The organism is Pseudomonas sp. UFMG81, from assembly GCF_015354575.1.
Taxonomy (GTDB): Bacteria; Pseudomonadota; Gammaproteobacteria; order Pseudomonadales; family Pseudomonadaceae; genus Aquipseudomonas.
In genome coordinates this window covers 1-54,837 of the sequence record NZ_JACAFQ010000044.1, presented here as the reverse complement: position 1 = coordinate 54,837, position 54,837 = coordinate 1, and the positions used below count along the sequence as shown (strand labels likewise).

Here is a 54,837-nt window from a genome sequence, read left to right as displayed (position 1 = left end):
CCCCCAGCCCGCCCAGCGCGGTCAACTGGCTGGGCACCGACGACCAAGGCCGGGATGTGCTGGCGCGGGTGCTGTACGGCACCCGGGTATCGCTGTTGTTCGCCTTCGCCCTGACCATGATCAGCGTGCTGATCGGCGTCACCGCCGGGGCCTTGCAGGGTTACCACGGCGGCTGGGTCGACTTGCTCGGCCAGCGCCTGCTGGAGGTCTGGTCGGGCTTGCCAGTGCTGTACCTGCTGATCATCCTGTCCGGCTTTGTCGAGCCTGACTTCTGGTGGCTGCTGGGGATCATGGCGTTGTTCTCGTGGCTGGCGCTGGTGGATGTGGTGCGCGCCGAGTTCCTGCGCGGGCGTAACCTCGAGTACGTGAAGGCGGCCCGCGCGCTGGGGCTACCGGATACCCAGGTGATGCTGCGGCATATCCTGCCCAACGCCTTGAATGCCACGCTCACCTATGTGCCGTTCATGCTCACCGGGGCGATCACCACCTTGACCGCGTTGGATTTTCTCGGCTTCGGCATGCCAGCCGGCAGCGCCTCACTGGGCGAGTTGGTAACCCAAGGCAAGCAGCACCTGGAGGCGCCTTGGCTGGGCTTTACCGCGTTCTTCGCCCTGGCGCTGATCCTGTCGTTGCTGGTGTTCATCGGTGATGCGCTGCGCGAGGCGTTCGATCCAAGGCGGTAGGCTCGGCTCGATCCCTTTCGCGGCACAAGGCCGCTCCTACAGAAACGGACAGTTTCCATGCACGACAACCTCAAGGACTACCCCCAGGTCCGCCAACTGGCGATCCGCTCGCTGTTCGAGATCATCGAGCAGTCCAGCGAAGGCACGGTGATCGTCGACCGCCAGGCGCGCATCGTCTGGATGAACGAACGCTATGCCCGGCGCTTCGGCCTGACCGACGCCGCCAGCGCTATCGGCCAACCCTGCGAGGCGGTGATCCCAGGCAGCCTGATGCGCGAGGTGGTCAGCAACGGCAAGCCGATCCTGCTGGACATGCTCGACACCCCCAACGAACCGCTGGTGGTGATGCGCCTGCCGATCCACGACGATCAGGGCGCGCTGATCGGCGCCATCGGCTTTGCCCTGTTCGATGAGCTGCGCAGCCTGTCGCCGCTGCTCAAGCGCTATTCGAGCATGCAGCAGGAGCTGGCCAGCACCCGCTCGCAACTGCGCGCGCGCCAGGCCCGCTACAGCTTCGCCCAGTTCGTCGGCAGCAGTGCCGCCTGCCTGGAAGCCAAGCGTCGTGGGCGCCGGGGCGCGGCCAGCGATTCGCCGGTGTTGCTGCTCGGCGAGACCGGCACTGGCAAGGAGTTGCTGGCCCACGCCATCCACGCGGCCTCGCCACGGGCGCACAAGGCTTTCGTCAGCATCAACAGCGCGGCCATCCCGGAAACCCTGCTTGAGGCCGAGTTCTTCGGCACCGCGCCCGGTGCCTTCACCGGTGCCGAACGCAAGGGCCGCAGCGGCAAGCTGCAACTGGCCGAGGGCGGCACGCTGTTCCTCGACGAAATCGGCGACATGCCACTGGCACTGCAAAGCAAGCTGCTGCGGGTGCTGCAAGAGAAGGAATACGAACCGGTGGGCTCGAACCAGATGCTGCGCAGCGATGTGCGCATCATCGCCGCGACCTCCATCGACCTGCAGGCCGCCATCGCCCGCGGGGCGTTCCGTGCCGACCTGTACTACCGGCTCAACGTGCTACCGATCGACGTGCCGCCGCTGCGCGAGCGGTTGGAGGACCTGCCGGCGCTGTGCGAGGCGATCCTGGCCGAGCTGGGCAGCCAGTACGAGCTGGAGCCTGATGCCCAGGCGTTGCTGGGGCGCCATGCGTGGCCGGGTAACATTCGCGAGCTGCGCAATGTGCTGGAGCGCTCGACGCTGCTGGCGGACCAGCCGCGGTTGACGCTGGCGGACCTGGTGAGCGCTCTCGGCCCGCTGAGCCCGGTGGCGTCGGCTGCGGTGAGCCTCGACTATCGTAAGGCTTGCGCGCAGTTTGAACGTGGGTTGATCGTCGATGCCCTGGCACGCAGTGCCGGGAATGTGCCCCAGGCTGCGCAGGCACTGGGGTTGGGGCGGTCGACCTTGTACAAGAAGATGGTGGCGCTTGGGATCGAGTCTCATTAAAGAGACTTGCATCTCTTATTCGAGAGCATTGCGAGGGCTGCGCCCTCGATCGCCGGCAAGCCGGCTCCTACAGGAAGGGTGTGCCATGCACCTGTAGGAGCCGGCTTGCCGGCGATGGGCCGCAACGCGGCCCCGCGTTCTACAATTAGAGACACAACCACCTCTAAAAACAAAAATAACTATATATTTCAATAACTTATTAAATTGGCACGATTCCCGCTAACTGTATTTCCAACCATAAAAACAACAGTTGGAGATTCCCCCGATGACCGTGCTCATCGCCCTCGCCGCCCTGGCCCTGCTGATGCTGGCCGCCTACCGCGGCTACAGCGTGATCCTGTTCGCCCCCATCGCCGCCCTCGGCGCCGTGCTGCTCACCGACCCCGCCGCCGTGGCCCCGGCCTTTACCGGGGTGTTCATGGAAAAGATGGTCGGTTTCATCAAGCTGTACTTCCCGGTGTTCCTGCTGGGCGCGGTGTTCGGCAAGCTGATCGAGCTGTCGGGCTTCTCGCGCTCGATCGTCGCCGCCGCCATCCGCCTGCTGGGCACCCGCCAGGCGATGCTGGTGATCGTGCTGGTGTGCGCCCTGCTCACCTATGGTGGGGTGTCGCTGTTCGTTGTGGTGTTCGCGGTGTACCCGTTCGCCGCCGAGATGTTCCGCCAGAGCGACATCCCCAAGCGGCTGATCCCGGCGACCATCGCCCTGGGCGCGTTCTCGTTCACCATGGACGCCCTGCCCGGCACCCCGCAGATCCAGAACATCATCCCCAGCACCTTCTTTAACACCACCGCCTGGGCCGCGCCGTGGCTGGGGCTGATCGGCACGCTGTTCGTGTTCAGCGCCGGCATGCTGTACCTGCAACGCCAGCGCAACAAGGCCCAGCGCAAGGGCGAAGGCTATGGCAGCAACCTGCGCAACGAGCCGGAAACCGCCGATGACATCGCCCTGCCCAACCCATGGCTGGCGTTGTCGCCGTTGCTGCTGGTGGGGGTGATGAACCTGCTGTTCACCCACTGGATCCCGCAGTGGTACGGCGCCAGCCATACCCTGCAGCTGCCGGGCATGGCCGCGCCGGTACAAAGCGACGTGGCCAAGCTCACGGCGATCTGGGCAGTACAAGCGGCCTTGCTGGTGGGCATCCTGATGGTGCTGGTGTGCGCCTTCGGCGCCATCCGCCAGCGCCTGGCCGAAGGCACCAAGAGTGCCGTCGGCGGCGCCTTGCTGGCGGCCATGAACACCGCCTCGGAATACGGCTTCGGGGCGGTGATCGCCTCGCTGCCAGGCTTTCTGGTGCTGGCCGACGCCCTGCGCGGCATCCCCAACCCACTGGTCAACGAGGCCATCACCGTCACCCTGCTGGCCGGTATCACCGGCTCCGCCTCCGGTGGCATGAGCATCGCCCTGGCGGCCATGAGCGACAGCTTCATCGCCGCCGCCAATGCCGCGCACATCCCGCTGGAGGTGCTGCACCGGGTGGCGGCCATGGCCAGCGGCGGCATGGACACCCTGCCGCACAATGGCGCGGTGATCACCTTGCTGGCGGTGACCGGGCTGACCCACCGCGAGGCATACAAGGATATTTTCGGCATTACCCTGATCAAGACCCTGGCCGTGTTCGTGGTGATCGCCACGTTCTACGCCACCGGCATCGTATGAAGGAGAACGGCATGACGCTCAAAGGCAAGACCGCACTGGTCACCGGTTCCACCAGCGGCATCGGGCTGGGCATCGCCCAGGTACTGGCCGAAGCCGGCGCGAACATCCTGCTCAACGGCTTTGGCGACCCGTCCCCGGCCCTCGCCGAGATCAAGCAGCACGGGGTGAAGGTGGCGCACCACCCCGCCGACCTGTCTGACGTGGCGCAGATCGAGCAGATGTTCGCCTTTGCCGAGCGTGAGTTCGGCGCGGTCGACATCCTGGTCAACAATGCGGGCATCCAGCATGTGGCGCCGGTGGAGCAGTTCCCGGTGGAGGCCTGGGACAAGATCATCGCGCTGAACCTGTCGGCGGTATTCCATGGCAGCCGCCTGGCCCTGCCGGGCATGAAAGCCCGTGGCTGGGGGCGGATCGTCAACATCGCCTCGGTGCACGGGCTGGTGGGCTCCACCGGCAAGGCCGCCTACGTCGCGGCCAAGCATGGGGTGGTTGGCCTGACCAAGGTGATCGGGCTGGAAACCGCCACCAGCAACGTCACCTGCAATGCGGTCTGCCCCGGCTGGGTGCTGACCCCGCTGGTGCAGAAGCAGATCGATGACCGTGCCGCCAACGGCGGCGATCCGCTGCAGGCGCAGCATGATCTGTTGGCCGAAAAGCAGCCTTCACTGGCGTTTGTCACGCCCCGCCACCTCGGTGAGCTGGTATTGTTCTTGTGCAGCGAGGCCGGCAGCCAGGTCCGCGGCGCCGCCTGGAACGTCGATGGCGGTTGGCTCGCCCAGTAAGGGCCGGCCTGGGCCTGGCGCTACCTCGCATTCGTTTATCTGCAAGGAGGCCTTATGCGCCAAGCCCAACTCACCGCGATCCTGTCCCTCACCCTGGCCGCCGCCGCACCGGCGATGGCCGCCAGCCTGAAGGATGTCGCGCCCTACCCCGAGGCGGAAAAAGGCTTCACCCGGCAGGTGATCCACCTGCCGGCCCAGGCCGACGAGTCGGCCTACCAGCTGGAGATTCTCGCTGGCAAGACGCTGAAGGTGGACTGCAACCGCCAGCACCTGGGCGGCAAGCTCGAAGCGCATACCCTGCAAGGCTGGGGCTACAGCTACTACCGGCTGGAAAAGGTCAGCGGCCCGGCCAGCACCCTGATGGCCTGCCCGGACAACAAGCAAACCGACGCCTTTGTACCGGTGGTGGGCGATGGTTTCATGCTGCGCTACAACAGCAAGCTGCCGGTGGTGCTGTATGTGCCCAAAGGCGTCGAGGTGCGCTACCGGGTGTGGTCGGCTTCGGCAGACGTGCAAACGGCTAAAGTGGAGTAAACCGCCGTCGGCCAGTCAGTGCCTTGCTTCGCTGACTGTGCCGCCCTCATCGCTGGCAAGCCAGCTCCCACAGGGTTTGCGCAGTATCTGTGGGAGCCGGCTTGCCGGCGATGGGATCACCGCTGACAAGAGGGTCCCTGGCATGAACGACATACTCTGGCGTCCCTCCACCACGCAGATCGAAGCCAGCCGGATGGACGCCTTCCGCCGCCGGGTCAACCTGCGCTACAACCTCCAGCTCGATGACTACCCGGCGCTGCACCGCTGGAGCATCGAACACCCTGCGCAGTTCTGGCAGGCCCTGGCCGAGTACTTCCACGTCCGTTGGCACGCAGAGCCCAGCAACATCCTCGAACAAGGCCCGCACCTGTCGCAGGCCCGCTGGTTCGTCGGCGCCACGCTGAATTTTGCCGAACACCTGCTGCAACGCCGCGACGACCGCCCGGCGGTGGTCGCCGTGCGCGAGGACGGCTTGCGTCGCGTACTCACCCACAACCAGCTGGCGGCCCAGGTAGCCGGGCTGCAACATGCGCTGCGCCAGATGGGCATCCAGCCCGGTGACCGTGTCGCCGCGGTGATGCCCAACACCTGGGAAACCCTGGTGGCGATGCTCGCCGCCGCCAGCCTGGGTGCGGTCTGGTCCAGCTGCTCGCCGGAGTTCGGCACGCACGGCATCATCGACCGCTTCGGACAGATCGGGCCAAAACTGCTGATTGCCTGCGCCGGTTATCAATACGCCGGCAAGGCCATCGACCAGGTAGAGAAGATCAACCAGGTCGTCGCCCAATTGCCGCAGCTCGAATACCTGCTGGTGGTGCCCTATACCCGGCCAGATACCCGCGCCGATGAGTTCGGCGCCCGGCAAGTGGCATTGTGGGACGACGTGTTCCAACCCGGCGGCAGCCCGAGCTTCACCGCGCTGCCGTTCGACCACCCGCTCTACATCCTCTATTCCAGCGGTACCACCGGCGTGCCCAAGTGCATCGTCCACCGCGCTGGCGGCGTGCTGCTGCAGCATATGAAAGAGCACGGCCTGCACAACGACCTGAAGGCCGACGACGTGCTGTTCTACTACACCACCTGCGGCTGGATGATGTGGAACTGGCTGGTCTCGGGGTTGGCGGTCGGCGCCACGCTGGTGCTGTATGACGGCTCGCCGTTCCACCCCGGGCCGCAGCGCTTGCTCGACCTGATCGACGCCGAAGGCATCCACGCCTTCGGCACCAGCCCCAAGTACCTGGCCGCCCTCGAACAGGCGGGCGTCGAGCCGGCGGTTTCCCATCGCCTGGATTCACTGCGCCTGCTGCTGTCCACGGGGTCGCCACTGTCGCCCCACAGCTACGACTACGTGTACGCCAAGGTCAAGGCGGATGTGTGCCTGGCGTCGATGTCCGGCGGCACCGATATCGTCTCGTGTTTCGTGCTCGGTAACCCCTTGCTGCCGGTGCACCGTGGGCAGATCGCCGGCCCAGGCCTGGGCATGGCGGTAGCGGTGTGGAACGAGCATGGCCAGCCGCTGATCGGTGAAAAAGGCGAGCTGGTCTGCACCCAGACGTTCCCCTGCATGCCGCTCGGCTTCTGGGGCGACAGCGACGGCAGCCGTTACCACGAGGCCTATTTCAGCCAGTTCCCCGGAGTGTGGTGCCAGGGCGACTATGCCGAGCAGTTTCCAGGCGGCGGCCTGGTGATCCACGGCCGCTCGGACGCCGTGCTCAACCCCGGTGGCGTGCGTATTGGCACGGCGGAGATCTACCGCCAGGTGGAAAAGGTCGGTGAAGTGCTGGAAAGCGTGGCCATCGGCCAGGCCTGGCAAGGCGATGTGCGGGTGGTACTGTTCGTGCGCCTGCAAAGTGGCCTGGTGCTGGATGACGAGCTGCAACAGCGCATCCGCCATGTCATCCGCCAGTACACCAGCCCTCGCCATGTACCGGCGGTGATCGTCCAGGTGGACGACATCCCGCGTACCCAGAGCGGCAAGCTGGTGGAACTGGCGATCCGCAACGTGGTGCATGGCCTGCCGGTGAAGAACACCGACGCGCTGGCCAACCCCGAGGCGCTGGAGCAGTTCCGCGACCGGCCGGAGTTACAGCCTGGCTGAGGCTGGCAACGGCTGGGCCGCCCAACGCCCCCTTGCACCTTGCCCTGCGAACCCTGAAGCTTTAGCGCCCTGCGCTTCGGACACGCCCGATGGAACTGCACATCCGCTTCGAAGGCCGCAAAGGCCTTGCCGACCAGCTCTACCAGCAATTGCGCGCCGGCATCGACAGCGGCCACCTGGCCGCCGGCACTCAGCTACCACCGACCCGCCTGCTCGCCGAGCAGCTGGGGGTGTCGCGCAAGACCGTGGCCGAAGCCTACTCGCGCCTGACCTACGACAACCTGCTCAGCGGCGTGGTTGGCCGTGGCACCTTCATTACCCCACGCCAGCCGATCCGCGGCAACGACGCCGCGGCCATCCCGCTGGCCGCCGCCGACACCCTGGAACGCTGGCGTCAGCGCGCCACGGTGCTGGCCCGTCGCGCACTGGACGCGCCATCGCGCTATGACTTCATCGGCGGCGCCTCGAGCAAGGCGCAGTTCCCTTACGACCAGTGGCGCAGTTGCATGAACCACGCCCTGCGCCGCAGCCAGCGCCACACCGAGCGGCAGTTCGCCGCCCAGGGCTTGCCTGAACTGCGTGAAGCCATTGCCCACCACGTCGCCTTCACCCGCGGCGTGCAGTGCAGCCCGGCCGACGTGCTGGTGTGCAACGGCGCCCAGCAAGCGCTGGACCTGATCGCCCGGGTGTTGGTCGAACCCGGCTGCAAGGTGGCCATGGAAGACCCCGGCTACCCACCCGCGCGCCAGCTGTTCCTGGCCCTTGGGGCCAATGTGCAATCGGTACCCGTAGACGACCAGGGCCTGTGCGTCGAACAGATCGAGGACGGCACCCGGCTGATCTATGTCACCCCGTCGCACCAGTTTCCCCTGGGTATGCCCATGAGCGAGCAACGGCGCCAGGCCCTGCTGGCCCGGGCTGCAGCGCTTGGGGCGTTGATCATCGAAGACGACTACGATTGCGAATTCCGCTACCAGGGCCCGGCCGCCGAAGCGCTGCAACGCCTCGACCGGCAGGGGCTGGTGGCCTATGTCGGGACGTTTTCCAAGACCCTGCTGCCAGAACTGCGCCTGGGCTACGCAGTGCTGCCGCCAGCAGTGCTGCAAGCCGCCTGCGTGGCCAAGCACCTGAGCGACTGGCACAGCCCGAGCCTGCAGCAGTGGGCGCTGGCGCGGTTCATCAGCGAAGGTCACCTGAACAAACACATCCGCCGCTGCCACGACATTTACAGCGCCCGTCGCGAGCGGATCCTCGCGCGCCTTGCCGGCGACCTCTCGCCCTGGTTCGACGCCGTGCCGGCCAGCGCCGGTTTTCACCTCAGCGCCCTGGCCAAGCCTGGGGTCGACGTCGAGCTGCTGATCAACCTGGCGCGCAAGGTCGAGGTGGGGCTCTACTCGCTGGCACCGTTCTTCAGCGACGCCCCGGTGCGCCCGGGGCTCTTGCTGGGCTTTGGCGCCATCGAACTGCTGGATATCGACCCGGCGCTGGACCGCGTGCGCGATACCCTGCAAAGCCTCAGCTGAGCGTGGCGACACTCGCCCCGCGAGCCCGGGCGATGGCCTGGGCATAACCTGCTGGCGCGAAGCGCGCGGTCACCAGCAACATAGCCAGCACGGTGCAGGTCAGCAGCGTCCAGGAAGCCTGGAAGTCGCCGCTGACGTCGCGCAACCAGCCGGTGATATACGGCACGATCCCGGTGATGATGAAACCCACCCCCTGCACGAATGCCGCCAGGCTGCCGGCCTCGCCCGGGGTGCGCAGGTGTTCCAGGGTCAAGGTCAGGCTCAGGCTGAAGCACGCCCCCAGGCCCAGGCCGATCATCGCCACCCACAGGCCCATGGCCGTGGCCGGGGCCAGCAACAGGCCGAGGAAGCCACCCAGCTGGATCGCCAGTGCCAGCCACAGGCCCGGCCGCCGATCGACCAGGCCACGCAGCAGCAGCGGCAGCCCCAGGGCGCCGGTGACCTGGAAGATCGTCATCAACCCCACCAGTTCGCCACCGCCCTGGGCCGTGCCGCCATGCTCCAGGTGATAGGCCGGCAACCAGGCCACCATGCTGGTGTAGCCGCCGTTGATCAAGCCGAAGTACAGCGCCAGCAGCCAGGCGCGGCGATTACCGAACCAGTGCCCGCCACCACCGCCAGCCAGGGCTACCGTGGCCTGGCGCGGCCGCAGGGCAACCCAGGCCAGCAACGCCAGCAGCGCCGGAGCGGCCCATACGCCCAACCCCACCTGCCAATGGCCGCTGTAGGCAGTGATCGAAGGCCCCAGCACCGCCGCCAGGCCGCCACCGGTCATCAGCGCCGCCGAGTACAGGCCCATGGTCGCCGCCAGGCGCGTGGGGAACCAGCGGTTGACCAACCCCGGCATCATGCCCTGCACCACCGCCACGCCCAGGCCAGCGAGCACGGCACTGGCGATCAGCGCCCAGGCGCTGTCCAGTTGCAGGCGCCACAGGCAGGCCATGGCGATAGCAGCGAGGCCTGCGAGCATGCCGCCGTGCTCGCTCAGCCAGCGCCGCAGCCACGGCTGCAACAACGGCACCAGCCCCATGCACAGCACCGGCAAGGCGGTCAGCAGTGCCGCCTGCTGGTAGCCCAGCCCAGTGCTTTGGCGCATGGGTTCGAGCAGCGGGCCGATGCTGGTGAGCATCGGCCGCAGGTTCAGCGCCAGCAGCAGCACCAGCAACAGGTTCAGCGCGCCCCTCATGCCTGGCCGGCCTGTTGCCACTCGGCGTATAGCTCGCTTTCACCCGCCGGTTTCAGCGGCCGCAATGGCAGGTCCTGCTGTTGCGGCGGGCGGGTCATCTGCGCGTACACGGCGGCGGTGGACAGGCCATAGGGCTCGCCCTCGTCGTTGCCGTAGGCAAACCAGGCGCGCGCGATACCGCACAGGTGCATGGCGGCCAGGCACATCGGGCACGGGTGGCCGCTGGCGTAGATCTCGGCGCCGTCCAGGCGCGCCCGGCCCAATACCTGGGCAGCCTGGCGGATGGCCTGCATCTCGGCGTGACTGGTCGGGTCCTGGGTGCTGTGGATCTCGTTGACAGCGCGGGCGATGACCTGGCCCTGGTACACCAGCACGGCACCGAACGGGCGCCCTCCGGCCTGGATATTGGTACGGGCCAGGTCGAGGGCCTCGCGCATGAACTGTTCTGTGGACATCAGTCGTATCTCGGGTAATGACCGGGCCATTATCCCGGCTGGATGGCGCAGGCAGAAATGAAGAGATTGGATGCCTGCCAGTGGCCACCTGAATGGCGCAATTGGCCTCCTGGCAAAGTGCTGGATTGGCTATTCGGCGCCAACGGTGTCGGCGCTAAGGTAGCTCCACTTCAACGCACTCACCGGAGCACCACCATGCATGACCGTATTGAATGGGCCAAACACTCGCCAGAAGCCTACAAGGCCATGGTCGGCCTCGAGCAGGCGCTGATCAGTTCGGGCCTGGAGCACTCGCTGCTGGAGCTGGTGCGCCTGCGCGCCTCGCAACTCAACGGCTGCGCCTATTGCGTCAACATGCACGCCAACGATGCACGCAAGGCCGGCGAAACTGAGGCGCGCCTGCAAACCTTGAGCGTCTGGCGCGAAACCCGCTACTTCACCCCACGCGAACGTGCCGCCCTGGCTTGGGTGGAAAGCCTGACCCGCCTGCCCGAGCGCGGCGCCCCGGAAGATGAATACCAGGCCCTGGGCGAGCACTTCGAGCCCAAGGAGATCGCCAACCTGACCCTGGCCATCGCCACCATCAATGCCTGGAACCGTTTCGGTGTGGGCTTTGCGATGGTCCCCGCCTGATCTGCCTGGGGCGGGCTGCGCTACAATGGCCCGTCCCTTCCCCCATGACAGCGCCATGATCCAGTCCGACCTCGACCTGTTCGGTCCCCAGCCGCAACGCCTGGCCAGCCATACCGTGCTGTTGCCAGGCTTTGCCCTGGGCGAGGTCGAGGCCCTGCTCGATGCCCTGCGTCCGGTGCTGCGCGCGGCGCCACTGCGGCACATGCATACCCCTGGCGGGTTGCGCATGGCGGTGGGGCTGAGCAATTGCGGGGCATTGGGCTGGATCAGCGATGAACAGGGCTATCGCTACAGCCCGGTCGACCCCCTGAGCGGCCAGCCTTGGCCTGACCTGCCGCCGGTGTTGCAGGCCCTGGCCGCACGGGCGGCGGCGTTGGCCGGTTTCGACGGTTTCCTCGCCGACGCCTGCCTGATCAACCACTACCTGCCCGGTACCCGGCTGAGCCTGCACCAGGACCGTGACGAGCGTGATTACGACCAACCGATCGTGTCGATCTCACTGGGCTTGCCCGCCGTGTTCCTGTTTGGCGGCTTGCAACGCTCAGCGCAGAGCCGGCGAATTCCCCTGACCCATGGCGATGTGCTGGTGTGGGGCGGTGAGGACCGCCTGCGTTTCCATGGTGTGCTGCCGATCAAGCCCGGCGTGCACCCGCGGCTGGGCGAACGGCGGATCAACCTCACCCTGCGCAAGGCTGGTTGAGCTGCAACCGCGCGGTCCTTGGCCCGACGCTGAATCCGTAGGAGCCAGCCTTGCTGGCGAACCAGGCGCCGCGGTGGAGGGCATGGGCAAGCCGGTGTTCGCCGGCAAGCCGGCTCCTACAGAATCTTGCGCAAGACAGTTGCTCCTACGCACTCAAACCGCACCCTGCACGCCACCGCGCAGGTCCAACGCCGTACAACCGAACCTGCGCCGCACGCACTTGCCCAGGTAACTGGCATCGCACAGCCCGACCTCCTCGGCGATCTGCGCCAGCCCATGCGCGCCATTGACCAGCCGCCAGCGCGCCTGCTGCAAACGCAGCTCCAGCCACCAGGCCTTGGCGCTCATGCCCATACTGGCCTGGAACTGACGGTCGAGCTGGCGGCGGCTGATACCCAACTGCGCGGCCAGGTCGTCGATCGTCAGCCGCGCCGCCAGGTGATGGCGCATCAGCGCCGTGGCCCGTTGCACCTGGCGCCCCTGCCCCGGCCCGGTCTCCAGCGAGCGCAGGGCGTGGCGGCTGTCGCGGCTTTCATCCACCAGCATGTCGGCCAAGCCCTTGAGCGCCCGGGCCCGGCCACTGGCCCGGGCAATCAGCTCCACCGCCAGGTCGATGGCGGCGGTGCCGCCGGCGCAGGTAATGCGCGCGCCATCGATGCAGTACAACTGCTCGCTCAGTACCTGCACCTTGGGGTGCGCCGCACGAAACTCGGCTTCGTGGCGCCAGTGCACCACCACCTTGTGGCCGTCGAGCAAGCCACAGGCCGCCAGCAGGAACACACCGTTGTCGATGCCCGCCAGTTTCACCCCAGCCTTCGCGGCCTGCTTCAGCAGCGCCGCATACCGTGGGGCCAGCGCCGCCGTGGCCGTCGCACTGCGTCCGCCGAATACCACCAGCACATCGTGGTCGCGCCAGACGACCTCTTCGGCACAGGTTTCAACCTGTACGACCGCCCCGCTGCTCGACATCACGGGGGCCTCGTCCAGCCCGAGCACCCGCCAACGGCAATAGCGCTGGCGGCTAAAGTCTTCGTCGTCGGCGGAAAACCGCAGTTTGTCGAGGAAGGCGCCAAACGGCAGTAAGGCGAACTCCGGCAACGGCAGAATCAGCAAGCGCAGGTCGGGGGTCATGCGAATGTCCAGAAATTACCTTTCAATGTCCGAATCATACGCTCGAACGCTTGCTTTTCGCCTCTACACTGGCGCCCAGCACACCTCACAAGGCATTCCCCATGGCACTCGACACCTGGTTCATCTACCTGCTCGCCAGCATCGGCCTGTCGCTGACCCCAGGCCCCAACAGCCTGCTGGCCCTGACCCACGGCGCGCTGTACGGCGCCCGGCGTACGCTATTCACCATCGTTGGCGGGGTGTTCGGCTTCAGTGCCCTGATCGCCCTGGCCATGTTCGGCCTGAGCGCCCTGTTGCAAGCCTCGGCCTCGGTGCTGACGCTGCTCAAATGGGTCGGTGGCGCCTACCTGGTGTGGTTGGGCATTCAGCTGTGGCGAACGCCGGCACTGCACCTGGAGCTGACGGCGAACAGCGCCCGGCTGGGCAACGCGGGTTTGTTCCGCCAGGGCTTCCTGTCGGCGATGGCCAACCCCAAGGTGCTGCTGTTCTACGGTGCCTTCCTGCCCCAATTCATCGACCCGCAGCGTGGCCTGGCCCTTCAGTTCCTGGTGATGGCGGCGACTTTTGCCAGCGTCGAGTTCGTCGTCGAATACCTGTTGGCGCGCCTGGCGTTTCGGATTCGTCCGTGGCTGAGCAAGGGCGGTAAGGGCTTCAACCGCTGCTGTGGCAGCCTGTTCGCGCTGATAGGCATCGCCTTGCCGCTTGGCCGCTAAGCCATCTGCGCACCTGTTAGTTTTGCCAGTTGCCCAGGGGCCGGACCTTGCGCAAGCTCCACAGACCGGCACCGCGCAGGCGGCTGCGAGGCTCATGGAGCACTAGGATGACCGCGTTCGAACCGGCCCTGCACAGCGGCACCCCTTCGATCACCGTCCATGACAACCGTGGGCTGGCGATCCGGCAGATTGCCTACCATCGCCACCCGGATACACCGGCGCAACTCGATGCGCGCATCACTCGCCAGCGCTTCGATCCACGTGGCCTGCTCGCCATGAGCATCGACCCGCGCCTGCACGAACGTCAGCAGAGCGTGCCGGACAGCAAGCCGAACTTCCTCCTGCATGCAGCACTCAGCGGCGAAGTGCTGCGCAGCGAAAGCGTCGATGCCGGCACCACGTTTCAGCTCGGTGACACCGCTGGCCGCGCGTTGTGGCGCTGCGGCGCCACAGGCGTCAGCCATCGCTGGCACTACGAACAGGCACCACTGACCGGGCGGCTGCTGGCTATGGAGGAGCAAGCCCTTGCCGGTGCAGGCACAATGCTCCAGCGGCTGGTCTGGAGCGACCACGACCAGATCGCCAAGGACCACAACCTCGCAGGCCAAGTGGCCCGTCATTACGACACGGCCGGGCGCAACGAGACCGCCAGCGTGGGCTTGAGCGGCGGGCTTTTGGTGCAGACGCGCAGGTTGCTGGCCCAGGGTGCCGAGGCCGACTGGCAAGGCGCGGACGAAACCGCCTGGGAAGCGTTGCTGGCTGCACCGGCCTACACCACCCAGGCAGAGGTCGATGCCACGGGTGAAACCGTGTTCCAGCTCGACGCCAAAGGCCACGGCCAGCGCCATGCCTACGACATCGCCGGCCTGCTGGCGAGCAGTTGGCTGACGCTTCGCCAAGGCACCCCGCAGCCGATTCTCAAGGCTGTGCTGTACGCCGCCTCCGGCCAGGTGTTGGGGGAAACGCACGGCAACGACGTGCTAACGACTTGCCGCTACGAGCCGCGCACCCAGCGCTTGACCGGCATCACCACCCAGCGGCCTGCCGGGCATGCCAATGGCGCCAAGGTGCTGCAAGACCTGCGCTATAGCCACGACCCGGTGGGCAACGTGCTGGGCGTACGCAATGACGCCGAGGCACCGCGGTTCTGGCGCAACCTGCGGGTGGAGCCTGAAAACCGCTACGTCTACGACAGCCTCTACCAGCTGGTCAGCGCCAGTGGCCGTGAAACCCTGGGCAACCCTTGGCCGGGCGTGAGTCACCCGCCCGTCACCCTGCCCCTGCCACCAAACGATGCGACCCTGACCCCATATACCCGCCGCTACGACTACGACCGTGGCGGCAACCTTACCGGTATCGCCCACACCGCTCCGGCCCCCGGTGCCAGCTACAACCTGCGGATGACCGTGTCCGCCAGCAGTAACCGCGCCGTGCCAGAGGCACTGGCCCAGGACCCTGCGGCCGTCGATGGGCTGTTCGATGCCGCCGGCCACCAACTACTGCTACAGCCTGGCCAGCCGCTGGGCTGGAACCTGCGCGGCGAGCTAGAGCAGGCGGTCCGGGTGGTGCGTGAGGCGCACGCCAGCGACTTTGAAACCTACCGCTACGACGGCGCCAGCCAGCGGGTGGAGAAATTCGCCTCGCAACAGGCCGGCGGTGCCACGCACGTGCAGCGGGCCTTGTACCTGCCGGGCCTGGAATTGCGCACCCGGCACATCGACGCCACGCTGAGCGAAGACCTCCAGGTCATCACCCTTGCCCAGACCGGCCGCGCGCAGGTACGCGTGCTGCACTGGGAAAGCGGCAAACCAGGGGGCGTCGCCAACGACTCGGTGCGCTACAGCCACGACGACCTGATCGGCAGCGTCGGGCTTGAAGTGGATGACAGCGGCCAGGTCATCAGCCTGGAAGAGTACTACCCCTACGGCGGCACCTCGGTATGGACGGCACGCAGCCAGGTGGAGGCGAACTACAAGACTTTGCGCTACTCAGGCAAGGAGCGCGATGCGACCGGGCTGTACTACTACGGTTATCGCTACTACCAACCCTGGGCCGGGCGTTGGTTGAGCGCGGACCCGGCGGGTACGGTGGATGGGTTGAACCTGTATGGGATGGTGCTGAATAACCCGGTGACCTTGAGGGATGTAGCAGGCCTGGACTCAACGGACCATGGCGTCAGGGACGCGCTTTTTCATATTCATCGAGCCATGAAGCTGGCCTCTCGAATGTTCGAGAATACCGCTGCGGATGTGGACGACTTCATTGAGTCCAAGCGCACCTATGTCACATTCGCGGGGTTCCTGAATGTAGGCCTGCAAATAGTCGGCTCCGGCTTTGGCGCACTCGGAAAATTGGCGGGGGCACCAGCGGGCCCCGTCGGCGCCCTGCTGGGGGGTGAAGCCGCAAAGCTGGGCGCCAAGGCATTTTCGCATCCCATGAATGTCATACCTAAGACCGACCTTGTGGAAACCTTCGAACATGAGCTGCTCCCAGACAGCAAGAAAATCCTGGAAGCCATCAACAAATTCGCCGGCCCAGAAGCATTGCGTGACAAACTCATCGACAAAGGTCTGAACGAGGGGGGCACAAGAGCAGCCCAAACGATCAGCGGCGCGGCGAAGCCACTCTCAGTCGCGTTCGCAGGAGACTACCTGTCGCTCTCGATTCCGTTCATGGGGTTGTACAAAATCGCCAAGGAACTGTACAGCGCCAAGGATGTTTCCAAAGAAGAGGTGCTGGGTTCGTTGCAGTCCAGTATAGAAACGATGAAACAGGTTCTGACCGACGCCCACCAGGCGATGATAAGTGCCTTCGAGACGTTGGGCACAGATTTCGCCTATCAACCAACGTTTGAGCGCTACCTGGGTATAGCCGGCCCTGGCAAGACCCAACGCGTCATTTTCGTGGGATCCCATGCCGGCAAGGTTTCGGGCGTGATCAGGCTTGAACAGTTCAACAAATACCATGCATCGGCCATGCGGCAATTAGCGAAACTGGAAGATCTCGTCAATAAACACAATCTTCAACGGGCTTCGTCCTCTCGGGGCTCAGCAAGCCACAAAAGCAAGTAGTATCAGATCAACTTGATACTCATCTTGATAGTTGCCAGAACACCCACCGTGCTCGCAGGCGCTGCTGTACGTCCCGTTCAATCCGCTCGGCGTTGCTGGCGCTCTACGACTTCCTGCCACGTGTCGTTCTCGTCCTCGACCACGGAAAACCATGGGTACACCTGTGCCCGTCGCTCGTAGCCGACCCACAGGCCATCGACCTCCTCGCCCGCCGCTCGCACCACCTTGCTCTCCCGGCCCAGCGCATCGTACACATGGGTATCGGCGTAAATGCCCTCGCGGGCGCTGTCATCGCTCACCCAGCGCCAGTCGTCCAGGTAGAACGGCAGCCATACCCGCACCACCTGCCCTTTGTCGTCGAACTCGGTCTTGCCGGTCACCGCCCAGCGGATGTCCGCCTCACGCACGATCGCGTGCCCCTGGGCATCAACCTCAAGCCCGCCGTCCTCGCTACGCACGAATGCCTCGCCCGGCGGACTGAGAATGGCTGCCTGCAACGGTTGCTCACCCGTGCCAAGCAACACCCTCACCCGCACCTGCTGTTGAGGGTCGCTGTCGTACCGGTCGGTCTGGATCTGGATCACATGAGGCGGCGTACGCCCCGCCATCAGCGGCGGCGCGATACCGTCCAGGTGCAAGCGATGGGCATCGCGCCGCCAGGCCAGCTCACCACAACGCCGAACACGGTCCAGGCTGCCGTCGGCGTTCAGCGCGAAGGGCATCCAGCTGTCGGCGATGAAGGTAAAAGCCTCGGCCACTGGCACTGCCTTGCTGTCATTGAGCGCCACCGCGTCTTCCACCGTGGAGGGCGGTGCGAACGGTGCGTGCGGGTCGTAACCGACCATGACCGGGGTGGTGCTGCCGGCCGGGGTCTCGGTACCGTGAAAGCGCGTGTGCCGCAGCCGCCCCAGGCCGTCCAGGCCTGCCTCACTGATGTTGTCGTTGCCATCCTTTATCCGCACCGGTTGCAGGAAACGCCAGTCATAGGCCTCGACCGTCTGTTTCAGCCCAGTGGCATCGGTGACTTCGCGCACGGCGATGTCGTAGGCGCTGTAGGCCAGTTGGCTGGGGCCGGTCTGCGTGCTTTCCTGCACGCTGGCCGGCAGCCAGAAGTGGGCAGCCCCTTGGTAGGTGGTGATGCCATGATGCCCGGCGTAAGCCTCTTCGACCTGTGGCTCGCCAACCACCCCCGGCACACCGAGGCCGGCGGGGTCTTGGGGGTCGGCCAGTTCGGCGGCATCCACCGGCTGGTTCATGGCCATATAGCCACCACGCTTGAGCAACTGAGCAAGTGACTCGGCCTGCACTGGCCTGTCCAACAGCTGGCGCGCCTGTTCCAGCCATGTCTGCGCTTGGGCGGGCATGCCCTTGGCCTGCAACCCCACCAGCACGGCCCGCCAGAACACTCCTTGCGCCGAAGGGTTGCTCAAGGCAGCCTCCAAGGCCGCGAACAGCGTGGTCATCGTCAACGTATCCTGCTGGCCCACGAACCAGTCAACCACCGCCCACAGCGCCGCGTCCGGCACCCGGCCTTGCTTGCGCAACCCCGCTTGCAGGCCTTCAGGCAACTGCGCCGGGTCCGCCTCGAGCAGGCGCAGGCGCAGGTCATCCACCGAGATCACCGCTTTCAACCCGCCCCGCAGCAGGTTGCAAGCTTGCGGGTCCCCTGCCCCGTGCTGCAGATACCCCATCAACAAGGCATACGCCAGCGCAGGGCTTGGCAGCGTCGGTAACTGCTGACGCATACGCTCCAGCACGGCCTTGTCTGCGCCGGGCTTGTCCAGGGCATCCCCCACCAGGTCGGCGAAGGTCTGCCTGAAGGCGGGGCGCAAGGCATCCAGCGCCGCCTTGTCGAGCATCGCGGTCCGGGTATAGGCCAGCAGCGCCTGGCGCGAGGGCACGCTGGACGCGCCACTGCCGTCGGCGCGGCGCCACACGGTTTTCTGATAGCCGGCCAGGGTGGTCCGCGCCGGGTCATTCAGTGGCAGCCCGTGCTCCAGCAGGTACTCGACGCTGAACCCGCCGTCGGGCACCTCGTCGACGGTCAGGCGAACCACATCGGTGCGGGTAGTGCCCGGCAGGCCAATGACGAACTCATTGCCACTGGCCAGGTTGTGCACGCTGTTACGCACCAGGCTGACCCAGCAGTGGTACTGCTGGGGGTCGCAACTTGCCTTGATCAGGCCCTCTGGCAGCGTGGCCGGATAGATGAGCCGGTCTTGGTCCTCAGCGATCAGTTGCGCTTCGCTCAACTGCCGCGGGTAGTTGATCTCGACGCTCTGCAGCACACTGCCGTACGCGTCCATCTCCAGGACCAGGCGCTGCGTCACCTGCGGATCTTCGGTGATGCGCTCGCAGGCGAAGGCCAACGCCTGCGCCAGCGTCACCATCGCCGCGGGGCACTGGCCATCGAGGGTATCGTAGGCGCGTATGTGGAAGCGCTGGCGGGCGACGCTGTAGGGCTTATCTGCCAATGCATGACCATCCTCACCGTACACCTCCGTGCGCATCAACTGGCCACGCAAGGCGCGGTACAACCACGCGCGCAGGCCGGGTTCCGGGTCAATCACCTCCTCACCGCCCGCGCTCCAGCGGGTGAAACGCACCTCGTCAGGCGTGAACGCCTGGTCGATCCCGGTAAAGGCACCCTGTGCCCCGGCATCCCGTGGCTCCACCCCGCTCAGGAACCAGGTACAGACCCGTGCCGGCGGCGACAGCTGCGCGGCGGTCAACCCCGCCCGCTCATGGGTGTCGGTCTGGATCAGCCGCGTGAAACCGGCGAATTCGCGCTCCTCACCGTCCCACACACCGCCCAGGTAGGTGGTCTGGCTGCCCAGGCACAGGCCAGTAACTTGGTTGATGCGGGTCACCCGGCTCAAGGTGTGCACCGGGAATGGCAGGTAGCTGACCGGTGTCGATCCAGTGCGCCGTCGCACCTCGGCCTTCTCGTCCAGCCAGGTTTGAGCCGAGCTGCGGTACTCAAGCTCAGTGCTGCTGCCGGCGTTGTCCACCACCTGCTCCAGCAGCCAGGGGCGACGGTCGTTGAAACGGTACAACCAGCTGCGCGGAGTGTGGTCCGGCAAGCCGTGGGGCATGGTCAGCAGCAGGTCGGCCGTGCCTTGCCCACGGATATCCGCCACCTGCAGCTGGCAGGTGGGGTCGAGTGTCACGCCAGCGGGCGCGGGAATGAAGGCACCCTCCTGGTAGCGATTGCCCGCCTGGCTGACGAATACACGGATGCCGTCGGGTTGCAGGTAGAGGATATCGGTGGTGCCGGCGCCATCGGTGTCGGCCAGGAACACGCGCGCGGCAGCAAAGTCCGCCACGCTGAAACCGGGGATATCGATCGCCTCGGCGAACCGGCCATGGCCCAGCGAAGGCCACACCGTCACGCGCTCGCCTGTGATGCGCAGCAAATGCGCCTGGCCGCTGCCCGCCGGGTCAGCGAAGGCAACCAGCTGGTGTTCGCTTTCGGCCAGCGAAGGCAACGGTTCGCGCCCGGTGTAGGCCTGATGCACCCCAGCCAGCCAACCAGCCGTGCCATTGGACGGATACAGGCGCACGCTGCGCGGCCCCAGAGCGCGCAACATCACCAAATCTTGACGCCCCCCCCCGGTGAGGTCGGCCAGCACGGCCTGTTCATGGCCGTATTCGGCTGGCAGCGCCGCCATGGGCACCAGCCCGCCCCAGCGGCCGTCCGGCGCCAGGGTGAAGCTGCCTTGCAGGCCGCCGGCGGTGACCAGCCATTCAGGGCGGCCATCACTGTCCAGGTCGACCAATGTACCGCTGCTGGGCACAGGGTGTGCCGGCAAAACCTGCGGCGCGCCCCAGGCAATGGCATCCGGCCCGGCATCGCCACGCTCCGGCGCACGGTAGCGCCAGGCGCCCTCGTCCAGGTACAGCAGCCCGGGGATGCCTTCCCCGTAGAGGTCGGCCAGTTGCCAGGCCGGCGACCAGAACCCGTCGAGTTCGTTGACCGGCTCCCAGCCCGGCGCCGCACGACCAGGTCGGCTCAGATCGAACTCCAGGGGTGGCATGGGGCTTGCCAAGCCTTCGGATAGCTGCCGGACAGACACCAGCAGGCTGCTCACAGGGCTTGCGTCATAGGCCAGGTGCAGGCGGCCCACCAGCGCGGGGGTGTCGTCGGCCTCGCCGGCCATGCGCGCCGTGCGGTGCCAGGCCAGCACTTCGCGGCACAGCCGTCGCAGGCGCACTTCGAAGCCATAGCGCCAGAACGAGTGGCAATCCTCGCGCACCGGCCAGTCGTGCAGGGGCGCCAGCGTTGGCGGGGTGTCGGGGTCGGCACCTCGCTCGCCGTAGTCGAACAGGGTAAAGGTGAGAAAATCGGTTTCTTGAAACGCCGCCTGCGGAATCAGTAACGCCTCGGAAGGCGTCACGTTCATGGCATACACCCCATCGGGGTAGACGTTGACCACCTGCGGGTGGGCAGCCAGTTCTTCTGGGGAACAATTGCGCTCATCCTCGCCACGGTAGCGGTACACCACATGCTCGCCACGGGCGGACACGGTTTCCTCGAGGTACCACAACGCGACATGTCCGGGGGTGGCTGGGTCGTGCAGCCGCGCTGAGGCCGACCAGCCGTACAGCGACAGGCTGCCGTCGGCCAGGTACTCCAGCCAGAAACCGGGGTGGTCGGCGGCGTCCTTGTCCAGCCAATGCTCCAGCCGCTGTGCCGGGCTGCCGCTTCGCTCACGCCAAGGGGTGACCGTGTAATTCCCCGAGTCACCGTCGAACGGCAATGCCCTGGCGTCATAAGGGGCACCGGATTGCAGGACCTCCTCGCCCGAAGGCCCCGCCAGGCGGTCGCTACCGTCGTACCGTGGGAAGCCGAAGCGGGTCATGCGCGCAATGGCAGGTTGGCTGCTGTCCCAGCCTGCACCGAACACACTGTTGCCGCCGGCCGACGTGTATTGCAATGCCAGGCTGGCCGATAGCGCGCGCCCTATCGGGGATGGTAGCGGCAGTTGCCAACCGGCCGCACCGTCCGGGCCGCCGGCTGACAGCATGCCGCCGCCGATGGAAACGGTGCCCCCGCCCTTGGGGAGCGCGGGGGGAGTGTAGAACGGCGAGGGCTCTTCACGTACAGGGGCAGGTGGATTCATTTCAGCCATGGTCAAGCCTCTTGTCTAGCCATAACAGGGGCGAGTCACCTCATCAGTTTTGATGTTGCCGTTTCCGCCAGGGTCGCGGATGAACTCGCCAGAAATAAGCGCGACACTCAGTAAGCCCTTTTGCCATCGGGCGTGATCCACGCTTTAGTTCGCCATGGCATTGCTTCGGTATTAGCGCACCTCACAAGAAATTATGACTGAGTCAAATGGCTCGACCTTTATTCTCAGTGCAAATGCTCTACGCTCGCCCGTTGTTTCCAGCGACCAACCGAACCCCTGTTCCTCCAGACGTCCAAGTTCAGCAAACGGAGGCGTTGGAGTGACGGGTGGCTGGGCTGGAGCCATCGGATTTCCCAGCTGGATAAAGTGCGCAATTCTTGCCAGCGGGCTTTCTGGCCTAGGCACCACTTTCAGCCTATGCGTCGTATTCGCCCGCAACACCAAGAGGTCTTTCGGATTTATTGGTGTGTCATCGAGTTCTACAACAACTTCATCCCTGATATCCAACGAACACATCACACAATTTGTCAACTCGAGTACTTTTAAGTAGTCCACATAAACATGTAAACCGAAGGTTCCACTCTGACCTGTTCCAGATAGCGCCCACTCAACAGAGGTACGCTGCAACGCCCGCTTGATACCGTACGTTGGGGAAACCGCCACTTGTTCTTCCTGCAGGCTGCCATCCGTTATGAAATGCAGGGCGGTTTGCGCTTCCTTGAGCACAAGCGGTGACTTTGGATACGGTTGTATTTTGACTTTTACACTTCCATCTCTTGGTATGTACAGCCGCTGAGAGGGTTGAGCGACCCCCGTGCCAGCAACATCAACAGACACTTCGGACAAAGGCCGCTGCGAAATGACCATGCAGTTTTTCAACTCCCGCGGGTGCGAATAGCCGTCTACAAACAGTCGTAAACCAAAGATGAAGCTATTTTCGGCATACGCCTCCACTCCCCATTTGTAAGCCTCATCACCCATCGGCTGTTTCACTCTGTATGCCGGGGTGGCTGGCAATATGCTCTCAGGATCACTCTCTCGGACAAAGTCTAGCCATGCTAACCAGCCAGCGGCTGCTAACGTGGGGCTGGGGTACATGGCGAGGAGGTTGCCTTCACGCCAGAAGACTTTCACATCCTCAGACTTAATGGTTTGACCGTTTAAAAATATGTCGACCTCGTGATTAAGCACCGGCGAGATCAATAAGCAGTTGGCGAGCGTGATGGCTCGCGGGCCGCCCTCCACGTTAAGGCTCAAGCCGAAAGTACCACTCATCTGGGCACCGGTCAGTGTCCAGTCGAGGCCTGCGCTTACGATCGCGCGTCTATTTTCAAACGCCGGCAATGCGCGCATCCCGTTGCCAGGCAGGCTGTTCGCTTCGAAGCTCAGCCAGACGTTTACTCCTGCTTCAGGTAACAAGCTGCCGGGTTTTGGGATCAGGCTCAGCACACAGTCTTCGGCTCTGCGGAAAATATGTTTTGAGTCCTGCAGCACCGGCTCACCTGCAAGCCTCACCTCAACTTCATCCGCCCAATTCGCAGAAAACTGCATTCCGTTCAACGTCAACGATACATCCAGTTCAGCAAGCACAGCCTCAAGGGTAAAGTTGCCATTGGCATTGCCACTCGTCAGGGTCCACGTGAGCCCCTCCTTGAGCAGGGGTCGTTCCTCTTGGGGCTGGAACGTGATGCCCAGTTGTCCCTCGCCCTCTGCAGGCCAGCGCAAGCGGATCGGCTGTCCGATAAACCAACTGTCCTCTGACTTGGGCACGAGGCTCAGGGTACGCTCGTACCCCTGGAACAGAGATACCCACACACCTTCGATATCGGTAACTGGATTACCATCGAGCAGCACGTTCAATTCTTCCAGCCAGGGCGTCTTGACATAAACGGGAATCGTCAGCTCTGCTTGGCTTGCCTGCTTGATTTCATCCACGCATTTGGCGATAAACTCGACCCTGTTGCTCGCCCCTTCATCGCCAGCCTTGGCTTGGTACTCAAGCGTCGCCTTGCCTTGCTCATCGGTCCGTGTGCTCCGATACTCCGAGCCATTGAGCGACCAAATCACTTCTTTGCCCGCTGGCAAGCGCAAAGGGGCGTAGGGATTGACCACCTTAACGGTCAATGTGGCCTTGTTGTTCAGTTCTATGATCGGAATAACGCCATCCCACTCCAGCTGGTCAATTTCGTAACGAAAATCCCCCACCGCAGCCTCGATCGGGTAAATCGGCGCGTGCCAGTAGCTCCCCAGCCCCAGCATCACCTCACCAGATTTGTCCGTTTCGCGGCCCAGGCTCACCACTTCCCATAGCGCCTCCCTGTCAGCAGGCAAGAGCTGGTAATGCTCATCGTCCGGGCCATCGCCAAGGTTCAATTTCGGCAGCGCCTGCACCCCATACTCACCCGGCGTGGCTGCGGGCTGGCGCCACATCAGGCTGAGCTTGTGCCCCACCCAGGCATCGCTGTCGGGCGCGCGCACCAGCAAACGATGGGGCGCGCCGTGACACAGCAGGAACGGTGGCGCGCTCTGCGGATCTTCTGCTGAATCGACGAACAGGCTCACCGCGTCTTGGCCATTGAACGCAGGCAGTATCAGGGACAGGTGGACCCGGCGCAGGTACAACCAGGGGTTTCCGCCCGCTGTGGGTGTTTCAAACTTGACGCGCAAGCGCTGGACCCCGGTGGAGGCGGTCACTGGCATGAAAGGCACAACGTGCCACGTGACCTCGTCAGCGTCCTCGGTGGCACCGTCTAGTGTGCCTTCGCCCGGCAAGTTGCGGGTTTGCAGCGGCGTCTCCAGCCCCTGATCGTCCAGCGCGTAAAGTGTCAGCGTGCAATTGCCAAAAAGACTGAATCCATACTCGCACCCCACGCCATACTCAAGCGCGGTCGAAGGCATTGCACCCTGGTCGCCTGATAGGTGGAAGTCCTGCCAGAGCGTCATAGCCTTCCCCAGCGATACATAGCCACCATTGTTGGAGTGATGACGATAGCGATCTTCAGCCTCGACATGTTTCCAGGGCGTTGGATGCTCGGCCTGCTCGCTACCGATGCTGCCCTCCGGAAACGACGGCGCCTTAAGCAAACCCTCGCCGGGGGATTCATCGTTAGCCTCGGCGGGTCTGGCTTGCGATTGCGGTGATAGTCCGTCGATGTTCATGGGGGCCTCCCTAAGTACTGATCAAACTCATGCCGCTGCAGCCGCCCCGTCGATGAGCACGCCACCCGTCATTGCTACTCGCTCGTGCGCCTTGCCGCCGCGTCGGCCAGCAGTCCTTCCACCTGCTCTTCGAATAGTTCACCGCCATGCAAGGCGAAATAGCAGACCTCGACGACGATGTCGCTCAACCCCTCGAGAAGGCTGGCCTGGTCCTTGTGCCGGGGGAACCGCAGGTGCCATTTCGATACCGCGCCGGTGCCCTCGAACGGCAGGTAGCGGTCATCCGTCTCGGCGGCAGTGAACAGACCCTTGTCCTGGTTGGCCGTGGACAGGCATACCTGCTGCTGGGCACGCAGGCTGGTCATCACGTTGTCCGGTCGACCGGCGTGACGCGCGTCCTGATCCGGCGACATCAGGTACTCGACGCCCTCGATGTCCGGTTTGACCAGCAGGTAGCTGCTTTTCTGGGTGAGCGTCGCCCGGACATCCTGGTAGGGCCCGAGCAGGGCCGGTAGCGACAACGCCACGCTGTGCAGCCGGCGCAGGTAATGGCCGGGATAGTCCCGGTCGTACATCAGTTCGGAAAGCTTGAAGGTCAGCTCACCGTCAGCTTGCAAGCTGGCACGCAATGCAGGCCAGTCCGCGATCGGCCGATTATCCTTGTCGAACACCATCCCCTCGAGCAGCAGCGCCTGCAGCGAGACCGTCTTGCGCACTTCCAGGTGTCGCTCTTGGCGCAGCAAGGCTTCGGCTTCCAGGCGATGCAGCTCCAGTTTCAAGTTGCCACCGGCGTCCAAACCAAGGTGATCCGCTGCCCACAGGGTGGGGCGAATGATCTGCCGCTCATAGTTGCCGGTCTCGAATTGCAGGCAGGCCTCGGCGCTGTTGCACAGGTTCACCGCCACACTGAACAGCGTCGTATGCCAGGCGGTCGCCTGCCCGCGCAGCCAGCGGTACAACGACACGCTGGTCGCCTTGTTCTGGTAGAAATCGTGCAACTGTTCGGCCTGGGCGATCTGCTTGCGGCTGTGCAGCACGGCCTGATCGGCGGCCAGGGTCGCGTGCTTCTGCACTTCGAGCTGTTTGTCGATGATCTCCAGTTCCTTGCCTGCCAATTTCGCCTGCAGCTGCCACTCCTCGCGCCGCCGCCGATAGCCCGCCTGCTCACGCAGCAGCTCGGCGGCAGTCAGTGAGGCGCTGCTGGCGATTTCCAGCTCGAAGCCCACCGCCATCAGCGGCCCCCCGTACTCCTGCCCACCATTGGCCAGGCCAAAGATTTTCGGTACCGTTTCGGCAAGGTTGGCGGCGGCAAAGGCACTGTTTACAACGGCCGACAATGTACGGCCTATGCCATGCAGCGCCATCGCAGCGACCTCCTGATCGATAAGGTTGCCGTCGTAAAGCTGCGTGTAGTGGGCCTGCCTCACGCTGGCGGCATCGCGTTGCGCGGCCAGTGCGCGCTCGTTCTGTCGCTGCTGCAGGAGCAGCTGTTCCTGGATGCCGATGGTATAGCCGGCAATTTCCATTGCCTGCTGATACTGCCGTGCTTCAAGGTCGGTGCGCTCCTCGTGCTCCAGGTAGTCCCGCAGTTTGTCGCCAAACTGGACCAGCGTGGCGACCACTTCGTGGGCCCTGGCCAGCATCGTGCTGAAGCGAAATGGCGGGACCACTGTGCGGTACCCCATCAACTGCGCCAGGTTGGCCTGCCCACCCATGCGCGCCAGCAGCAGGTCGAACGGGTTGGCCGCTGGGGCGTACAACGGCAGTTGCATCGCGGCGCCCTCCAGGGTCAGGAAGTGGCGCAGGTTGTAGAACCGTGCCTCAAGGAGCTCCCAGGTATCGAGCAGTTGCCGGTTGACCGGCAGGCGGAAAGCCGGGTGTGCCGCCACGCCTGCCCAGAAGAACGTCGCCAGGCGTTTGGGCAGGTTTGCCGGTATCACTTCATCGGCCATGCCCTGCATCAGTGGCTCGCTCTGGGAGGGCTCGAGCAATTCGGTCACGGTGCGCGGCTGCCAGGTGTCAATGGCACGGGCATTAGGCACCTCTCCCATCAGGTCGGCGGCCATCCGGTACAACAGCCAGGCATTGGCCAGGCTGTCACGGGTCTGTCGACGGTACTGCATGTCCGCTTCACCGATCAGTAACGCCACGTACTGCATGAACACGGCCTTGCGGTAGTGAGAGGGGGCATGCAGGGCAATAACGTGGGGGTCGATCAGCTGATGGTCGAGCCCGGCGGCCGGGGCATCCTCGGTCAGCAACCAGGCGCAGTTCCAATAGGGCACACCGGGAGTTTCCCCAGGCTGCAACTTCTGCTGGGGGTCGAACACCAGGCCCAGCCAGCGGCGAGCCTCGTCGAATCGCTCCTCCTCCTGCAGGCGGGTGGCGATCAGGTGTGGCACATGGAAGAACAACTCGCGCAGGTACGGGCCATTGGCGTCATACAGGTCCATCGGCGGGCCGTTCTCCTCCAGGGCGCTGGCCTGCTGCCCGTCACCGGCCTGGGTGTCGGCGAAAGCCGGCTCACGCAAGTGCTGCGCATCCCAGGCGAACACCGCCTCAGGGGAAAACTGTGCACGATTGATCAGGTCTGGTACGTGCAGGGAGTTCAGGCGCGCCACCAGAGGCTCGGCCGATGCCTCCCCGCGCTGGATAACCAGGAAGTCGGCACCACTCTCCATACGGACGATGTAGGGAGGGCGCTCGGCGTCCTTGAACGCAGCCCGAGTCACCGTGAAGCTATTCTCCACGCCATTTGCCTGGAGTGTGACCTGGAGCGTGTTGCCCTGGCTGGTGGGCCATGCATGGCTGACCCAGCCGGTGGTCGCCGCGCCATTGAGCGTGAACGTGCCCTCCCAGAGCGACACCCCTCCCGCCTTGAGTTCCACATCGCTCCACTGCACCGTTTCAAAACGCTTGCTGATAAAGTTGCTCGCATTGAAGAGCTGTTCCTCTCTTTCGTCATCGACGGTGAACGTGAAGCCGGCCCCGGCTCGCACTTCGTCGGGGCTGCAAGCCACCAGCATGTCGTTCAGCTGAGTGAGGTCGAGCGGGGCACTGGCCTCGTAGTACCCAGGCCTTCGCTGGGTGAAATCCGAAGGTGACAGGTCGACCGGCTCCATTGCCGGATGCTTGAGGGTCACCTTCGTGAAGGAGTACTCGCGCAAAATGCGGCAACGCCACTCAAGCCCCCCTCGGCCATCGCTGTACACCTCGACGTACACCAGGCCGAGTGCACCCACTGGCCCTGCCTGGGACAAATGAAGAGACACTACTTTCTCAGCCGATACCCGGCTCAGTAAGCTGGCCCGTAAATGCAGCCGGCCGCTCGCTTGCGCGTGTCGCTCATAGAGCGCGTCCAGTACCAGGTAGCGATCATTGTCCGGTGCCGGTACAACGCTTTCGAGCGCCCAGTCAGTACTGCTGACTCGCCGCTGCAACCCCAGCGTAGGGGGCTCATCGCCGACGGGTGGGTAGAAGTAGCCGAGTAACCATTCACGCATCTCAAGGTCGAACGCGTCCTCCCCCAAGGCCTGGCGCTTGAGCACATCACGTTGAAGGCTGTAACGCTCCAGGAACTTCAGCGGTTCGTCCGCATTTCTCACCCCCACCGCGACGAGCAGCTGATCGTCACTGCCTCTGGCACCGGCCACCGCCACCGTCAGCAAACAGTAGGCTGCCAAGTCCGGCACTTGCCCGGCATCCACATGCCCCACCTCTTGCCACAGGTTCTCGGGGGACGACCATTGCCCATCAAGCCCGAGATACATCATGTCCAGCTTCAGGGTGTAACGCTGCGTCGCCTCATCATTCACATCCACCGGAGTGTCGTGGTGCAACCATGCCAGTTGCAGGCGGCCACAAAACAACACCAGGCAGGCCTGGACCAACGTATGGGTGGACGGCATGGCAATCGCCTGCCATTCGCTCCAGGCATCCGGCTGGATGTAGGTGGACGCCTGATCCAGACGCACCTTGACCTTGCGCCAGTAATAGCGTGCCGGTGAAGCGGTATCCTTGCCCAGCAGGTAGTAGTCGGCATTGGCGAAGGCGTAGCCGGGGAAATGGTCCTGATCGAGATGGCCGCCGCGGTAGTCGACATAGCCGGACTGCACTCGAATGCTGTTCTGGTATTCGTACTGGTTCAGGTACTTCAGCAGCGCTTGCTGCACCGTGGCCTGCGTAATCCGCGCCTGCCCCAGGTCGTTTCCCAGCGCCTGGAACAGCTGCGTGCGGTCCAGCCGCAGGTCAGCGCGAATGTAGTTCTCGGGGTAGTCCTCGAGCATCTGGTAAGCCGCCCACAGCGAGTAGTTGGCCATCCCTTGGCGCCAGAACGTCAGTAGCTCGGGGGCCGGCGTGTTGTCGTAACCGGGCTCGATGTTGTTGAAGATCGCGTTGATATAGGTTTGCGTGCAAGCCAGGGCCTCGGCGAGGTACGAGGTGCTCACCGCCGCGCTCACCTGGGTATCCATCATCAGGTAACGGTCCAGGTGGTCGGCAGTGATCAGGCCCAGGGCCTGGGCCTTCAATTTATGCGGCAGGACATGGTGGATCACGTAACCGCTGAGCGCGTCGCGCCATTGTTCCGCCAGGGCGTTGGCCAGAGTGTTGTCCATGTGACCTCGCTTAACGTTGAGAACACGCTGTCACCGCGCTGCAGATGACGGTTTGACGACAGCATCTATCCAGATCGTTGCCCAGGCATGTTCATGGGTAAGCCCCAGACGGAAAGTGCCTTCGTGCAACAGCTCATATTGCGTGCATGTAATGGTCCACTTCATCTGCGACAAATCCGCGAATTCTTGTGACTCACCCAGGCGAGGCATGAAACTCAGGCCCAAGGATTGTTCCGAAGCTACGCCTGAATACAGCAGCCTCATGGGTTGCTGTTTCCAGAAGTCGTCCTCCACCTGCAAGTGATAGATAAGCTCGAAAGGATCGGAGCCCATCTCAGGTTCCTGGATGATGATCGGACTGTTCAGCGGCTGGCCCTGGAACAGAACCTGCAACACCAAAGGCGATGTGAACTTCACCTCATCGAAGATGTGAGTTCCGGCCGCGGCCGCGTTAGCGGTCACCTGGTACGCACGCGGGTTGGCACTTCTGAGGGCGAAGCGAGCGATACCGTCCTGGCCGGTGAAGGTTTTCTCCAAGCACGTGGCTTGATCAGTGTCCAGCCACTCGACCGGGTAATTGGCGACAGGCTTGCCATCGGAACTGAAGATGCTCACCTGGTACTCGCTGGCACTGATGCCGTCGGCTGGGGGGTAGCGCGTGTCGCCAATGGCATCGCGCAGTTGCGCGTCGGCCAGCACCTCGAAAACCAGTGTCTCGCTGACATACACCTGCGCACTGGCATCGGCACTGAGCAACGCGACAGTCACTTCCAGCGGCCCGGCCTGCAAGGCATGCAAGGTAGCCTTGGCCTCCCCCTCCGGGTTACTGACATCATCAGTGTCATCGAAGGAGGCTCCGCTGCTCTCCCACTTCAACTGGCAACCTGCGACGGGTTCTCCGTTCAAGCCTCGCACTATGGCCTTCACCTCGATGGGATCCTTGAGCACCGCCCAGCTTGTCAGCACCAGCGCGCTGATGGACGGCTGGTCGGAGAAGCCCACGGTCAACGACTCCACCGGCAGTGACTTGCCTGGCTGCCAGACCTCGAGCCTGCCCACCCCCGGTTGCTGACTGCGCAGGATGACACGACTGTAACCTTCGCTGTCGGTCAGGGTTTCGCCCAGGACGTCGAGCTGCGTGCTGCTAAAGGTCCCGATTTCGGAGTACCAGGTGATCAAGCGGTCGACGCCAGGGTTGTCGTAACGATCCACCAGCTGAACGCTGAAAGCGTACTCCCCCTTGTTGCCCGCCGGCTGCCAGGGGTCGTGGGGTTTTGGCCGTATTTCGCTCAGGCTCAGGCTGTCTTCGTCGCAATCGACGATGATCGGCGGGGCGACCACCTCGGTCTCCAGCAGGTAGGTGGCGGTGACATGGGCGACCCCTACTCGCGGCCCTCCCTGCAGGGTCACCGACGCCACCCCCTGCTGGTCGGTGTAACTGAAATCTGCGAGCAAGGTACCCAGGGTGGTCGACCACCTCACCCTGATGTCGGCAACCGGCAGGCTGTTAAGATCCAGCAGTTTCAAGGTGATCGTGGTTTCCTGCGAGGGGCCGTTTGGTATGGCAACCAGCCGTGCGTCGCTCACCAGGCAATGGGCCGTCAGGCTCTGGCGCAGCTCGGCCTCGTCACGACGCGAGTGTGTTTCGCTGCGCAGGCTGCCGAGCATTTCCTGCGCGGCATCGCGGAAGCTGTGAGTATCGGCATGCGAACTCAGGCGGCTGAGCTTGAGCAACGAGACGGCGCTCAGCCTGGTCTGCTCGCACAGCTGGCGAATGTTCACCACCACATTCAACTGCGCCAGGTTACGAATGATGCCGTCATCGGTGATATGCGCCGCGACATCGAGGACTTCACGAATCCCCCAACCCAGCCAGTCGGCCACTTTCTGCCCGGACTGGTCCCTGATCAGGCGTCTTTCGTTCGCGCTCAGCTCTCCCAGTGCCTCGACCAGCGAGAAGTACCCCAGAAGCGCCTCCTCCGACTGCCTGGCCAGGCGCACACAGTGGGTGTAACGCTCGAGTGCGTACAAGGTATGCAAGGTCAAGTCGGTGGAGATGATGCTGTAGCGTGGTTGCTCGCTGCGCACCTGCAGGCTGGTGATCAGCATCGGGCTCAGGTTGAAACGGCTGATCACCTGGGCACAACGGCGCAGGCGTTCGATCAGGGGTAGGAACGCCAATTCTTCGGAGTTGGCCTGGCGCAAGCCTGAATCGTAGCTCTGTGCATAGCGCAGCAGCGTGTGCACCGTACCGCCTGCCCAGTACAGCACCGGGATCACCAGGTCGGCTGTGAGCGACAGCAGAGTCGACAGCTGCTCCTGTACCACGTCCCATTGCTGCCGGCGGATGCGCAGCACGACGCTGACGATCAACAGCTTGAGGCGCTCCTGCTCAGGCAGGCCCATGGAAGGTAACTCTGGGTCATTGGGTATTCCATCGTTGAGCACCCCTACGATCACCTCCCTCACTTCCCGACTCACAAAGTGCTCGTACTGCGCAGGGTCCAGTGCAGATTCGATGTTACCGGTATAAACAGCCAAACCCTGGGCATCGACGATCTGCAGGAGGTTCTCGCTCCAGGTCTGGGTGCGCAGGGGGGGCACGCCCGCCTGCTGCAGGTCACGGTCCAGGTCCAGAAAGGGCACGATGTTGTTCTTCAGCCCATCCAGGAAGGTGACGATATCCTGAGCGACCACCTGCGTCGGCACGATCGGCATCAACTGCTGCACCAGCCAGCTGATGGGCAACTGACGCTCCTGGCACCAGAGCACGCAGGCACAAACGCCGTAAATCACGCTGAGGCTGTCGGTGTGTTCCAGGCTGTTGTGCATGGCGTTACGCGGTTCCCCTCCCAACTGCAGGGCATAAAGACCTTCCGGGCTCATGACCTCGAGCAGCGACAGCAGCTCGATCACGGTCACCGACAACAGACGGGCCAGCACAGTCACCCGGTAGAAGGCACTGATGGTCGCCAAGGAGCGCGTCAGCTGGCCCTGGCTCTGCAGGATCATGCGCGACAGATAGCGGAACGTTTCCATGTTGATCGCCAGCCCACGGCACAGCTGGTCGATGGTCCGCTTGCTGGCGGCGTCCTCGCCGCCAATGCTGAACACGCCACCATCGAGCACCAGCGGTGTGGTGGTATCGCTGTTGAACACCCGGTCGAAATGGCTTTGAGCGTCACCGACACCGTGAATGGCCATGTGCGACAGCAAGGTGGCAAAGTCTTCACTGCTGCAGGAAAACCGTTCCCGCAGAAACTGGAACATCCCAAGTGCGCGTAGGGTGTTCACGGTCATCCACATGGCCGAGCCATCGTCCTGCATGACCGGACTGGCCCGTCGTTCTGCATCGATGGCCGCGCACACCACTTGGTCCACCTGCGCATAGGGCAGTTTCAATGCCTGGGCCAGGCGCAACAGGCGCTGGACACGGTCGCAGCGGTCCTGGGTCAGGTGCAGAAAATGATGCCGCGCAAGGTCCTGGTCATCACTGGCCACCGACACCGGCTCCGCCCCGCCGCTGTTGATGAAGCGCGCCCCGAATCGGGCAGGGGTGGCCGGCACGCTGGCCAGATCACCAGACAGGTTGTCGGAGCGCACAGGGGCGAAGGCCGCCAGCCCGAACAACGACTCCATCTCGACCTGGGTCATCTGCAAGGCCTGGCAGAAGTTCACCACGTTCAGCAGGGTCGGATACAACACGCCGAAGTTCTCTGTGAAGAACGCGGCGTTATCGAGCAACCGCGCTTCCCCAAGGGGTTCTTCGCCCGACTGCAAGCGCAGCAGGCGGCGTGTCTGGGGGTTGTAGCGAACATCGCTGCTCTGTTCGAAGTACGCAGGCTCGATCAGGATGGCGCGCAACGCCGGCCCTAGCGAAGAGTCCTGCTGCAAGGCCGTATTCGACCACTGCGAGTGGGCACCGGGCTGGGTGAAATAGGGTGCCTCGATATCCGTCAGCCGCGACACATCACTGAGCGCAAGCTGGTTGTGCGCCAGCACTGTCCTGATCTGCTCCCAGTAGGTTTCGTACGGGAATCGCTTGAGCGGCGTACGTACTTGCAACAGCTTGTCTTCTATCACTGCGAGGTCTTCGGACACCGGTGAGTCTTCGATTGCCCGCTGCAAAACATGGTTTATCACCTCGACCTGCGGTACTTCCTGGCGCAGGTTCTGTTCATCGAGCACCAGCTCGAACAGGTCGGGGCGACGGGTTTGCAAAGACAAAATCTTCGCGGCGTCCCCCTGCGCTTCGACATGGTCACGGGCGAACATCAGCATGTCGATCAGGTAAGCCGCAGGCGACACGGTGGCATCCACGGCTTGTGGATGTGCGTTGTTGGCCCATGACGGTGAGAACTGATTTTCGAAAGTAGGCCCGGTGCTCTGTGCCAATGGCCCCTTGATTTCATCGCCAGCGCGAGCGCCCTGGGCGCTCAAGCGCCGTTCACGGAACGCCCGCATCAGCGCTGCGGATGCCACGTCCAGGCGGTCCTTGAGTCGCTGCGCCTCGCTCACATGCAAGCTGGAATACTGTGCCATCAAGGCATCCAACGGCGTGCGTTGCAAGCCCATCACCGACGCCTCGCCAAGCCCCTCGCTGGCGAGGCTGGCCTTGATGCCAGGCTCCACATCGAGAATGCGTTCGAGCAACCCATCCTGCTTGCGAACTTTGCGTCTGGCCATGTTGCCCCCGCGCCTTGATATGTGAGCTCGTCGGGACGTTTCACCGTAGCGGTTTGGTCGCGACTGAACGCAAGCATAGGCAGGCCCCCGCAGCGCGGAAACTGGCAAAAATATCAGGTGCGCGACCACCGTAGGCTGTGGTTACGGATGCCAGACAGCACTCGCAATTCAGCCTTGCTGGTGTAACAAACACGACGGTGTAGGCCTCCGGCAGCTGAAGCCGCTCATGAATCTGTGGGAGCGGCTTCAACCGCAAACACCTGGCGGCTCACACAAGTCCTGTAGGAGCGGCCTTGTGTCGCGATAGGGCCGCAAAGCGGCCCCGGCGATCGTGGTGTGCAATCGAGGTTCTGGGGGCGCTGCGCCCCCCTTTTGCGGTTCAAGGCCGCTCCTACAGAAAACCCGTGCAAGACAATTGCTCCCACAAGGAACACACCCCATCGGCTCACACGGATTGGAACCAATCGCGCCGTTCGGCAAACGTAGCCTTGATCGACTCGGCAAGCCGCAGCACCAGCGCCTCACTGGCCGACCGCGGGTTGATGACCAGCCACACGCCCCGCTGCATCGGTTCCGGGACCACGCCCGGCAGGGCCATGAGGCTGCGATCGCTCTTGCCGGCGTAGTGCGGCAGCAGGCCGATGCAAGCGCTGCAACGGATCAGCTGGACGAACATCTCGTAGTCCTCGAGGGTGGTGACACCGCCCTCGCGCGCCGCCAGCAAACGGTGCCAGGGCGCCAGGGCCGGCACCGGCAGATCGCCGCGCCACTGCACCAGCATGTAGTCGCGCAGGGCCGTGGCACAGGTGGGCCGGTTGGCCTCGCGGCAATAGCGCTTGGCGATGTAGGGCAGGTAATCGAACACCGCCAGGCGTTGTGCGTCCTCGTACGCGAACGCTAGCTCAGGAGGTTGCTCGGCACTGTCGGTCAGACACAACGACACATCGCTGTCACTGTCGGCGAGGCTGACCACTTCCAGCCTCGCCCCGGCCAGTTGGCGGACGAACGTCACCAGGTTGCGCCCGAGAAAATCCCGCAGCAGCGGTTCGCTCACGGCCAGGCGCAGCGTGTTGACCGCCCTGCCCTCACCGAGCCGTTGCTGGCGCGCCTGCAACACCTGCTTGAGGTGCCGGCCCTGGCGCGTCAGGACCACGCTATGGTCCTGATTGGCGAACAATGTCACCCCCAGCTGCGCCTCCAGCCGGGCGAGCTTCCTGCGCAGTACTGGCGCGCTCAAGTTCAGGCTGCGCGCCGCCTGCATGAAGCAGCCGCAGCGGGCACTGGCGAGAAAACAGGCCAGCATCGTTTCGTCATACGGCGCACCCGTACTGGCCGCTTGGACGGGCATATCGAACATCGGCATCCTTGCCTCCTGACCGGGCCGCCAAACGCGGCCCGGTCGTCCTTGCGTGGTTGATCTCAGCGCCCCGCGTCACCCAGTTGCTGCAACGCCGCGCCATCGATGCTCAGCGTCGCCTGGTTGAACAGGCCTTCCACATAGGCCTTGGCCGCCTGCTCCTGGCGCTGCGCGCGCAACGCCAGGCGCAGGCGTGGCGCCACCTCGTCGAGGGTCGCCAGCCGCGGCGGCTGGCGCTCGACAAGCTTGACCACATGCCACCCCGCCTCGCTCTGCACCGGCTCACTCACCGCGCCCACCGCCAACCCATGCACCACCTCGCGTACCGCGGGCAGCAACTGCGCCAGCGGTTGCAGGCCGGTGTCGCCACCTGCCTGCGCGGCCCGCTCATCCTGTGAGTGGGCCTTGGCCAGGGCGGCGAAGTCGGCATTGGCGGCCTGGGCACGCTTGCTCAGGGCCTGCGCCTGCTTGCGTACCTCGTCACCGCTGCCCGCCAGGAAGATCTGTTGCAGGCGGTAGCGCTCCGGCAGTTGCAAATCGGCCTTGCTGGCGTCATACGCCTGTTGCAGCTCTTCGGTAGACGGGTAATCGGCCGGCACCTGACTGACCGACACCAGGTAGTCGCGCAGCACGATCTGCTCGGTGGCAGCGCGGGTCTGGCGCACGATGTCGGGCCGCTCGCCCCAGCCCTGGGCTTCGGCCTGCTGGAACAGCGCCTTTTCGGCCAGCCGCGAGCGGATCCATACCTCCAGCGCCGGGCGATCGGCCCGCAGCTGGTTGGCCTGGGCCGGCGGCAACTGGTCGAGCATGGCGCGCACTTCATCCACGCTGACCTGCTGGTCGCCCAGCCGCGCCAAGGCTACGCCTTGCGTCACTGCCGGCTCAGGGGCTCGGCTGGCCGCCACGGGCTCGGCGCCGGGGCGCAAGGCCAAGCCCACGGCCAGCGCCAGCAGGGCCAGCGCACCGGCGCCGGCCCATAGACTGCGACGGCTCACGAGGCGTTGTCCTCTGCCACCTGGGTGGCGGGCTCAGGCTGGCCTTGCGCGGCGTGGCGGCTGAAGTCGCGCAGGTAGGCGATGAACTCCTGGAGCAGGCGGTCCCACAGCAGCAGGTGGTTGGCCAGGTGTTGGCGGCTGACCCCGTCGGTGACCAGCACATCCTGCTCCATCACCAGGAATTCACCCTGGCGGTACAGCCGGGCGAAACGGCGGCTGCTGCTCCAGCGCTCCACCAGCCCCTCGGGCAGCTCGCCCTGGATGCGCAGGGCGCAGCTGAAGGTGAAGTCGACGAATTGCCCCTCGCCCTGCCCCGGGTTGCCCAGGCGCACGGCGAAACCGATGCCCTGGCTGGCGCTGAGCAGCTGCACCAGGCCGTTCTGTTCGCTGCGGTTGACCCGCAGCCCCGCATCCTGCATCAGGGTGGTCAGAAACTCGACGTTCACGCTTTCGATCAGGGCTTGTTCAGTCATGGTCTTGCTCCTTGTGGTGTCGATACATCATTGCGCGGCGCGTGCTTGCGCCGCATCGAACTGTGTCTGGTATAGCTGATCGCCGAAGGTTTGCGCCATTTCCTCGAACTTCACCCGCGCACTGCCGGCAAAAGGTTGGCGCATGTTCATCACATCGGCCAGGTCGACCTTCTCGTAGGCCTGGAGAATCTCCTTGGCCACGCCATACATCTGCTGGTTCTTCTGCGCGCACTGCTGCACCTCGCCGTCACGTGCCTGCAGCTGGCCGGCCAGGGTCGCGCGCTCGCTCTCCTTGGCCCGGGCCATCACCAGCAGCTCGTCGTAGGCCTGTTTGTACTTGCCCAGTTGCTCATTGCTGCTGGCCACCAAGGCCTGGGCCTGGCTATGCAGCGCCTGCTGCTGCCCAGCCAGTTGTTCGGCCTGGCCACGGCTGCGGGCCAGCTCCGCGCTCAGCTGCTTGACCTGGGCCAAGGCCGCATCACGCTGCTGTTCGGCGCCAAGGCGCGCCGCCGTGGCCTGGGCCTGCTCGCTCTGCAGCGCCTGCAACTGCTGGGCGGTGCTGCGCAACTGGGCGCGCAGACGCTCTTCGAGGGTCTGCGCCGTGGCGCTGCTCGCCAGGCACAGGCCCAGCGCCAGCCACAGCGCCCGAGGGGCTTGCTTGTTCATGATCGACCTCCGGCTAGAAGCGCGTGTTGAGTTCCAGTTGCAGCACATCGATGTCGAACGGCGCACCGTAGACCGCCTCGGAACTCAGCCAACGGGCCGTGGCGATGATGTTCTTCTCCAGGCCGTAGTTGGCCCCCAGCACATAACCCTTGGCGTTGGTGCCACCGAGGTGGAACGAAGAATCGTTGAAACCGTCCGGCATGGCGTCGGGCTGGATGTAGCGGTACCCGGCGAACAGGCTCCAGTCGCCGCGCGCACTCGGCTCCAGGGCGTTGCCCAGGGTGAACTGCACCAGCCAGGCATCGCCACCGCTCTCCAGCTTGCCGCTGCTGTCGAGGTTGTTGACGAACTGGCCCGCCGAACGCTTGCGCATGTCGCCTTCGTCGTAGGCCAGGTTATGGATGTAGTTGGCGTGGCTGCGCAGTTTCAGGTCACCCGGTAGGTCGGTATCCCAGATCAGGTTGAGGTCGAGCAGGTCGAACTCCGAGGCCAGGCCCACGAACTGTGGCTGCGGCGTGGCCTCGGGGTTGCTCGGGTCGAGGCTGATGTTGCGCAGTTGGAACAGGGTGTTGCCCTTCTGCATGAAGGTCGGGCGGCTGCCATCGGTGTCGCAGCCCGGGTCCCCTGCCCACGGTGCACACGCCGAGGAGCGCTGGCCGGCGATATCGTCGAAGCGGTAGTACGCCAGTGCGCCGGTCAGGCGGTTGCTGTCATTGAGCTGCCACTTGCTGCCCAGTTGCACGCCGTACAGCCACTTGTTGTCGCTTTCTTCCTTGTCGAAACCGTTGCTGCTGGAAGTGTCCTGGGTGTACTCGACCGGGAACGCGCCGACGGTGCCGAACAGGTTCAGCCCGTCGTTCAACGGCTGGTCGAAGATCGCAGCCACCCCGTCGAAGTTCAGGTCGCGGGAGTACAGCATGTCGGTGGACAGGAACGGGTTGGCGATCCGCCCGCCGGTCAGCGCCAGGCGCTGGTCGGGTTTCCAGGTCAGGTAGCCACGGTCCAGCCACAGGTCCTTCTTGCCGAAGCCGCCGCCCAGGGTCTGGGTGGTCGACACCGGGTTGTCGTCGCTGCCGGTACCGATACGAATGCCAGCGGTCCAGGTGGGCGCCAACACCGCCGTCAGGCCGAAGCGGGCACGCAGGCGCAACAGGTTCTCGCGGTCCTCGCGGGTGTTGAGCAGTGGCGGCAGGCTGCGGCTGCTGTTGGGGTTGACGTCGTAGGGGCCGTCCTTGTTGAGCTTGGCGAAGTCGACAATCTCGTTGCTGTTGCTGTCCGAGTAGTAGCGCGACTCGTCGCGCAAGCGCACGTCGCCATCGAAGCTGATGCGCGAAGCCCAGTCCGGGAAGGTATTCGGCGCCGCCCAGTTCTCCTGCTTGGCGGTGCTCATGACTTCAGCCTTGATCTCGTCGCGGATCTGCTCGCGAACGATGGCCGGCACGTACTGCACGCGCACCTCGCCGTTGGCTGCTGGCACCGCGGCGACACTGGCACGGGCCTGCTGCGCTTCGGTTTCGGCCTGCTGGATCAGGGCATTGGCGTGGTCCTGCTTGATCACCCCCTGCTCCACCAGCAGGCGGATCAGGTTGACCGTAGCGTTCTGCGACGGCGCCGGGGCTTGCGCCAGGGCCGGGCCGACCGTCGCCAGCAGCCCCAGGCCGATCGCGGCGGTCAGTCGGTTTACTGTGCACATCATGGGTCTAACGCTCCTAAAGGTCAGTCGTGCATTCACAGTGTTCATGGGCGCCGCCCACCCAGGTTCATGCGCACCGGCATGGGCATGTCGGCGGGTGGGCGTTGCGCCATCGGCGGCGCGCCACGCAAGGCGCCCGCGATCAATTCGTCCTTGGCCGCGTCACCGCTGGAACGCAGCACCTCCACGCGGATGAACTCGCCCGTCTCGCTCAACCACACACCGACTTGCAGGTTGAACACCTGGTTGCGCAGCTCGGGGTTGTCGCGCAGCAGCTTCTGCAGGGTCGAGGCCATGTAGTTGTTGTAGGTGCCGGTGCCGAGCCCGAGCCGGTGGCCGAAGCCGAAGAGGTCAAGCCGGCCGAGGAGGCACCGCCCAACCCCGCCGAAGACTTGGCCAACCCCATGCAAATGGACGGTGACGCGCAGTCCGGCAGCGACGCCTTCAACGTCGCCGCCGCCCTTGCCGGCGCCGACGTTGAAGGCGTCGCTGCCGGACTGCGCGTCACCGTCCATTTGCATGGGGTTGGCCAAGTCTTCGGCGGGGTTGGGCGGTGCCTCCTCGGCCGGCTTGACCTCTTCGGCTTCGGGCACCGGCTCGGGCTCGGCGATCTTCTCCTCCACCGGTGGTTCCGGCTCTTTGGGCGGCTCCGGAGGTGGCGGCGGTGGGGGTGGCAAGGGGATGATCGCCGGCACTTTCGGTGCCTCACGGCGCACCCCGCTCATGTCGTTGGCCCACTGCCAGAGCAGCCAGGCGCCCACCACGCCGAGCACGGTGAGGCCTGCGGCAACCAGCAGGCGACGGCTGTTGAGTGTCTGCTTCATCGCTGGCCTCAACCCTGGTTCGGCTTGCCGGTGACCAGCCCGACCTGGGCCAGCTCCAGACGCCGCAACAGGTCGAGCACCTCGACCACTTTCTGGTACTGCACCCCGGCGTCACCGCGCACGATCAGCGGGAAGTCCGGGTTGCGCGCCTTCTCGCTGCGCAGGCGGTCCTCGAGCTCGGCCAGGGTCACCGGGTAGGCGTCGAGGAACACCTGCCCGGCGTCGTTGATCGAAATCGCCTTGGTCTTGGGCTGGGCCAGCGACACCGTGGCGCTGGCCTTGGGCAGCTGCACCTGGATGCCGGACACCTGGGCGGTGGCGGTGAGGATGAACATCACCAGCACCACCATCAGCACGTCCACCAGGGGGGTGATGTTGATGCTGTCAACGGCCGCGTCATCGTCGTCGTCATGGGAAGCGTTCACGGATGCCATGCTGCGCTCCTCAGGCCGGGACGGTCGGGTGGACGACGTGGCTGGCGTGGCGCTGCGCAGCCTCGTCGGCATCGCCCTGGCCGTGCAGTTCGGCCAGGCGGGTGATGAACTCGTCGACGAACACCCGCATGTCGGCGCTGACCTCCTTGTTGCGGGTGACCAGGCGGTTGTAGCCGAACAGCGCGGGGATCGCGACGAACAGGCCCATGGCCGTGGCCAACAGGGCCGCCGCCATGCCCGGGGCGATGGCGTTGATGTTCACATCGCCGGCCATGGCCGTGCCGAGGAACACCACCATGATCCCCAGCACCGTACCGAGCAGGCCTATGTAGGGGCCGCCGGCGATGGCGTTGGACAGGGTCGAGAGCTTGGCGCCCAGGGCCTGGTTCTCGCGGGTGCGCACGCCGTCCATGGAGCAGCGGATCGCCTCGATGGTGGCCGCCGACACCACGGCGGTATCGGCGCCCTGCTCGCGGCGGGTGCGGATTTCCTTCACCGCCACCTGGTACAGGCGCCACAGTGGCGAATGGGCAAGGCGCTGCTTGAGGTCCTGGTCGTCGGCAAACTTCTCCAGCTGCGTACCGACGTCGGCAAACACGTCACGGAACTCGCCATTGGCCTGGGTGACGCGGTTGAGGGTACGGTTCTTGCGCAGCATGATCAGCCAGGACTGGACCATCATCAGCACCAGCACGGCGATGATCACCCAGGCATCCACGGGCACCGCCTTGAGCAAGAAGCCCAGGCTGCCGAAACCGAAACCGGACTGCTCTTCGTCGACGCCATACACCACCAGGCGCGATTCGGCGCCCTGGGTCATCACATCCGCTTGCAACGCCTGCGCGCTGCGGGCCACGCGGGACAGGCGCAACTCATCGAGAGCGCCGACGAAGTTCGCCGCGCCCTCGCCCGCCGCGGTATCGCCGCCAATGCCGAGCGCCCCGGCGAACGCTGGCAGGCTGGCGGCCAGGCTGGCCACTTCGCGGCCTTCGAGCAGCAGGCTGAACCGGGCGCCATCGGCGCTCAGCGCCAGGTGTTGCCACTGCCCCGGCGCCAATGCCTGGTTGGCCGTGGCGCGCTGGCCGTCGAGTTCCACGAACGGCATGCCCAGGCTGAGCCCCAGCAGCAGCCGGTGCTCGCCTTCGTGACGGGCCAGTAGCAGCTGGTCACCGGCGGACTGGTCCTGGCGCACCCAGGCACTGAAGGTCATTGCGCCACCAGCCGGCCATTGCAGCGCCGGGTTGGCCGCCAGTTGCAGCGGCTGGTCGTGCAGCTGGATCGCGCGGCCGATCACCCCGTCGATGGCGGCGACATTGCCCTGCAGGCTGTTGCCGTAGGGGCTGGCGTCCTGGGGGGTGGCGCCGTCGAAGTGGAACAGCGCGGTGAAGTCGGCGTCGAACACCGGCTGGCCATCGGCCGGCTGCGCCTTGGGGTTGCCGTAGTACATCCACAGGTCCTGGCGCTGGCCAGCCTCGATACGCGGCACATCGACCCAGATCTGCGCGATGCCCATCAGCGGGTCGAAGCTTTCGATGCGGTGGTTGAGCACGGTCTTGTCATCGGCGCTGACGAAGCGGATATCGGCACCGCTCTCGCTCACCCCGTCAAAACCAAAGTTGCCGGTGTGCAGGCGCACCAGTACCGCTGTGCGGCCCAGCGCCTGGGTCAGCGCCGCGCCTTGCGGTGTGCTGTCGACGGAAATCTGCTTGCGGAACTGCCAGTCGTCCTGCCACCAGGCACTGGCGCTGCCCGGCAGGGCGAAGCCCAGGCAGATGAGCACGGTCAAGATGAGGCGTTGCATGGAAAGTCTCCAGGATCGATGCCGATCGGGTCAGAAGGTCGCCTGCACGCTGAAGTGCAGGCGCGAGTCGTTTTTCTCGGTGTTGGGGCCGTCCTTGAGCGGCAGGCCCCAGTCCAGGCTGCCGGACAACCAGTCGTTGAGCGTGGCGCGGGTGCCGATGCCGACGCTGAGCAGGTCGAAGCGGTCGTCCTGCTCGGGCAGCGGTTCGCGCAGGGTCAGGTGGGCACCTTCGGTGAACAGGTAGAAACGCCAGTCGCTGATGGCGCTGCTCACATACGGCCCGATCGACGGGGTGCGCAGCTCCTGGGAGAACATCACCCCTTCGTCGCCGGTGCGCTCGGCGGCCAGGTAGCCGCGCACCGAAGTGGCGCCACCGGCGGCGAACTGCTCGTTGGAGACCAGCGGCCCCGAGGCCAACTGCCAACCCAGCTTCGAGGCGCTCTGCCAATTGCCCGCCAGGTTGAAGGTGAAACTGCTGTCGCCCTTGAGCACCAGGAAGCTCGAGTCGGCCTCGTAGCGCTTGTAGTCGAACTCGCGGTCGTCGCTGCCGTAGCCGAACAAGCGCCGGGTACCGGCCACCAGGCTCAGGCCCAGGCTGAACTGCGACGCCTCGGTGTAGCGGTAGCCGTTGTAACCCAAGGTGATCGGTGCGTACTTGAGCGGCACCGTGTCGCCCTCGCCGCCGAACGTGAGGCGCTCGTCGAAGTCCTTGAAATCGATGCCGGCCGACAGCGAGTGGGCCCAGTTGCCGGTGCCGGGGATCGCGTAGATCGCCGAGACGCCATAGGAGTGGCCCTTGCCCAAAACGTTGCTGCCACCGACCGTGGCGACGTTGCTGTCGGACTTGAAACCGCTCAGTTGCAGGGTCCAGCGCTCGCCCAGCGGCGCACTGTAGGAGCCCGACCACACTTCGGCGTTGTCACGGTCCTCGGGGGCGGTGAACCAGGTCAACGAGATTGCGTGGCCCAGCTGCCAGAGGTTGTTGTAGCCCACCGTGGCCACCGTGCGCAGCTTCTCGGTGTCGGCGCTGTAGTCGTTGTTCAGGCCCAGGCTCAGGTGCCACGGCTGCTGGTCCTCGACCTGCAGGTCGACATCCATGGTGCCGGGGCGCTGGCCTTCGCGCACCATGGGCATGACCTGGCGGTTGGGCGTACGGTTGAGGTCGGCCAGTTCCGCCTGCACCTGGGTGAAGTCCGGCACCTGGCCTTCGGCGAGGGCCGGCACCTGCTCGCGGATCTCCACCGGCGAGTAGTGCTTGGCACCCACCACCCGCACCCGGCCGACCTTGGTTTCGCTGACCTGCAAGTAGACGATGCCGCCCTCGACCTTCTGCTCGGGCAGCTCGACGAACACCGACTGGTAGCCCAGCGCCTGGTAGCGTTGCTGCAACGCCTCGCGGGCGCTCTCCAGGTCGTCCAGGGTCTTCTGCGGGCCGAGGAAGGGGTACACCGCCTCCTCGATGGCCCGGGCGTCGAGCACGGTGTTGCCGCGCACCACGTACTCGTTGATGTCGACCCGCCGCTGGGCGTCCGCTGCCGACGGTTCGGCCGCCTGCACACAGGCGCCGACCAGGGTCAGCAGCAAGCCTGCGCGCGCGCCATACCGTTTGAAGAACAAATGCTCCACACCGCCCCCTCGTTCAGGATTGCGTTCGGCCCACTGGCCGTGATCTACGCGTGTTTGTCTGGCGAGCCGCGCTGGCCCGTGTGCTTGGCCAGCCAGCTGTGCAGCAGGGCCAGGTTGAGGCTGAATTCCGGCATCTGCGCCAGGGCGCCGCTGCATACCTCGTCGACGATGCGCTGCAACAGGCGCACGGCCTGCTCGCTGCCCAGCAGCACGTCGAGGTCGTGGCTGAACTGGCCGAACGGCCAGATGCGCGCTTTCAGTTCCAGGCCGACGAACCAGCGGAACAGCAGGTTGTAATTGAGCTGTTCGTGCAGCTGTTTCTCGCTGGGCACCGCGTACAGCAGTTGCAGTAACAGCAGTTGCATCATGGCCTCGGGGGCGATGTGCATGGCGTGGCGCTCGGCCAGTTCGGCCAGCAGCGCACGCTCGGCGTGCAGCAGCGCCTCGACGCGGGGTTTGAGCAAAGCCAGGGAATGGCCCGGCGGGATGCAGCTGTCGACCTCCTTGAGGGCGCTCTGCCAGTCGTCCTGGGAGACGATCCACACCCAGGGCGCGCCGTAGCGGTAGACCGACACCGGGCGCTTGCGCGCCGCCTCGACGATTTTCGCCAGGCGCTGGTCCAGCTCCTGCATCCCCACCTTCGCGTAGCGTTCCATAGACCCCATTGCTCCACTCCTTCCGGTCCCTGAGCAGCTGCTCAGCGACAGCACATCCCCAAGACGGAGGTGGCCCATGGCTACCGAACTTTTGTCATGAAAGCTTCATGGGGCGGGGTGATTGCGGAGGGTTATCGCGTGAGGGCAGCCAAGCGCTTGCCGGAGGTTTTGCAGCGCTCTTGAGATCGAGCGCCGCCCGCGCGGCGCATCGCTGGCAAGCCAGCTCCCACATCTGTTTCGGGCCAATCCATCCTGTGAGGTCATCACTGTCCGCCTTGGCGCATGTCTCAAGACTGATGGGGCGGCGGCAGCGTCCACACAGAAACCGCGTCGTACAAACAAGGCGGACAGTGAAGATCTCACAGACATAACTGGCCCGAAACAGATGTGGGAGCTGGCTTGCCAGCGATGCGCCGCGCGGGCGGCGCTCGATCTCAAGAGCACTGCAAAACTTTCGGCGAGCACTTGGCAGCCCTGACGCGCCCCCCTAAAAACCAGCCCCTTACAACAAATTACCCCGCTCCTCCTCGGTCAACTGCGCCCGCGCCTGCTCATCGAGCGTCCCTGCCCCCAACACCTGCACCGGCCCCTGTGCGTCATACCGCGGCGCTACACTGGTCTCCTTGCGCACCGGCACCAGCCGCTCATTACCATTGCCCACCACCTGCACAGTGATGATCGACGGCTGGCGTTCACGCGCCGCCGCCTGCTGCTGGCGCGCCGCATCCTCCGCAGCCTGGGTCGCCGAGCTGGCCGCAGCGCTGGCCGAAGTAATAGCGCCGGTGTTCACCGAGGCCACCACCGGGATGCCCTGGGCCTCGCCCTGCACCTGGATGTTCGCCGCGTTGACCACCTGCAAGGCCGCGATATTGACGTTGCCCGACACCCGGATCCCGGCCTCGCCGGCATCGATGGTGCCCAGCGGCGCGATCAGGTCGATGTCCCCCGGCGGGATCTCGGCGATCGGCGCCAACGTGGCGATACCGGCACCGGTACTCGGCGCGCTCGGCGACAGGCTGCTGTTGCCCCAGGCGTCGTACACCCGACGTGGCGGGGTATACACCACGGTGGTCTTGGCACCGCGACCGGCGTTGATGTCGCCCTCGGCCGACCAACCGATGATCGAACCGCCGAAGGTGGTCATGATCCGGCTCTGGCCCAGCAGGATGCTGCCCTTGGCGTACAGCTGGATATCGCCGCCGCCCTGGGTGACCACACCGGCGGTGGCTGGCGGCACCGTGCCTTCGACACCGAAGATCTGCTGCCCGCCCGGGGTCAGCGCCTGGATCGCGCCACCCAGCTGGGTGCGCACCCCGGCACCGCCGAACAACAGAATGTCGCCGTCATAACGGATCGGGTTACCCGCCACATCGCGCTCCGGGAACAACGCGGCAATCGCATTGCGCCCGCGCAGGTAGCTGCCCTGGCGCACCCCACCGGCCTGGTTGTATTCGCGCCCGCCTTCGCGCAGTTCGGCGAAATACACCTGGCGGGCGAACACCGCCTGCTCGGTGGCCGGCAAGCCGGCGAAGCGCTCACGGGCCTGCTCGGCATTGCCCACAAAGCCGTAGCGCTCGGCGAGCCATTGGCGCAGCTCCTCGGCGTAGGTCTTGGCCACCCTGCCCGGCTGGCTGGCCAGGCTGGCGCTGCTGTTGGCCAGGTTGGCCGGATCAAGGTACATCGCGGCGAAGCGGCGGTAGTCCGGCCCATGGGCACCCACCCCGGCCTGCAGCACCAGGCCAGCGCCCGGGCGGCTGTCGCCGGCGACGATGGCACCCAGGCTGTTGATGGCGGCGCGGTCCTCCATGCGCAGGTTGCGCCCGGCGCTCACGGTCAGCGTGCCGGGGCCGGCGACGTTGAAGCTGCTGAACAGGATGTCGCGCCCGGCGACCACTTGCGAGTGGTCGGTGGCATCGTTGTGCACGAACAGGTTGCCGGTCGAGTACACCGTGGCCGTGCGAATATCGGCCAGGTCCACTGGCGCGGTCGTGCGCTCACCCAGCGCGGTGCCACTGTAGACGATGTCGCGGCCGGCCATCATCCACACCGGGGCCGCACCCTCGTACCAGGTGGCGCCACTGCGCGCCTCGCCGAATGCCAGGATTTCACCGGTGCGTACGCCGACCAGATCGCCATTGACGGCATATATGCGCGCCGGTTGCAGCTGACCGTAGGCGTTGGCCGCACCCGTACCGGCAAAGGCGAACAACGGCAGCCGCCCCTGCTCCAGGTCGGCGCGGATGCCATCCGGTCGCTGGTTGCTGACGCTCACCGCGCCGTACGCGCCGCTGAAAGCGGGATTGAATGGCGTCGCCAACGCCGATGGCGCAGCACCACTCTGACTGATCGCATAACCGCCTGCGTAGATCGACCCTTGGGCGAGCAGTTGCAACTCGCTGTTCGTCGAAGGTGCCAGCAGCAACGAGTACGGCTCGACAGGGCTGCTGTACCGGGTCCCTTGCGCGTTGACGAAGTTGCCGTAGTAAAGATTGCCGCTGGCGGCAACCGCCCTGAGGATCGACGGATAGACGAAGCGCCCATCTGTCGGCGAGGTATCCAGCCCCCTCAACGGCCCCTGGCCCTCGACTTCGACGACCTGCGTGCTGGGCGTCAGGTCGCCCCCGGCCGAGAACAGGTCGATTGCCGTATTCGGTGTCCACAGGCTGAACCAGCTGTTGCCGCCACCGGCCTGGCCAGCAAACGGCGTGGTGTTGAGCGAAGGCACGCGCCCCGGATCCGCCGCCCCACCCAGCACCAGGTCCCCCCGGGTGTCGAGCTGCACCGTCGCATCCCCCGGTATCACCACCAGCCCGCCGGCGGCGGATGCCAGGGTGGCACGGAACGGATCGTAAGCCCGGACTTCGTGGGCGTCCTGGTTGCCTTCCAGGGCGCCATAGACCCGGCCGATCGCGCCCACAGACGCCGCCGCCACCCGCAGGTTGCCGCGCAGGTTGGTCAGCGTACCTTGCAGATCGTGAGCCGCCACCCCCAGTAATGGCGGCGCGTCCACTTGGCCAAGCGCCGCGCGCGAGGGATTGACCGCACCGCCAACGCGCAGGGTCAGATCGCCGCCCCCACCCAGCGTCAGGCTGCCGTCGGCAGCCACCCGCCCGGTGCTGCCAACTGCCAGTTGCAGGCCTTGAGAACGGGCGCTGTCGTCCCACTGCACACGGCTGTCGGCGCTGGTCTTGCCGACCACATCGAGCAGTCCGGCCTGGCCTGCGACGCGCACGTCCAGATCGCCGCCACCCAAGGTGCCAAAACCGGTGAAGCCTACCAGCACCGAGTTGCCCTGGTAGTTGGCATAGGTACCGAAGTTGATCCACCAGGCGGTAGCGATGCTCTGCTCCATCGGCAACGCCGAACCGCTACCTTGACGCCACAACCAGTTGCCGACCCTGGCGCTGGGCAGCGGAGGGGCGAGTTCGATGCGTGAGTCGAAGCTGCGGCTCAAGGCATTTCCCGTAAGGTCGCCACCGACCTGCACCAGCACGTTGCCCCCCTGCTCGGGGTACCAGGCCTGATAGAGTCGGTCATCGCCAGCCACCAGGCTTTCATAGCCCCCCAGCATCTCTGGGAGTACCTGGCCGGCCGAGCTCGCGCCCGAGCCCTCCCCACGCGCCAGTTGGTACGCGTTGGCCACCTCGGTGGCAGTGCCGGCGGTGTACACACCGAACAATGTGGTCATGTCCAGGTTACCCGCCGCGATCAACTCCAGATCACCCGTGCCGGTGCGCAATACGCTGAAACGGCTCCCAGCGGGTGTCAGGTCATAGTCGCCGCCGGCCGGCGCCTTGCTGCAGTAGGTGGGGAACTCGTCGCAGAGCCCAGGGTAGCCCACTTCGTCGAAATCGATCGGATCACCCGCCTGCCCAGGCCACCCGAAGTTGTCGATCCCTTCCTGGGTCCAGACCCAACCGCTGGCCGGGGCAGACTTGGTGCAGTAAGTGGGGAACTCGTCACAAAGCCCGGGATAGCCAACCGCGTCGAAATCGATCGGGTCACCCGCTTTGCCAGGCCAACCGAAGCCGTCGATGCCTTCCTGGGTCCAGACCCAGCCGCTCGCCCCCACGGCCTTCATCCCGACATGGTGGTCGGCCAGGCGCAGTTGCCCCGTGGCATAGGGGTCGGCCAGCCGCGGGTCGGCCGCCGTGGTATCGGCACCGGCCACCAGGCGCAGGTTCCACGACTCCGAGCCGGCCGGCAGCATGCGTGCCACCGCCCAGTTCTGGCCCTTGCCGTCGGGGCGCAGCGCCACCGAGCCTGCGCCACCCAGCTTGATATCGGTACGCGGCGGGATGATCGAGCCGCGTTTGAGCACCAGGTTATGCGACAACAGCACCAGGTCGTCGGCGCCAAAACCCAGTTGGCTGCTGGGCTGGGCCGGCAAGGGCACGCCCTTTGGCCAGGTCATGGCGGTGATCGGTGTGTCCACCACCAGCCGGCTGCCGGCCCCCAGCTTCATCCCGGCCGCCAGGTGCAGGATGCTGTCCAGACGGGTGCCGGCGGCCACGGCCACGCTGCCGTCGGCATTGAAGATCGGCGCCGCCAGCACCGTACCGGCCGGCAGGTCGATGGCCGATGACAACGTGGCCTGTACCGGCAACAGGCTGCCGGCTGCCATCTGCCGTGCCTGAATCGGCAGGTCGTAGTTGAGCACCTGCCCGGCGAGGAAACCGGTGCCTGCGTGCAGTTCCACGCCGCCATTGGGCACCACCACCTGGGCACCATAGGCCAGGCGGCCTTCGAGCAGCATCCAGCCGCCGTCGTCCTGGGTTTGCGGCGGTGGCGCGAAACCATCGTTGATACTGCCCAGCACTTCGATGTCGCCACCGGCGCGCAGGTTGAGGTTGCCCGCCTCGCCCGAGCCGGTCACACCGGGGTTGAGGCTGGCATAGCGATACGCCGACAGGTCGATATCGCCGCTGACCACCAGGTTGCCGTCGGTGATCACCTCAAGGCCCGGGCGCAGGTGCAGTTGTTGGCGATAACCCTGGGTCAGGCCGGCCAGCTTGCCGTTGCGCAGCGCGGCATTGTTCAGGGCAGCGTTGATGAACAGCGTGCTTTCGCCATGCCGTGCATCGAGGTAGGCCTTGTCGACCTGCACATAGCCTTCGCCATTGACGTGACCATCAGTGCCCGGTGGGGCATTGCGGTCGCGGGCCACGGCGAACAGGTCGATGCGTTTGGCGCCGAGGATCGACAGCGGTCCGGATGCGTCGATGGCGATATCGCCGTAGGTTGGGTCATCGGCGCGCAGGCGCGGCGCGTACAAGGCCAGGGTGCCGCGTTCCCGGCCATCGTGCCCCGTCGTCGCCTCGGTGCCGTGGCGCAGGTCGATGCGCGCGCCGGGCGCCAGGGTCAGTTGCCCGGCCCCGGAATTGAGCTCCACCGTGGCCCGGTTCGGGCTGTCGATGATCTTGCCGTAGCTGTCCACCCGCAGTACCCGGCCGTGGGCATCGAGCACCGCGCCACTGCCCAGGGTCAGGCCGTTGCCGGCCGCCAGGCGGATGTTGCCCACGCGCTCGCCGCTGGCGTCGATCAGGCCGTTGACCAGCAACCGGCCGTTGTCCAGCGACACCTGCACATCGTTGGCGCGCAGGCCGTCACCGATGGTCAGGTCGCCTTGCTTGAACTGGAAGCGTCGGCTGCCGTGCAGGCCACCGTCGTTGAGGGCCTGGTTGAGGTTGGCGAAGGCCTGGCTGAGGTCGCCGTCGCCCAGGCGCTGGGCGCGCAGGTTGATCCCGGCGCCAGCGTAAGGCACCCGGGTGCCACCGGCGTCATAGTGGCCAGAACTGCTGCCCAGGATCCGCCCCAGCAAGTCCACCCGGCCCGCGCCCGCAGCAAGGGCCACCACTTCCAGGCTACCGCCCTGGTTGTTGTCGGCATGCAGGTCGATGACCGAGCCCGCCGCTTGCAGGATGTTGCCCTGCTGGCTGCGCAAGATCACATCGCCGCCCCAGCTGTATTTGTCCAGGTCGTTCAGGCTGACCTTGCGCCCGGCCATGTCCAGCTGCGCGCCCGCGCCCAGCAGCAGGTCGCCCTGGCTGTCGAGGGTGAGCTTGCCGCTGGGCAACGCGACGCGAGTATCGAGGCTGATGCGTTGCGCGCTCAACGACAGTTCCGCGCCCAGGGCATCGCCGTTCAACGCCACTTGCGCATAGGGCTGGCCATTGCCACCGAGCACCTGCAAGGTGCCGCCGGCGCGGATCTGGTTGACCGAGCCGGCCTCACCCGTCACCAGCGGCGCCTGGATCAGCAAGTTGCCGCCGCTGTAGCGATAGCCCTCGCCGGTCACGTATTCACCCTGGCTCTGGTAAACCGCCAGGCTGCCGCGATGGTTGGCCGTCATCCGTTCGCTGGCCAGCAGCTCGACCGTGCCGAAGCCCAGCGCCAGGCGGCCGAACGCCGGTTGGCTGCTGGGCTGGGATTGCGGCCCGTAGCCCAGTTCGATGCGCTCGGCCTGCAGCTGCAGGCGCCCGCTGCCGCTGCCGGCGCCATGGCTCAGCAGTGCCGGCGCCGCTTGGGTGGCGCCGCTCCAGATCAGGTTGCCGGTGCGAATCAAGGCAACATCATCGGCGCTGCCGTGGCCATAAATGGCCGGTGTGCCGAGCACCAGGTTGGTCATGCGCGATTTGCCGCTCAGCGGGTCGAGGGTGTCCAGGCTGGCGTTGCCGAAGAAGTTGATGCTGTCACGCACTGTCAGGGTGAGATTTTCCAGGGCCGGGGCACCACGCTGGGTGTCGCCGCGCAGCAGGCGATCGAGCACCTGCTGGTCGAGGGTCAGCCCGCTGGGCAGGTAGCCGGCCGCTGCNGCAGCGGCCAGGCTCGACGCACTGCCCACGTTGATGGCGCCGACGGCCAGGGTTAGATTGCGGGTGCCCAGGCGCACCTGGTCGTCGAGGGCGAAACGGTTGGTGGTGGCCGCCGCGATGGTGCCCTCGGAATACAGCTCGGTCTGCCCGCCGCATACGGCCTGGCACGCACCGATCAGGATGCTGCCGGGGCCCGCTACCGGGGCTGTCGAATGAATCGGCGCCAGGATATCCACCCAACCATTGGAGACGATCAGCACGCTGTTGCTCTGCGGGTTGTACAGGTAGCCGTTGGTGCTGTCGTAGACCGGTTTGCCCAGCCCCAAGGTGTCGATGTGGGCGCCCTGCTCCACGGTGATAGCGCCGCTGAGCTTGCCTGTGGCGAGAATCACCTCGGCGGCGCGCAGTTGGGCACCGCTCTGCAGGACGATGCTGCTGGCGTTCAAGGCGCTGAACGACAGCTGGTTGCCCCCCTGCCCATAGAGTCGCTGCCCCGCACTGCCGATACGCAGGCTCGACGCCTGCAAACGGTTGAGCTGCTCGGCAGAGATGGCCATCTGGCCGGTTTTCAAGGTCGTCGGCGCCTGCTCGCCGTGGATCAGCAGATCACCCGAGAACAGCACGCTGGCGATGCTGCCCTGGCCCTGCCCCTGTGGCTTGTTCAACAACAACCCGTCCATGCTGAACGTCGGCCGCCCGGAACGGTTGATGCCCAGGTTCAGGGTTAGCCCCTTGGCGTCGATTGGCAACGCGGCACGGGGAATGCCCAGGCGCGCGGCGTCATCGATCAGGAACTGGCTCAGGCTGGTTTCGTTGTATTGCGCATAACGCCGTACGCTGTCGGCGCTGCTGAGCACCAGCTGCTGGGCCAGCGCGTCGACCACCGAGGTGCCAGCGATCGAACGTTTGCCGGTCAGGCTCCATGAACCGTTGCGCATGGCCGTGGCCGTGCCACGCGAGGCGCCGGCGCTGGCCTGGCCATTGAGCTCGACGCGGTAGGCGCCGGGTAGCAACGCATAGCTGGCCGGCAGCAAGGTGTAGGTGCCGGCCGGCAGCCCCGGCACGCCGGCATCCAGGGTGATCCGCTGGCCCACCAGCGGCTGGCTGCCGCCCTCGCCCGCCAGCAACGGCGGCGCCACGCTGGCTTGCGCGCCAGGCACGATGGCATACACCGGGTTGGTTGCAAGCCCGGGCAGGCTGAAGCTGCCATCCGGCCTGTTCTGCACCAGTGGATAGTAACGCGCGTCGGTGGAACCGCCGCGCCCGGAGATGAACCCGGCACCCTGCACCTGGCCACCGCCGGAAAGGTCGATCACGGCCCCTGGCGCCACGGCGATGCTGCCGCCGCCCAGGCTTACATTGAGCCAGCCGACAGGTAGCGAATTGCTCAGCAGGGAGTCACTCAGCGCACTGCCATTGGCGGTGTACACCAGCCCGTCCACCGTGCCGCCATACGGCATGACCAAGCCGGCGGCGCTCACCGAGGTGAGGCTGCCGGGGTGCAAGGTCACTTCACGGGTCGAGGTATTGCCCAGGGTCAAGGCGCCCAGGGGGGCGCGCAGCACGCCATGCTGGTCGATGGTGTCGGCCAGCAGGCTGAGGGCGCCGAACAGCGAATAGGGTTGATCAGGCGTTGCTGCACTGCTGCGGGCGACCTCGATGTGCCTGGCTTGCAGCACGGCCACGCTGTTGGTGCCTGGGTAGATCTGCGCGGCGCTCAGGCTCAGGGTGCCAGGTGCGATCAGGCGGGTATCGGTACCACCGAGGGTCTGGAGCAAGCGCATATCGCCCTGGCTGGCCAGTGTCACGTTGGCAAAACCGCGACGATCCTCAGCGTTCACGCCCTGCGCCGAGGCGCCGAGGGTGAGTGTATTGCGCAACTCGACCAACCCGGCATCGACCCGCAGCCCAGCCTGGCTGGTGCGGCTCGACAGGCCTTGGCTGAGCTCGTTGTTGGTGCTGCCCGACGGTGGCGCAGGCAGCGGCGTGTAGCCCGCCAGGCGAACATGGGCGGAGGCGAGGTTGACCTGGCTGCTGGCGCCGGCCTGCTCGGCCAGTGCCAGGGCGCCAGCGTACAGGCTCAGGCTGCCCGCCGGGGCGAGGGTCAGGCTGTCGGTGAAACTGATGACGCCGCGGCTGAACAGGGTGAGGTGATCGAATTCACCCTGGCGCACCTGGTCCACGCTCAGGTGACCATGCCCGTACACCAGATCACCCGCCTGGTTGGCGAAGCTTTCCGCACGGGCGCCGATACGCAGCTCGCGCTGCCGGTTGGCCGCGGCGTTGGCGGCATTCAACGGCGCGGTGGCACTTTCCAGCGCCACTGTCAGGCTGCCACCGGCCGCACCCACGCCGCCGGACGCCGCGCGCAGCGCACCGTCCACATAAAGGCCGTTGTCGGAGCCCAGGCTGATGCTGCCGCCCGCGCTGGCCAACCGGGTGGCGCCGACGTTCGGTACATCCACGATGATCTGACTACCCGAGGCATCCAGCCGTGCGCCGGCTTCCACCACCACGAACAGGTCAGGGGCGAAGGCGCCGCCCACCTGGGGATCGAAACCGCTGCCGATAACGATGTTGCCACCCTGGCGCACCTGGCCGTAACGGGCGCCCAAGGCATCGATGAAGGTCACGCCCCGGGCCGAGACATCCAGGTTGGCGTTGCTGCCGACACGGATGGCGCGCTGGTGCGGCAGGGTATTGGCGGCGCTGGTCAGCTCCTCGCTCAAAGGTGCGCGTTCGGCGAGAGTGATCTGCCCGCCACGGGCGATCAGGCTGCCGTCGACCCACATGCCGCCAGGACTGCGTAACGTGATCGCCTGGCCATCGTCGACTTCGAGGCGGCTGCCCCGGCCCACCCGCAACTGCCGCGCATCGAGTTGGGCCTCGGTCTCCTGGCCGGTGCCGACTTGCAGCAGCAGGCTGGCGCCCTGGCGCTGGCTCAGCTTGCCTGCGGCTGCGTCCTCCAGATACTGCGGCGGGGTCCACAGTTCCAGCGCCTGGTTGGCCGACAGCGTGTTGCCGCGCAGGCGATAGACCGGGCGGTTCACCACCACCTGGGCGCCCTCTGCGACCTCGAGGCCGCGGTTGCCCGCCACGTCGTAGTGGGCGAAGCCTTTGTCGAAGAAGTCCTGGGCCAGGTTGACGCTGGCCGCCGTTGCACCGATACCGACGCTATCGCCACGCAGGGTGAGCGTGCCGGCGTCGGTGACGCCATGACCGTGCAGGTCGCCAGCCAAGGTCAGCTTGCCGCCCGTCGAGCCGTTGAAGCCCAGGCTGGCCAGCGTGATATCCC

The 54,837-nt window shown here is 65.4% G+C and carries 29 protein-coding genes; 11 read left to right on the top strand and 18 right to left on the bottom strand.

Annotated elements, in window-relative coordinates; genetic code table 11:
- The 7 genes from IX761_RS24255 to IX761_RS24225 all read left to right on the top strand — a co-directional run.
- The coding region (locus tag IX761_RS24255; RefSeq protein WP_194792041.1) for an ABC transporter permease at positions 1–683 on the top strand (683 nt) is incomplete at its 5' end.
- A 57-nt stretch (positions 684–740) separates the two neighbouring features.
- On the top strand, positions 741–2,126 hold the full coding sequence (locus IX761_RS24250) for a sigma-54 interaction domain-containing protein (protein ID WP_194792040.1): 1,386 nt from the start codon (positions 741–743) through the stop codon (positions 2,124–2,126).
- Positions 2,127–2,391: 265 nt separating this feature from the next.
- Positions 2,392–3,783, top strand: a complete 1,392-nt coding sequence (locus IX761_RS24245; protein ID WP_194792039.1) for a GntP family permease — start codon at positions 2,392–2,394, stop codon at positions 3,781–3,783.
- Between the two features lie 11 nt (positions 3,784–3,794).
- Positions 3,795–4,565 (top strand): 3-hydroxybutyrate dehydrogenase, encoded by a 771-nt coding sequence (gene hbdH / locus IX761_RS24240; RefSeq protein WP_194792038.1) that lies wholly within the window; start codon positions 3,795–3,797, stop codon positions 4,563–4,565.
- A 54-nt stretch (positions 4,566–4,619) separates the two neighbouring features.
- The gene (gene eco, locus IX761_RS24235; protein ID WP_194792037.1) at positions 4,620–5,099 is read left to right on the top strand and encodes a serine protease inhibitor ecotin; all 480 of its coding nucleotides are present in this window, start codon (positions 4,620–4,622) and stop codon (positions 5,097–5,099) included.
- Between the two features lie 142 nt (positions 5,100–5,241).
- The gene (locus IX761_RS24230) at positions 5,242–7,197 is read left to right on the top strand and encodes an acetoacetate--CoA ligase (RefSeq protein WP_194792036.1); all 1,956 of its coding nucleotides are present in this window, start codon (positions 5,242–5,244) and stop codon (positions 7,195–7,197) included.
- An 89-nt stretch (positions 7,198–7,286) separates the two neighbouring features.
- Positions 7,287–8,720, top strand: a complete 1,434-nt coding sequence (locus IX761_RS24225) for a PLP-dependent aminotransferase family protein (protein ID WP_194792035.1) — start codon at positions 7,287–7,289, stop codon at positions 8,718–8,720.
- Here IX761_RS24225 and IX761_RS24220 read toward each other — a convergent pair.
- Positions 8,713–9,906, bottom strand: coding sequence for a cyanate transporter (locus tag IX761_RS24220; RefSeq protein WP_194792034.1), 1,194 nt, complete (start codon positions 9,904–9,906; stop codon positions 8,713–8,715). The genes IX761_RS24225 and IX761_RS24220 overlap by 8 nt on opposite strands.
- Positions 9,903–10,361 (bottom strand): nucleoside deaminase, encoded by a 459-nt coding sequence (locus IX761_RS24215; RefSeq protein ID WP_194792033.1) that lies wholly within the window; start codon positions 10,359–10,361, stop codon positions 9,903–9,905. The genes IX761_RS24220 and IX761_RS24215 overlap by 4 nt, the downstream gene beginning before the upstream one ends.
- A 195-nt stretch (positions 10,362–10,556) precedes the next feature.
- Here IX761_RS24215 and IX761_RS24210 point away from each other — a divergent pair, with 195 nt between their 5' ends.
- Both IX761_RS24210 and alkB read left to right on the top strand, forming a co-directional pair.
- The gene (locus IX761_RS24210) at positions 10,557–10,994 is read left to right on the top strand and encodes a carboxymuconolactone decarboxylase family protein (protein WP_194792032.1); all 438 of its coding nucleotides are present in this window, start codon (positions 10,557–10,559) and stop codon (positions 10,992–10,994) included.
- Between the two features lie 55 nt (positions 10,995–11,049).
- A complete protein-coding gene (alkB, locus tag IX761_RS24205) occupies positions 11,050–11,694 on the top strand; it encodes a DNA oxidative demethylase AlkB (RefSeq protein WP_194792031.1) in 645 nt (214 codons plus the stop codon).
- 153 nt (positions 11,695–11,847) lie between these two features.
- Here the strand turns inward: alkB and IX761_RS24200 are convergent, their stop codons facing one another.
- Positions 11,848–12,825, bottom strand: a complete 978-nt coding sequence (locus IX761_RS24200; protein WP_194792030.1) for a GlxA family transcriptional regulator — start codon at positions 12,823–12,825, stop codon at positions 11,848–11,850.
- 101 nt (positions 12,826–12,926) lie between these two features.
- On the opposite strand from IX761_RS24200, the gene IX761_RS24195 reads away from it, so the two are divergent.
- Positions 12,927–13,538, top strand: coding sequence for a LysE family translocator (locus IX761_RS24195; protein ID WP_194792029.1), 612 nt, complete (start codon positions 12,927–12,929; stop codon positions 13,536–13,538).
- A 107-nt stretch (positions 13,539–13,645) separates the two neighbouring features.
- Positions 13,646–16,609 (top strand): RHS repeat domain-containing protein, encoded by a 2,964-nt coding sequence (locus IX761_RS24190; protein ID WP_194792028.1) that lies wholly within the window; start codon positions 13,646–13,648, stop codon positions 16,607–16,609.
- A gap of 77 nt (positions 16,610–16,686) precedes the next feature.
- Here IX761_RS24190 and IX761_RS24185 read toward each other — a convergent pair whose 3' ends face one another.
- The 15 genes from IX761_RS24185 to IX761_RS24115 all read right to left on the bottom strand — a co-directional run bounded on the left by IX761_RS24185 (position 16,687) and on the right by IX761_RS24115 (position 54,781).
- Entirely contained in the window at positions 16,687–21,741 is a 5,055-nt protein-coding gene (locus tag IX761_RS24185) for a SpvB/TcaC N-terminal domain-containing protein (RefSeq protein WP_194792027.1), read from the bottom strand.
- A gap of 171 nt (positions 21,742–21,912) precedes the next feature.
- Positions 21,913–24,900 carry a hypothetical protein gene (locus IX761_RS24180; protein ID WP_194792026.1) on the bottom strand — a complete coding sequence of 996 codons (2,988 nt, stop codon included), beginning with the start codon at positions 24,898–24,900 and terminating at the stop codon, positions 21,913–21,915.
- Positions 24,901–24,974: 74 nt separating this feature from the next.
- On the bottom strand, positions 24,975–29,516 hold the full coding sequence (locus IX761_RS24175) for a neuraminidase-like domain-containing protein (RefSeq protein WP_194792025.1): 4,542 nt from the start codon (positions 29,514–29,516) through the stop codon (positions 24,975–24,977).
- A gap of 30 nt (positions 29,517–29,546) precedes the next feature.
- Positions 29,547–34,202 carry an Ig-like domain-containing protein gene (locus IX761_RS24170; RefSeq protein ID WP_194792024.1) on the bottom strand — a complete coding sequence of 1,552 codons (4,656 nt, stop codon included), beginning with the start codon at positions 34,200–34,202 and terminating at the stop codon, positions 29,547–29,549.
- A gap of 445 nt (positions 34,203–34,647) precedes the next feature.
- Complete coding sequence (locus IX761_RS24165; protein ID WP_194792023.1) at positions 34,648–35,565, bottom strand: LysR family transcriptional regulator; 918 nt, start codon at positions 35,563–35,565, stop codon at positions 34,648–34,650.
- Positions 35,566–35,621: 56 nt separating this feature from the next.
- Complete coding sequence (locus IX761_RS24160; protein ID WP_194792022.1) at positions 35,622–36,554, bottom strand: peptidylprolyl isomerase; 933 nt, start codon at positions 36,552–36,554, stop codon at positions 35,622–35,624.
- On the bottom strand, positions 36,551–37,027 hold the full coding sequence (locus tag IX761_RS24155; protein ID WP_194792021.1) for a YbjN domain-containing protein: 477 nt from the start codon (positions 37,025–37,027) through the stop codon (positions 36,551–36,553). The genes IX761_RS24160 and IX761_RS24155 overlap by 4 nt, the downstream gene beginning before the upstream one ends.
- Positions 37,028–37,054: 27 nt before the next feature.
- Positions 37,055–37,693 (bottom strand): DNA repair protein, encoded by a 639-nt coding sequence (locus IX761_RS24150; RefSeq protein ID WP_194792020.1) that lies wholly within the window; start codon positions 37,691–37,693, stop codon positions 37,055–37,057.
- Between the two features lie 13 nt (positions 37,694–37,706).
- The gene (locus IX761_RS24145) at positions 37,707–39,389 is read right to left on the bottom strand and encodes a putative porin (RefSeq protein WP_194792019.1); all 1,683 of its coding nucleotides are present in this window, start codon (positions 39,387–39,389) and stop codon (positions 37,707–37,709) included.
- Positions 39,390–39,430: 41 nt separating this feature from the next.
- Positions 39,431–40,210 carry a TonB C-terminal domain-containing protein gene (locus IX761_RS27745; protein WP_194792018.1) on the bottom strand — a complete coding sequence of 260 codons (780 nt, stop codon included), beginning with the start codon at positions 40,208–40,210 and terminating at the stop codon, positions 39,431–39,433.
- Positions 40,211–40,218: 8 nt separating this feature from the next.
- Entirely contained in the window at positions 40,219–40,644 is a 426-nt protein-coding gene (locus IX761_RS24135; protein ID WP_194792017.1) for an ExbD/TolR family protein, read from the bottom strand.
- Positions 40,645–40,654: 10 nt separating this feature from the next.
- Positions 40,655–42,445 carry a DUF2341 domain-containing protein gene (locus IX761_RS24130; RefSeq protein ID WP_194792016.1) on the bottom strand — a complete coding sequence of 597 codons (1,791 nt, stop codon included), beginning with the start codon at positions 42,443–42,445 and terminating at the stop codon, positions 40,655–40,657.
- 30 nt (positions 42,446–42,475) lie between these two features.
- Positions 42,476–44,071 carry a ShlB/FhaC/HecB family hemolysin secretion/activation protein gene (locus IX761_RS24125; protein WP_416366814.1) on the bottom strand — a complete coding sequence of 532 codons (1,596 nt, stop codon included), beginning with the start codon at positions 44,069–44,071 and terminating at the stop codon, positions 42,476–42,478.
- A gap of 44 nt (positions 44,072–44,115) precedes the next feature.
- A complete protein-coding gene (locus IX761_RS24120; RefSeq protein ID WP_194792042.1) occupies positions 44,116–44,727 on the bottom strand; it encodes a transposase in 612 nt (203 codons plus the stop codon).
- A 502-nt stretch (positions 44,728–45,229) separates the two neighbouring features.
- Positions 45,230–54,781, bottom strand: a complete 9,552-nt coding sequence (locus IX761_RS24115) for a filamentous haemagglutinin family protein (RefSeq protein WP_228533925.1) — start codon at positions 54,779–54,781, stop codon at positions 45,230–45,232.
- Between the last annotated feature and the right edge of the window lie 56 nt (positions 54,782–54,837).

What these genes read in the sequence shown, in the direction of transcription:
- alkB (WP_194792031.1), top strand. Translation starts at nt 11,050, where the DNA reads ATGATCCAGTCCGACCTCGACCTGTTCGGTCCCCAGCCGCAACGCCTG.
- IX761_RS24195 (WP_194792029.1), top strand. Translation starts at nt 12,927, where the DNA reads ATGGCACTCGACACCTGGTTCATCTACCTGCTCGCCAGCATCGGCCTG.
- IX761_RS24165 (WP_194792023.1), bottom strand. Translation starts at nt 35,565, where the DNA reads ATGCCGATGTTCGATATGCCCGTCCAAGCGGCCAGTACGGGTGCGCCG.
- IX761_RS24225 (WP_194792035.1), top strand. Translation starts at nt 7,287, where the DNA reads ATGGAACTGCACATCCGCTTCGAAGGCCGCAAAGGCCTTGCCGACCAG.
- IX761_RS24145 (WP_194792019.1), bottom strand. Translation starts at nt 39,389, where the DNA reads ATGATGTGCACAGTAAACCGACTGACCGCCGCGATCGGCCTGGGGCTG.
- IX761_RS24180 (WP_194792026.1), bottom strand. Translation starts at nt 24,900, where the DNA reads ATGAACATCGACGGACTATCACCGCAATCGCAAGCCAGACCCGCCGAG.
- eco (WP_194792037.1), top strand. Translation starts at nt 4,620, where the DNA reads ATGCGCCAAGCCCAACTCACCGCGATCCTGTCCCTCACCCTGGCCGCC.
- IX761_RS24220 (WP_194792034.1), bottom strand. Translation starts at nt 9,906, where the DNA reads ATGAGGGGCGCGCTGAACCTGTTGCTGGTGCTGCTGCTGGCGCTGAAC.
- IX761_RS24215 (WP_194792033.1), bottom strand. Translation starts at nt 10,361, where the DNA reads ATGTCCACAGAACAGTTCATGCGCGAGGCCCTCGACCTGGCCCGTACC.
- IX761_RS24120 (WP_194792042.1), bottom strand. Translation starts at nt 44,727, where the DNA reads ATGGAACGCTACGCGAAGGTGGGGATGCAGGAGCTGGACCAGCGCCTG.
- IX761_RS24210 (WP_194792032.1), top strand. Translation starts at nt 10,557, where the DNA reads ATGCATGACCGTATTGAATGGGCCAAACACTCGCCAGAAGCCTACAAG.
- IX761_RS24230 (WP_194792036.1), top strand. Translation starts at nt 5,242, where the DNA reads ATGAACGACATACTCTGGCGTCCCTCCACCACGCAGATCGAAGCCAGC.
- IX761_RS24175 (WP_194792025.1), bottom strand. Translation starts at nt 29,516, where the DNA reads ATGGACAACACTCTGGCCAACGCCCTGGCGGAACAATGGCGCGACGCG.
- IX761_RS24150 (WP_194792020.1), bottom strand. Translation starts at nt 37,693, where the DNA reads ATGAACAAGCAAGCCCCTCGGGCGCTGTGGCTGGCGCTGGGCCTGTGC.
- IX761_RS24245 (WP_194792039.1), top strand. Translation starts at nt 2,392, where the DNA reads ATGACCGTGCTCATCGCCCTCGCCGCCCTGGCCCTGCTGATGCTGGCC.
- IX761_RS24250 (WP_194792040.1), top strand. Translation starts at nt 741, where the DNA reads ATGCACGACAACCTCAAGGACTACCCCCAGGTCCGCCAACTGGCGATC.
- IX761_RS24185 (WP_194792027.1), bottom strand. Translation starts at nt 21,741, where the DNA reads ATGGCTGAAATGAATCCACCTGCCCCTGTACGTGAAGAGCCCTCGCCG.
- IX761_RS24200 (WP_194792030.1), bottom strand. Translation starts at nt 12,825, where the DNA reads ATGACCCCCGACCTGCGCTTGCTGATTCTGCCGTTGCCGGAGTTCGCC.
- IX761_RS24190 (WP_194792028.1), top strand. Translation starts at nt 13,646, where the DNA reads ATGACCGCGTTCGAACCGGCCCTGCACAGCGGCACCCCTTCGATCACC.
- IX761_RS24135 (WP_194792017.1), bottom strand. Translation starts at nt 40,644, where the DNA reads ATGGCATCCGTGAACGCTTCCCATGACGACGACGATGACGCGGCCGTT.
- IX761_RS24130 (WP_194792016.1), bottom strand. Translation starts at nt 42,445, where the DNA reads ATGCAACGCCTCATCTTGACCGTGCTCATCTGCCTGGGCTTCGCCCTG.
- IX761_RS27745 (WP_194792018.1), bottom strand. Translation starts at nt 40,210, where the DNA reads ATGAAGCAGACACTCAACAGCCGTCGCCTGCTGGTTGCCGCAGGCCTC.
- hbdH (WP_194792038.1), top strand. Translation starts at nt 3,795, where the DNA reads ATGACGCTCAAAGGCAAGACCGCACTGGTCACCGGTTCCACCAGCGGC.
- IX761_RS24155 (WP_194792021.1), bottom strand. Translation starts at nt 37,027, where the DNA reads ATGACTGAACAAGCCCTGATCGAAAGCGTGAACGTCGAGTTTCTGACC.
- IX761_RS24170 (WP_194792024.1), bottom strand. Translation starts at nt 34,202, where the DNA reads ATGGCCAGACGCAAAGTTCGCAAGCAGGATGGGTTGCTCGAACGCATT.